At 67.4% G+C, this 54,499-nt stretch carries 61 protein-coding genes and 1 pseudogene (2 of these 62 only partly in view); 26 read left to right on the top strand and 36 right to left on the bottom strand.

Annotated features, from left to right (window positions below):
* The 4 genes from AC5Y31_RS10775 to eccB all read right to left on the bottom strand — a co-directional run.
* Positions 1–126, bottom strand: the 5' portion of a protein-coding gene (locus AC5Y31_RS10775; protein WP_499980226.1) for a PPE family protein. The gene continues 1,065 nt to the left of window position 1, outside the view; only the first 126 of its 1,191 coding nucleotides appear in the window; its start codon is at positions 124–126; its stop codon lies beyond the left edge, outside the window.
* Positions 127–129: 3 nt separating this feature from the next.
* Positions 130–432, bottom strand: a complete 303-nt coding sequence (locus AC5Y31_RS10770; protein ID WP_064854431.1) for a PE domain-containing protein — start codon at positions 430–432, stop codon at positions 130–132.
* 104 nt (positions 433–536) lie between these two features.
* On the bottom strand, positions 537–4,748 hold the full coding sequence (eccCa, locus tag AC5Y31_RS10765) for a type VII secretion protein EccCa (RefSeq protein ID WP_499980224.1): 4,212 nt from the start codon (positions 4,746–4,748) through the stop codon (positions 537–539).
* 3 nt (positions 4,749–4,751) lie between these two features.
* Positions 4,752–6,251 carry a type VII secretion protein EccB gene (eccB, locus tag AC5Y31_RS10760; protein ID WP_499980222.1) on the bottom strand — a complete coding sequence of 500 codons (1,500 nt, stop codon included), beginning with the start codon at positions 6,249–6,251 and terminating at the stop codon, positions 4,752–4,754.
* A gap of 121 nt (positions 6,252–6,372) precedes the next feature.
* Here eccB and AC5Y31_RS10755 point away from each other — a divergent pair, with 121 nt between their 5' ends.
* The 4 genes from AC5Y31_RS10755 (at position 6,373) to AC5Y31_RS10740 (ending at position 9,143) form a co-directional block, all read left to right on the top strand.
* Positions 6,373–7,443, top strand: coding sequence for a DUF4226 domain-containing protein (locus tag AC5Y31_RS10755; RefSeq protein WP_499980220.1), 1,071 nt, complete (start codon positions 6,373–6,375; stop codon positions 7,441–7,443).
* Between the two features lie 92 nt (positions 7,444–7,535).
* Complete coding sequence (locus AC5Y31_RS10750) at positions 7,536–7,901, top strand: hypothetical protein (RefSeq protein ID WP_065023768.1); 366 nt, start codon at positions 7,536–7,538, stop codon at positions 7,899–7,901.
* A gap of 37 nt (positions 7,902–7,938) precedes the next feature.
* Positions 7,939–8,205: a hypothetical protein gene (locus AC5Y31_RS10745; protein ID WP_065023767.1), complete on the top strand. Its 267-nt coding sequence runs from the start codon at positions 7,939–7,941 to the stop codon at positions 8,203–8,205.
* A 446-nt stretch (positions 8,206–8,651) separates the two neighbouring features.
* Complete coding sequence (locus tag AC5Y31_RS10740; RefSeq protein ID WP_499980218.1) at positions 8,652–9,143, top strand: hypothetical protein; 492 nt, start codon at positions 8,652–8,654, stop codon at positions 9,141–9,143.
* Between the two features lie 24 nt (positions 9,144–9,167).
* On the opposite strand, the gene AC5Y31_RS10735 is transcribed toward AC5Y31_RS10740, so the two are convergent.
* The 8 genes from AC5Y31_RS10735 to AC5Y31_RS10700 form a co-directional block, all read right to left on the bottom strand.
* Positions 9,168–9,581, bottom strand: a complete 414-nt coding sequence (locus AC5Y31_RS10735; RefSeq protein WP_267887785.1) for a type II toxin-antitoxin system VapC family toxin — start codon at positions 9,579–9,581, stop codon at positions 9,168–9,170.
* Positions 9,578–9,802 carry a type II toxin-antitoxin system CcdA family antitoxin gene (locus AC5Y31_RS10730; RefSeq protein WP_234787308.1) on the bottom strand — a complete coding sequence of 75 codons (225 nt, stop codon included), beginning with the start codon at positions 9,800–9,802 and terminating at the stop codon, positions 9,578–9,580. The genes AC5Y31_RS10735 and AC5Y31_RS10730 overlap by 4 nt, the downstream gene beginning before the upstream one ends.
* A 45-nt stretch (positions 9,803–9,847) precedes the next feature.
* Positions 9,848–10,594, bottom strand: a complete 747-nt coding sequence (locus tag AC5Y31_RS10725; RefSeq protein WP_499980217.1) for a hypothetical protein — start codon at positions 10,592–10,594, stop codon at positions 9,848–9,850.
* Between the two features lie 218 nt (positions 10,595–10,812).
* Positions 10,813–11,520, bottom strand: coding sequence for a DUF5631 domain-containing protein (locus tag AC5Y31_RS10720; RefSeq protein WP_499980215.1), 708 nt, complete (start codon positions 11,518–11,520; stop codon positions 10,813–10,815).
* Between the two features lie 1,723 nt (positions 11,521–13,243).
* A complete protein-coding gene (locus AC5Y31_RS10715; protein WP_499980361.1) occupies positions 13,244–13,717 on the bottom strand; it encodes a hypothetical protein in 474 nt (157 codons plus the stop codon).
* Between the two features lie 268 nt (positions 13,718–13,985).
* Positions 13,986–14,468, bottom strand: a complete 483-nt coding sequence (locus tag AC5Y31_RS10710; protein ID WP_499980213.1) for a hypothetical protein — start codon at positions 14,466–14,468, stop codon at positions 13,986–13,988.
* On the bottom strand, positions 14,465–14,803 hold the full coding sequence (locus tag AC5Y31_RS10705) for a VOC family protein (RefSeq protein WP_499980211.1): 339 nt from the start codon (positions 14,801–14,803) through the stop codon (positions 14,465–14,467). The genes AC5Y31_RS10710 and AC5Y31_RS10705 overlap by 4 nt, the downstream gene beginning before the upstream one ends.
* A 94-nt stretch (positions 14,804–14,897) precedes the next feature.
* Positions 14,898–15,266 carry a hypothetical protein gene (locus AC5Y31_RS10700; protein WP_499980209.1) on the bottom strand — a complete coding sequence of 123 codons (369 nt, stop codon included), beginning with the start codon at positions 15,264–15,266 and terminating at the stop codon, positions 14,898–14,900.
* Between the two features lie 321 nt (positions 15,267–15,587).
* Here AC5Y31_RS10700 and AC5Y31_RS10695 point away from each other — a divergent pair.
* The 3 genes and pseudogenes from AC5Y31_RS10695 to AC5Y31_RS10685 all read left to right on the top strand — a co-directional run bounded on the left by AC5Y31_RS10695 (position 15,588) and on the right by AC5Y31_RS10685 (position 17,107).
* A pseudogene (locus tag AC5Y31_RS10695) lies at positions 15,588–16,465 on the top strand (DUF4226 domain-containing protein).
* A complete protein-coding gene (locus AC5Y31_RS10690) occupies positions 16,411–16,620 on the top strand; it encodes a hypothetical protein (protein ID WP_499980369.1) in 210 nt (69 codons plus the stop codon). The pseudogene AC5Y31_RS10695 and the gene AC5Y31_RS10690 overlap by 55 nt, the downstream one beginning before the upstream one ends.
* Before the next feature lie 184 nt (positions 16,621–16,804).
* Complete coding sequence (locus AC5Y31_RS10685; RefSeq protein ID WP_499980207.1) at positions 16,805–17,107, top strand: hypothetical protein; 303 nt, start codon at positions 16,805–16,807, stop codon at positions 17,105–17,107.
* Positions 17,108–17,110: 3 nt separating this feature from the next.
* Here AC5Y31_RS10685 and AC5Y31_RS10680 read toward each other — a convergent pair whose 3' ends face one another.
* The gene (locus AC5Y31_RS10680) at positions 17,111–17,464 is read right to left on the bottom strand and encodes a VOC family protein (protein WP_499980205.1); all 354 of its coding nucleotides are present in this window, start codon (positions 17,462–17,464) and stop codon (positions 17,111–17,113) included.
* A 57-nt stretch (positions 17,465–17,521) separates the two neighbouring features.
* Between AC5Y31_RS10680 and AC5Y31_RS10675 the strand changes: the two genes are divergently transcribed.
* A complete protein-coding gene (locus tag AC5Y31_RS10675; RefSeq protein WP_499980203.1) occupies positions 17,522–18,439 on the top strand; it encodes an alpha/beta fold hydrolase in 918 nt (305 codons plus the stop codon).
* Here the strand turns inward: AC5Y31_RS10675 and AC5Y31_RS10670 are convergent.
* Positions 18,436–19,392, bottom strand: coding sequence for a dipeptidase (locus tag AC5Y31_RS10670; RefSeq protein ID WP_499980201.1), 957 nt, complete (start codon positions 19,390–19,392; stop codon positions 18,436–18,438). The two genes, AC5Y31_RS10675 and AC5Y31_RS10670, sit on opposite strands and share 4 nt — an antisense overlap.
* Before the next feature lie 54 nt (positions 19,393–19,446).
* Between AC5Y31_RS10670 and AC5Y31_RS10665 the strand changes: the two genes are divergently transcribed.
* A complete protein-coding gene (locus AC5Y31_RS10665; protein ID WP_499980199.1) occupies positions 19,447–20,058 on the top strand; it encodes a GNAT family N-acetyltransferase in 612 nt (203 codons plus the stop codon).
* A gap of 3 nt (positions 20,059–20,061) precedes the next feature.
* Here the strand turns inward: AC5Y31_RS10665 and AC5Y31_RS10660 are convergent, their stop codons facing one another.
* The 4 genes from AC5Y31_RS10660 to AC5Y31_RS10645 form a co-directional block, all read right to left on the bottom strand.
* Positions 20,062–21,180 carry a nitronate monooxygenase gene (locus tag AC5Y31_RS10660; protein WP_499980197.1) on the bottom strand — a complete coding sequence of 373 codons (1,119 nt, stop codon included), beginning with the start codon at positions 21,178–21,180 and terminating at the stop codon, positions 20,062–20,064.
* Between the two features lie 42 nt (positions 21,181–21,222).
* The gene (locus AC5Y31_RS10655) at positions 21,223–22,695 is read right to left on the bottom strand and encodes an alkaline phosphatase family protein (protein ID WP_499980196.1); all 1,473 of its coding nucleotides are present in this window, start codon (positions 22,693–22,695) and stop codon (positions 21,223–21,225) included.
* Between the two features lie 6 nt (positions 22,696–22,701).
* On the bottom strand, positions 22,702–24,105 hold the full coding sequence (locus AC5Y31_RS10650) for an alkaline phosphatase family protein (protein ID WP_499980195.1): 1,404 nt from the start codon (positions 24,103–24,105) through the stop codon (positions 22,702–22,704).
* Between the two features lie 236 nt (positions 24,106–24,341).
* Complete coding sequence (locus tag AC5Y31_RS10645; protein ID WP_065023753.1) at positions 24,342–25,049, bottom strand: TetR family transcriptional regulator; 708 nt, start codon at positions 25,047–25,049, stop codon at positions 24,342–24,344.
* Between the two features lie 70 nt (positions 25,050–25,119).
* Here AC5Y31_RS10645 and AC5Y31_RS10640 point away from each other — a divergent pair, with 70 nt between their 5' ends.
* Both AC5Y31_RS10640 and AC5Y31_RS10635 read left to right on the top strand, forming a co-directional pair.
* The gene (locus tag AC5Y31_RS10640; protein WP_499980193.1) at positions 25,120–26,169 is read left to right on the top strand and encodes a ferredoxin reductase; all 1,050 of its coding nucleotides are present in this window, start codon (positions 25,120–25,122) and stop codon (positions 26,167–26,169) included.
* Positions 26,170–26,186: 17 nt separating this feature from the next.
* Positions 26,187–27,287: a fatty acid desaturase family protein gene (locus tag AC5Y31_RS10635; protein ID WP_082966338.1), complete on the top strand. Its 1,101-nt coding sequence runs from the start codon at positions 26,187–26,189 to the stop codon at positions 27,285–27,287.
* A gap of 6 nt (positions 27,288–27,293) precedes the next feature.
* Here AC5Y31_RS10635 and AC5Y31_RS10630 read toward each other — a convergent pair whose 3' ends face one another.
* Both AC5Y31_RS10630 and AC5Y31_RS10625 read right to left on the bottom strand, forming a co-directional pair.
* Positions 27,294–27,506, bottom strand: a complete 213-nt coding sequence (locus AC5Y31_RS10630) for a TOBE domain-containing protein (protein ID WP_065023751.1) — start codon at positions 27,504–27,506, stop codon at positions 27,294–27,296.
* Between the two features lie 46 nt (positions 27,507–27,552).
* Positions 27,553–28,161 carry a TetR/AcrR family transcriptional regulator gene (locus tag AC5Y31_RS10625; protein WP_499980192.1) on the bottom strand — a complete coding sequence of 203 codons (609 nt, stop codon included), beginning with the start codon at positions 28,159–28,161 and terminating at the stop codon, positions 27,553–27,555.
* 116 nt (positions 28,162–28,277) lie between these two features.
* Between AC5Y31_RS10625 and AC5Y31_RS10620 the strand changes: the two genes are divergently transcribed.
* A complete protein-coding gene (locus AC5Y31_RS10620; RefSeq protein WP_499980191.1) occupies positions 28,278–29,612 on the top strand; it encodes a cytochrome P450 in 1,335 nt (444 codons plus the stop codon).
* A gap of 76 nt (positions 29,613–29,688) precedes the next feature.
* On the opposite strand, the gene msrA is transcribed toward AC5Y31_RS10620, so the two are convergent.
* The 6 genes from msrA to AC5Y31_RS10590 are packed head-to-tail and all read right to left on the bottom strand — an operon-like array spanning position 29,689 to position 34,519.
* Positions 29,689–30,192 (bottom strand): peptide-methionine (S)-S-oxide reductase MsrA, encoded by a 504-nt coding sequence (gene msrA, locus AC5Y31_RS10615; protein ID WP_499980189.1) that lies wholly within the window; start codon positions 30,190–30,192, stop codon positions 29,689–29,691.
* 18 nt (positions 30,193–30,210) lie between these two features.
* On the bottom strand, positions 30,211–31,368 hold the full coding sequence (locus AC5Y31_RS10610; RefSeq protein ID WP_499980188.1) for a cytochrome P450: 1,158 nt from the start codon (positions 31,366–31,368) through the stop codon (positions 30,211–30,213).
* 5 nt (positions 31,369–31,373) lie between these two features.
* Complete coding sequence (locus AC5Y31_RS10605) at positions 31,374–32,486, bottom strand: alpha/beta hydrolase family protein (RefSeq protein ID WP_499980187.1); 1,113 nt, start codon at positions 32,484–32,486, stop codon at positions 31,374–31,376.
* A 16-nt stretch (positions 32,487–32,502) separates the two neighbouring features.
* Positions 32,503–33,141, bottom strand: coding sequence for a TetR/AcrR family transcriptional regulator (locus AC5Y31_RS10600; protein WP_065023745.1), 639 nt, complete (start codon positions 33,139–33,141; stop codon positions 32,503–32,505).
* On the bottom strand, positions 33,138–33,968 hold the full coding sequence (locus tag AC5Y31_RS10595; protein WP_499980185.1) for an enoyl-CoA hydratase/isomerase family protein: 831 nt from the start codon (positions 33,966–33,968) through the stop codon (positions 33,138–33,140). Before AC5Y31_RS10595 ends, AC5Y31_RS10600 begins: the two co-directional genes overlap by 4 nt.
* A gap of 11 nt (positions 33,969–33,979) precedes the next feature.
* Positions 33,980–34,519, bottom strand: a complete 540-nt coding sequence (locus AC5Y31_RS10590; protein WP_065023743.1) for a VOC family protein — start codon at positions 34,517–34,519, stop codon at positions 33,980–33,982.
* Between the two features lie 122 nt (positions 34,520–34,641).
* Here AC5Y31_RS10590 and AC5Y31_RS10585 point away from each other — a divergent pair, with 122 nt between their 5' ends.
* Genes AC5Y31_RS10585 through AC5Y31_RS10575 form a run of 3 tightly spaced genes read left to right on the top strand, consistent with a single transcriptional unit; the run spans position 34,642 to position 36,547 of the window.
* Positions 34,642–35,148, top strand: a complete 507-nt coding sequence (locus tag AC5Y31_RS10585) for a nuclear transport factor 2 family protein (RefSeq protein ID WP_499980184.1) — start codon at positions 34,642–34,644, stop codon at positions 35,146–35,148.
* The gene (locus tag AC5Y31_RS10580; protein WP_065023741.1) at positions 35,145–36,170 is read left to right on the top strand and encodes an NAD-dependent epimerase/dehydratase family protein; all 1,026 of its coding nucleotides are present in this window, start codon (positions 35,145–35,147) and stop codon (positions 36,168–36,170) included. The genes AC5Y31_RS10585 and AC5Y31_RS10580 overlap by 4 nt, the downstream gene beginning before the upstream one ends.
* Positions 36,167–36,547 carry a DUF427 domain-containing protein gene (locus tag AC5Y31_RS10575; protein ID WP_499980182.1) on the top strand — a complete coding sequence of 127 codons (381 nt, stop codon included), beginning with the start codon at positions 36,167–36,169 and terminating at the stop codon, positions 36,545–36,547. Before AC5Y31_RS10580 ends, AC5Y31_RS10575 begins: the two co-directional genes overlap by 4 nt.
* On the opposite strand, the gene AC5Y31_RS10570 is transcribed toward AC5Y31_RS10575, so the two are convergent.
* Positions 36,544–36,933, bottom strand: coding sequence for a nuclear transport factor 2 family protein (locus tag AC5Y31_RS10570; RefSeq protein WP_499980181.1), 390 nt, complete (start codon positions 36,931–36,933; stop codon positions 36,544–36,546). The genes AC5Y31_RS10575 and AC5Y31_RS10570 overlap by 4 nt on opposite strands.
* Positions 36,934–36,997: 64 nt before the next feature.
* Here AC5Y31_RS10570 and AC5Y31_RS10565 point away from each other — a divergent pair, with 64 nt between their 5' ends.
* The gene (locus tag AC5Y31_RS10565) at positions 36,998–37,912 is read left to right on the top strand and encodes a DNA-3-methyladenine glycosylase family protein (RefSeq protein ID WP_499980360.1); all 915 of its coding nucleotides are present in this window, start codon (positions 36,998–37,000) and stop codon (positions 37,910–37,912) included.
* Here AC5Y31_RS10565 and AC5Y31_RS10560 read toward each other — a convergent pair.
* Positions 37,899–38,489 (bottom strand): TetR/AcrR family transcriptional regulator, encoded by a 591-nt coding sequence (locus tag AC5Y31_RS10560; RefSeq protein ID WP_499980180.1) that lies wholly within the window; start codon positions 38,487–38,489, stop codon positions 37,899–37,901. The genes AC5Y31_RS10565 and AC5Y31_RS10560 overlap by 14 nt on opposite strands.
* A 114-nt stretch (positions 38,490–38,603) precedes the next feature.
* On the opposite strand from AC5Y31_RS10560, the gene AC5Y31_RS10555 reads away from it, so the two are divergent.
* The 4 genes from AC5Y31_RS10555 to AC5Y31_RS10540 all read left to right on the top strand — a co-directional run bounded on the left by AC5Y31_RS10555 (position 38,604) and on the right by AC5Y31_RS10540 (position 42,592).
* Positions 38,604–39,269 carry a TetR/AcrR family transcriptional regulator gene (locus tag AC5Y31_RS10555; RefSeq protein WP_499980178.1) on the top strand — a complete coding sequence of 222 codons (666 nt, stop codon included), beginning with the start codon at positions 38,604–38,606 and terminating at the stop codon, positions 39,267–39,269.
* 62 nt (positions 39,270–39,331) lie between these two features.
* On the top strand, positions 39,332–40,267 hold the full coding sequence (locus tag AC5Y31_RS10550; RefSeq protein ID WP_499980177.1) for a class I SAM-dependent methyltransferase: 936 nt from the start codon (positions 39,332–39,334) through the stop codon (positions 40,265–40,267).
* Positions 40,268–40,308: 41 nt separating this feature from the next.
* The gene (locus AC5Y31_RS10545; protein ID WP_499980175.1) at positions 40,309–41,688 is read left to right on the top strand and encodes an aldehyde dehydrogenase family protein; all 1,380 of its coding nucleotides are present in this window, start codon (positions 40,309–40,311) and stop codon (positions 41,686–41,688) included.
* Positions 41,689–41,728: 40 nt separating this feature from the next.
* Positions 41,729–42,592: an SDR family oxidoreductase gene (locus AC5Y31_RS10540; protein WP_499980174.1), complete on the top strand. Its 864-nt coding sequence runs from the start codon at positions 41,729–41,731 to the stop codon at positions 42,590–42,592.
* A gap of 5 nt (positions 42,593–42,597) precedes the next feature.
* Here the strand turns inward: AC5Y31_RS10540 and AC5Y31_RS10535 are convergent, their stop codons facing one another.
* The 3 genes from AC5Y31_RS10535 to AC5Y31_RS10525 form a co-directional block, all read right to left on the bottom strand.
* Positions 42,598–44,121: a PE-PPE domain-containing protein gene (locus tag AC5Y31_RS10535; RefSeq protein ID WP_499980173.1), complete on the bottom strand. Its 1,524-nt coding sequence runs from the start codon at positions 44,119–44,121 to the stop codon at positions 42,598–42,600.
* An 80-nt stretch (positions 44,122–44,201) separates the two neighbouring features.
* On the bottom strand, positions 44,202–45,017 hold the full coding sequence (locus AC5Y31_RS10530) for a tyrosine-protein phosphatase (protein ID WP_499980172.1): 816 nt from the start codon (positions 45,015–45,017) through the stop codon (positions 44,202–44,204).
* Between the two features lie 97 nt (positions 45,018–45,114).
* A complete protein-coding gene (locus AC5Y31_RS10525; protein WP_109470697.1) occupies positions 45,115–45,258 on the bottom strand; it encodes a hypothetical protein in 144 nt (47 codons plus the stop codon).
* 131 nt (positions 45,259–45,389) lie between these two features.
* Here AC5Y31_RS10525 and AC5Y31_RS10520 point away from each other — a divergent pair, with 131 nt between their 5' ends.
* Positions 45,390–46,070, top strand: a complete 681-nt coding sequence (locus AC5Y31_RS10520; protein ID WP_065023835.1) for a TetR/AcrR family transcriptional regulator — start codon at positions 45,390–45,392, stop codon at positions 46,068–46,070.
* On the opposite strand, the gene AC5Y31_RS10515 is transcribed toward AC5Y31_RS10520, so the two are convergent.
* Positions 46,051–46,953 carry an alpha/beta hydrolase gene (locus AC5Y31_RS10515; protein WP_499980170.1) on the bottom strand — a complete coding sequence of 301 codons (903 nt, stop codon included), beginning with the start codon at positions 46,951–46,953 and terminating at the stop codon, positions 46,051–46,053. The two genes, AC5Y31_RS10520 and AC5Y31_RS10515, sit on opposite strands and share 20 nt — an antisense overlap.
* 49 nt (positions 46,954–47,002) lie before the next feature.
* On the opposite strand from AC5Y31_RS10515, the gene AC5Y31_RS10510 reads away from it, so the two are divergent.
* A complete protein-coding gene (locus tag AC5Y31_RS10510) occupies positions 47,003–48,346 on the top strand; it encodes an FAD-binding oxidoreductase (RefSeq protein ID WP_499980358.1) in 1,344 nt (447 codons plus the stop codon).
* Here AC5Y31_RS10510 and AC5Y31_RS10505 read toward each other — a convergent pair whose 3' ends face one another.
* The 3 genes from AC5Y31_RS10505 to AC5Y31_RS10495 are packed head-to-tail and all read right to left on the bottom strand — an operon-like array spanning position 48,347 to position 50,567.
* Positions 48,347–48,880 (bottom strand): TetR/AcrR family transcriptional regulator, encoded by a 534-nt coding sequence (locus AC5Y31_RS10505; RefSeq protein ID WP_065023730.1) that lies wholly within the window; start codon positions 48,878–48,880, stop codon positions 48,347–48,349. It lies immediately after the preceding gene.
* Positions 48,881–48,930: 50 nt separating this feature from the next.
* Positions 48,931–49,737, bottom strand: a complete 807-nt coding sequence (locus AC5Y31_RS10500) for a thioesterase family protein (protein ID WP_499980169.1) — start codon at positions 49,735–49,737, stop codon at positions 48,931–48,933.
* 11 nt (positions 49,738–49,748) lie between these two features.
* The gene (locus AC5Y31_RS10495) at positions 49,749–50,567 is read right to left on the bottom strand and encodes an SMP-30/gluconolactonase/LRE family protein (RefSeq protein ID WP_065023833.1); all 819 of its coding nucleotides are present in this window, start codon (positions 50,565–50,567) and stop codon (positions 49,749–49,751) included.
* 108 nt (positions 50,568–50,675) lie between these two features.
* Here AC5Y31_RS10495 and AC5Y31_RS10490 point away from each other — a divergent pair, with 108 nt between their 5' ends.
* Entirely contained in the window at positions 50,676–51,575 is a 900-nt protein-coding gene (locus AC5Y31_RS10490; RefSeq protein WP_499980164.1) for an acyl-CoA thioesterase, read from the top strand.
* Here the strand turns inward: AC5Y31_RS10490 and AC5Y31_RS10485 are convergent.
* Complete coding sequence (locus AC5Y31_RS10485) at positions 51,570–52,253, bottom strand: DUF427 domain-containing protein (RefSeq protein WP_499980162.1); 684 nt, start codon at positions 52,251–52,253, stop codon at positions 51,570–51,572. The genes AC5Y31_RS10490 and AC5Y31_RS10485 overlap by 6 nt on opposite strands.
* 145 nt (positions 52,254–52,398) lie before the next feature.
* Between AC5Y31_RS10485 and AC5Y31_RS10480 the strand changes: the two genes are divergently transcribed.
* The 3 genes in view from AC5Y31_RS10480 to AC5Y31_RS10470 are tightly spaced (at most 50 nt apart) and all read left to right on the top strand, a layout consistent with a single transcriptional unit that may run on beyond the window.
* Positions 52,399–52,956, top strand: coding sequence for a hypothetical protein (locus AC5Y31_RS10480; RefSeq protein ID WP_082966337.1), 558 nt, complete (start codon positions 52,399–52,401; stop codon positions 52,954–52,956).
* Positions 52,956–53,672: an NIPSNAP family protein gene (locus tag AC5Y31_RS10475; RefSeq protein ID WP_499980161.1), complete on the top strand. Its 717-nt coding sequence runs from the start codon at positions 52,956–52,958 to the stop codon at positions 53,670–53,672. The genes AC5Y31_RS10480 and AC5Y31_RS10475 overlap by 1 nt, the downstream gene beginning before the upstream one ends.
* 50 nt (positions 53,673–53,722) lie before the next feature.
* Positions 53,723–54,499, top strand: the 5' portion of a protein-coding gene (locus tag AC5Y31_RS10470; protein WP_499980357.1) for a cytochrome P450. Its footprint extends 396 nt past the window's final position; only the first 777 of its 1,173 coding nucleotides appear in the window; it begins with the start codon at positions 53,723–53,725; the stop codon falls past the right edge of the window.

Below are 54,499 nucleotides of genomic sequence, written 5' to 3'. Positions count from 1 at the left end.
GTGGTGTGCCGCACCCAAAGTCGCCCATGCGGTGCCATTGGCCAGCATGGTCGGAAGACCCGCGCCGGACTTGATCAACATGTCGTTGGTCTCCGGCGTGCGGGCGGCCCACCCCGGGTCGGCCACCGGCTAGCCGCCGATTGCGGCGGTGGCGGCCCGCAGCGCCTCGGTGGCGCTGTAGACACCGGCCGCGGTGGCCTGCGCCCCGGAGAACAACCCGCGTTGCGCCGAGTGCTCGGCGACGATGCCGAGATATTCGGTGCCCGAGGCGAGCAGTGCTGCCTGGAACGCGATCGAGTCAGGATCGTTGCCCATGGGTAGCACGCCGAGCAGTGCCGGGCTGGCCGAGGACGCGGCCGCGGCCGTTTCCGCGGTAATGCCCGCCTCGACGCCGGATGATGCCAGGACAGCTTCCGGTTCCACAGAGAACATGTTTTCCTCCCGATGCCTCATCGCCGATGTGCCGACGCTGGCAGGTCGGGCTAAATCCTAAACCGAAGAAGCGGCGCTCGTCACTTCACCGAGGTAATAAAAGGCTACTGCTGCTCGAAATTGTGCATCATCGATGACGGCACGCCCACCAGCACACCTTCCACGTCGGAGTCGTCGGTGACCAGCAGACCGCGGCCGGCCGGCAGCGCCTGAGCACGCACCATCCGGCTGACCTTGTTTTGTGGGTCGTTGTCCATGAACAGGGTCGGCACCTTGGCGGCGCGCTGCGTTTTGACCCACGGATCCATCTCCAGCTGGCCGAAGTTCGACGAGTTCCGGGTGGTGAAGACGTGCAACCCGATCTGGCGCCCGCGTTCCATCAGCTTCCACAGCGCCGCACCCACCGGTGGCCTGGCCGGGTGGATCTGCGCCGGGCGCAGATCCTGGACGTCGTCGATCAAGATGAAGTGGCGCGGGCCCTCCCAGGGCTTGAGCGCCCGCAGCTCCTCCTGGCTCAAACCCTTGGCGGGCAGCCGGGGGAGTAGGACCTGCTGCGCAAGCGTGGTCAGCACCTCGTCGATCTCGTCCTGGTCATAGGCGTAGGCGTTGACGTAGCCGGGGCCCTGCAGGTCGCGCAACGGCCCGGTCTTCGGGTCGATGATGGTGATCTGTGCCTGCTCGGGGCCGAATCGGGCCATCACCGCTTCGCCGATCGCGGCCAGGGTGGCGCTCTTGCCGCACAACGCACGGCCCAGGATCATCATGCCGGGATATTCGGCCAGCTCGAGCGGGACCGGCAGCAGATCGTGCTGCTCGCCGATCATGAACGCGATCGACGGGGCGGTCTGAGCGGGCGGACGCTGCGCGACGTCGTAGGCGAGCACCTCCGACAGCGCCACTGCCGGGGGGAGCCGCTTGAGGGTGGCGTGCTTGGTGACGCCGGCGACCTCGGCGACCCGGGCGCCGAGCTCGCGGGTACCGATCCGAGTGCCGTCCTGCGCGGTCAGCTCCGGCATTCCGATGAGCATCTCGTGCAGGGACTCGGTGAGCCCGAAGCCGGGCCGGTTCACGGTGCGCTTGGCCGCATCGCGCGCGTCGAGGGAAGCGGTGCCCATCTCGTTCTCGCCCGGGTTCTGCAGCCGCAGCTGGATGCGCACGTCGGAGTTCTGCAGCAAGGTCTGGCGCTGGCCGTGGATCCAACCCGACGCGCTGGTCATCAGGTGCACGCCGTATTCCGGACCGACACCGCTGAGCGCGATGATCCGGTCGCCGAGGATGGTGTCGGCGGCGTAGAGATCGGAGAAGTCGTCGATGACGAGGAAGACGTCGCCGTACGGGTCGTTCGGGTCGGTGCCGCCCAGGCCGTCGCCGCCGGAACCGAACCGCCGCTCCCGGAACTCGTTGATGTCGATCTTGTCGCGGCGGAAGGTGTCCTGGCGGGCGCTGACCAGCGCGGCCATCGTCGCCACGGTGCGTTCGACGCCCTCGCGGTCGGCCGGCGAGACGATGTCGGCCACGTGCGGCAGCGTCTCGGCGTAGCCCAGGGTGGCGCCACCGACGCAGAAGAAGGTCAGCCGTGCCGGGGTGTACATCAGTGCCGCCGAGCACATCAGCGTCATCAGCGTCGTGGTCTTGCCGCGGCTCTTGGCCCCGACCACCATGATGTTGCTGCGCAGCACGTCGACGCAGTGCACCAGCTGCTGGGCGTCTTCGGGGATGTCCTTGATCGCCAGTGGCCACACCAGCCCGGTATTGCGGCCGTAGTCGACGTCCCAGGCCTTGCCCCGGTACAGCGCAACCAGGGAGTCGGCCGACTCGGAGATCTCCAGCGGGGGCAGCCACGGCAGGTGGGGCGCCTTGCGGTCCGCGGCGATCAGTGACTCGCGCAACACGTCGACGATCTTTTTCTTCTTAAAGCCGTCGTCGTGCAACAGGAACTCGTCGGGTTCGGCGTCGGTGGCCGACATGTCTTGCAGCGCTTGGGCGTCCGCTTCGTCCAGCGGTTGGTATTGCCAGGTGTAGAGGCGGGGTTTGGTCAACGTCATGTCGAGAGTCTTGGCTGTCGACGCCTTGCGTTTCGGCACGATGAACGGGGCCGACAGGTAGAAGCAGCGGAACGGGTCCAGATCCCGCGGGCCGACCTTGAGCAGTCCGAAGCCGTTCTCTTTCGACGGCAGGTGGTACGCGGCGTCCGAGCCGATCACCTCGCGGCTGTCGTCACCGGATTCAGCGCGCAACGCGACGCGGAAAGCGATGTTGGACTTGACTTTCTGCAATGAGGACAGGTCCAGGCGCTGACCGCCGAGCATGAAGAAGACGTTGGCGCCGCGGCCTTCCTGGCCGATGTGGATGATGAGGTCGATCCACTTGCCGTGGTTCTGGAAGAGTTCCAGGTATTCGTCGATCACGACCAGCAGGATCGGCACCGGCTCCAGATCGCGTCCGGCCAGCCGGATCTCCTCGTAGTCGTTGGCATCACGCGCGCCCACCGAGTTGAAGAGCCGGTAGCGCCGGGCGATCTCGCCGTCGATGGCGCGCCGCATCCGCTCAGCAAGGTGCCGATCGTCTTTGCCGAGGTTGGACAACGCCGCCGATACGTGCGGGATGCCGAGAATATCTTGGGCGGCGGACTCGAACTTCATGTCGACGAAGATGACGTTGAAGGTCTCCGGCGAGTGGGTCAGCGCGATGCCGTACACCAGCGACAGGAAGAACTCCGACTTGCCCGAACCGCTGGTGCCGATCACCACCGAGTGGAAGCCGAAGCCGCCGAAGTCTTTTGCGCGCAGCACGACGTTCTGCAACTCGCCGTTGGGTTTGGCTCCCACCGGGATCTCGGCCCACCGCTCGTCCCCGCGGCTGCGCCGCTCGGCCCAGAGCCGGTCGACGTTGAGCTCGCGCGCGTCGTCGATTCCCAGCGCGCGCAGCAGTTCCAGTGCGCCGCTGCCCGAATCAGTGACGTCCACGCTCGCCGTCGGCGACCAGCGCGCCATCGCGCGGGCGTAGCGGTAGGCGCGTGGCACCGACAGTTGATCGGCGTGCGCGAAGAACTTGCCGCCGGCGCGCAACATCGGCGGTTGGGACGGCGCGACGCCGCGGCCGTTTCTGCGGTGGGCCGCGGGCGGCTCGTCGGTGCGGCTGTGCCGGGTCGGATGGTCGACGAGCTCGAAGATCTCGTCACGGGCGAACCCGACCCCGGTGCCGAGCCGGGAGGCCACCCGCAAGACGGTGATGCCCTCTTTGCCGACGCGCCCGACCACGCTCTCCCAGGCTTCGGGGCTGCCGGTGTTGTCGTCGACGATCACCCAGTGCGGCCCGAGATCGTGCCCGTCGCCGCCGGTCTCCAGCGGCGAGCCCATGGTCGTCGGACTCGGCGCCGACGGGGGCCGCCACGCGCCGCGCTTGCCCTTCATGTGCAGGTCGGCCCCGAGCGTCGACTCCAGCTCGGTGGGGGTGGTGAACACCAGCCGGCGCCAGCCGCAGGCGTCGAACAGTTCGTCGTGCTGGTTGTGCGGCAACCACACCATCCACGACCACAGCTCGGGGTGACGGGTCACCACCATCAGCTTGACGTCGAGCGGATTGTGGAACACCGCCAGCGCGCTGAGCACCGATCGCAGCAGGGAACGGACCCGGTCGAGGTCCTCGCCGATGAAGCTGAATCCCGGGCGGGAGCGCAGGTTGACCACCTTGGCGATGTCGCGAATCTTGCGCTGTTCCAGGATGAAGTCGCGCAGCGCCTGCCCGGTGACCGGCTCGAGCTCCTCATCGACCGGGATCTCCGGCCACTGCACCGACAACACCGAATCGGGAGCGTGTTGCACACCGACGCCCACCCGGACGTCGAGGAAATCCGGGTCGGAGCGGCGGCGCTCCCACATCTGCGGTCCGCCGATGACCGCACCGAGCCCTTGCGGGTGGGAGTGCACCATCTCCTGGGCGCTGCGCTGGGCGCAGACCGCCTTCTGGATCTCGTCGCGTTCGCCGTCGAGCGAACGCAGGTAGCTGCGCCGGTTCTTCTCCTGCTCGCCCCAGCTGATCTTGCGCGCCCGCCCGAACCGCCCGGAGAACATCAGCATGCCCAGGCCGGCCATGCCCACCATCGGGAACATGCCCGAGCCCAGGCTGCGCACGCCGGAGACGTACAGCATCACGATCGTGCCGATCAGCGCGACCACCAGCGCGGGAAGACCGATCATCACCCACAGGTTGCGCGGTTCACGTTCGGGCAGAGCATCGGGCGCCCGGGGGGCGACCCGCACCGGCTTGGGCTCGGGAACCTGCAGGCGCACCGGAACGAATGCTCGTTTCGACATCGGTCAGTGCCCTCCCGGGACGGCCTGCTGATTGTTGGGTGCCACCGGCGTCACCGCGCCGGTGGACGCCACGGTGTCGCGGGCCAGCAGAGCGGCATGCCGGGACAATTCCGGGCCGGCCGCGAAGGTGCGCAGCAGCGGCCACGGCGCCTGCTGCGCCGAGGACGGGTCCAGTCCGAGGCCACGCAGCGTCTCGTCCTCGGCGGCGATCCCGTACCGAACCCCGTTGGGAGACACCCAGAACAGGGTCTCGCGGGTGTCGGAGTCGAGCAGTGCGCTGGTCGATGTGACGAGATTGGTCGCACCCGGCAACACCAGCACCTGGTTGGCCACCACCGATGCCGGGGTGCGATCGTCGCGCACCAGCCGGACGATCCGGTTATCCATCCCCGGCGACACCGGCAGGCCCCGGCCGTTGAACACGGTGATCCGGGCCTGGCGATCGGTTGAGGCCTTCTCCCATCCGACGCAGGTCGTCGGGTCGGCGGCGGTGTCGACGAACTTGAGCCGGCTGTTCGGGTAGTACTCGACCGGCAGGGTGCCCACTTCGGGGATGTTGACCAGTTTGTCGGGGCTGATCACCAGCGGCGCCACCGATCCGAACGAGTTGGCGCTGCGGATCAGGTCGGCCACGAAGCTGGTGATCTTCTGTACCCCGTCGGGCAGCAGCACGTAGAACTGTGAGCCGCCGCCGGCTGTTCGGGTCTCCAGGACGGCGCCGACCTGGGAGCCGGGCACCCACTGCGACGGTGTGCCGGCCAACGGGATCATCGGAACGCGCAGGGGTTCGGTGCTGGGCAGCGCGTCGAACAGCGCCCGCGACATCTCCACCGGGACGGTCGTGCCCGGGTCGATGCCCAGACTCAGGGTGATCGCCCGGGCCGCCGGGTCGATCTGGGCGCGTTTGCCGCCCCAGATGACATAGGTGGCGCCCTGAAAGCGGGTCAACACCGCGGCATCCGACGCCAGCGGTGCCGCGCGTCCGACACGGCTCAAGGTTCCCGCGATCGCGGTCACCACCGGCGGCTCGGCCCGCCGCGGGGACCCCGCGGTGTCGCAGACCGCCCACGCCGACGGTGCGCCGGTGCTGGCGATCAACGACGCCGGCGCGCCGGGGATGCCGATCATCGGGCCGGTCGGGTACTTGGCGATCTCCGCGGGCTTGACCCAGGTGGGCAGCTCGGCGTTACCGACGGCGAGCCGGGCCGAGGTCATGTTGAGTGCCGGATAGAGCCGGCCGTTGATACGGGCGTAGATCGCCCCGGAGTCACGGTCACCCACGATCGCCGACGTCCGCACGATTCCGGCCGGACGCAGCACGTTCAGCAGCAGCATCCAGCCCATGCCGATGAAGATCAACACGATGGACAGCACGATCGCGGCGGTCTGCTTGCGGTCGTCGTGCTTCATGCGCACCGAGAATTTGGTGGTGGCCGCGCGCAACCGACGGTTGTAGAACAGGTGACCGGAATTCTGGTCCCGGTTCGACAGGCTCAGCGGCATGACCTAGCTGCTCCTTTTACGCACGCGCAACAACCGCACGCGACGACAATACTGGCGTCAGCCAGCGGGAACCAGTCACTACCGGTGACGCGATGACGCCGATACGCGTAGCTTTTGCGCTATGCCGGAGGTGTTAGGGGCATTCGCCGACGCGGCGCGGGTGCGGGAAGGGCAGCTGGTGCAGCGGTTGACGACGTCGGTTCAGCTCGACCGGTCTTTCGAGGGTATCCTGCGCGACGCCCACCAATACAACCTGCAGTCGCGGCAGCGTCTTGACGCGCTGGAAGCCGAGATCCGTCAGACGGCCGCCAGCTGGCCGGGCCTGGATACCCCGGCGGGTGCTAGGCAGTTCCAGGCGTACCTGGCCGGCAAGACGCGCGAGATACACAGGATCGTCGCCGACGCCGCCGCCGACAGCCAGCGCCGCGCGGCGCAGGTGCAGGCGCTGACGGGGCGGTATCCGCTTCGTGGAGACCGAACTATCCAATCGGTCGATTTCCCGCTACACGGCCCGCCACCGGTCGACCCGCTTGAACAGATCTTGAAGAAGTACCAGGTGTCGGAGGATCCAGATGGCGAACGCGATTGGGAGCCGCCGTGGCCACTTAGTTTGGCCACCGACCCCGTGCACGTGACCGCGGGAGAGGCGCGCATGCTCGAGGACCTCTCACCGTTTGCGCTGCGGGATCTGAACCAGATCAAGGAAGCTGCCGCAACCGAAGCCAAGGTGCGCTTCCCGCCCCAGAATGGGGCCAACGACACCGCCGACAACCACACCGACGCCTTCCGGCACGCGTACTGGAACGCTCTGATGACGCAACGATTCGGCGAGGACTGGACCCGCGACTTTGCGACCGCGCACGAACGACTCCCCAACAACCCCGCCACCGCCGAGGCGATGGATCTGTACAACAACGAAGTCGGACGAGAAATCGCAGCAGCTAACCCAAGCGCCACCCCGGCGCAGCTTGCCGACCTAGTGCAGCAGGCTGTGGACAGGGGCGACACCGTCGTGATTGCGCCCGGCGGCGAGAAGCTGGCCTGGAGCAATACCGTTGCCTGGGGCGAGGCCGGTACGACGACGCAAGTGGCGGTACCGGGTCAGGCGCCAACACCAACCGGCGCCGGGCCTGGAGGAGTCTACGATCCGGGCCAGCCTGGCGGCTACGGAACGTCGGCAGGAGGGTACTGACCGTGGTGAGCAGAGCAACGCCGATACGCAGTGCGCTTAGTGTCCTATTGCTGTGCATGTTGGTGACGAGTTGCGGGCTGACGAGGAAATCGATGGACATCGACTACAACGATCAACGGCTCAACAACGGCTTGGAAGGCCTTCTGCATCAAGGTAAGTCGGGCAGACTGAGCGACTTCACCCCGTGGCCCTGGGATGAGGTGCATCTGTTTCATGAATACACCGAGCGGGAGTTCATCGAGAAAACCGTCGGCGCACCGGTGATCCGGTCGAATTTCTTTGAATCCAAAGCCAGTCTGTTGGTCTTCGAGGACCACGGGAAGCCCGTCAAGGCTGTCGGTGTCAGCGGCGACTACCTGCGGGGGCAGGACCATCGAGTGAGTTGGCCCGCCGACGTGATGCTGCAACCGTGGGGTGGAGGGTTTCTGCAGCTGACGTTGCCACGGGCTGGAGGGTAGATTCCCGTTCTCGATGTCTGCGAAGGCGAGGTGACGGATGTTGCGTGAGCTGTTCCAGGTAGTACTGCCGTTATTGGTGGTGGCAGGAATATTGCCCAGTCTCGATGAGAAGCCTGGCCGCGCAGAAGCTTTCGGAATTGTGCTCGTAATTTTGGGGCTATTAGCGCTGCCGTTCTTCATCAACGACTTATCCGCGTCGAACGGGATGGCGGTTTTAGCTGCGCTGCGCATGGTGGCCTGCTTACTGGGGGGCGCCTACCTGCTGCTCCGAGTACATCTGTCGCGGCGCGAGCCGAACCGATGACGCGAGCGGCGTCGTTGCCCTTGAACACATCTCCGCCTCGACGCGTGTGTACGGCGTCCGCAGTGGTTGTCGCTGCAGCCGTCGCTTGCGGAGTGGCGGGTTGCGGAGGAAGTGACCCAGAAGGCGCTTCGGCTGAAACGGGATCGCTCGGAACGGCAACGTAATCAGCCGATATGCTGCCGCCAGGGGTCAACAAGGCGGTGGTGTTCCCCAGACCGGTGTCGCGATTACATCCCGGGATGCAGGTACTCGTTGGCGAAGGAACCAGGACGACGGTGTGTACCGCCGGTTTCTACGTGAGCCTTCCCGACCCGAGCGATCCGGGCACGAGACTCAACGGATTCGTGACCGCGGCACAATGCGCCCGCGGTGGCGGGAAGGCCCCGGTCGCGGTCATGAAAGTCGAAGCCGCTGGAATGGCTCCGACTCAGACGAAGGTCGGTCAGATGACTTACCTGGCTTCCGGGGAGATGAGGCCCGGGGTGGCAGGTGAGCCGTGGACGATGCCGGTATCTCCTTTCGCGGCGTTCAGTTCCGTGCCCGGTGGTTGGCCCCTGGCCGTCGACGTAGCAATCAACGACGAGCCGCCGGCAGCTCAGGTCGTTCAGACAGCTGAGGCAGTAGAAAACAGCCGGGCTCTTGCCGCCTGGACCGGTTTGGACGGGCGGGTTGCCGCGGGACATGTACTCGATCCCGCAACGACACCGGAGTTGCGAGACCTGTCCGCCGGCGGTGAGCGGGTGGTCGTCGCCGTGGACGATACGGCGACGCCGATCGGTGAGCAGCTAGTCGGCGCTCCCGTGACGGCACAGGTAGCCGGATCCACCCACAACCTCGGAATCATCACCGGCATCGATGAGGCGCGGCACTGGGTCGTCGTCGACTTGATCGGCTCGTTCCTCTTGCGCCAGAACGCCGAGCTCGTCCTGGACCGTTGAGCGGCGAAAGAAGTCGGACTGTTGTCAGCCGATGGCCTCGGCTGCAGGCCACGCGCGTGCCAACCGCTGGTCCGTGGTTAGCAACACCAGGCCTGCGGTGTCGGCTAGCTCTACGTAGAGGGCGTCGGTGAGGCGCAGAAGGTCACGGCGCGCCCATGCTCCAGAAAGCAACGGCGCGACCTCGTGTCGAGTCACCGGTGCCTGCCCGAGCTCATCCAGCGCCGCTTCGACCTGCGCAACGGTGAGTACGCCAGCGCGATGCATGCGCCCCAGCGCCGATAGCACCTCAGCGTCAAAGTGTGCTGGCGCGTGGATCCCGGTGCCGACCAGTCGCGCACGCACCGCGTGGAACCGATCAGGGGTGCGGGCAAGTAGATCCACCATGGCACTGGCATCGACAACCACTTGCCTGGCCGACGGGGCGGAAGGTGCGGTCACGCTCCGAACTCATCGCGGGCGGCGTCGAGCGCATCCAGCACGTCGTCGTGTCGAGCGCCGGTACTCCTGACCTCCAAGCCGTCGAGCCAGGTGTTGGTTGCAGAATTTGCCAGCTCGGCGCTGATTGCGGCCTGGGTGAGTGCCGAGACGTTGAGCCCGCGGGCCCTGGCTCGCTCCGCCAAGTCATCCGGGACGTACACGTTCAACCGAGCCATACACATCAATATACACACTGGGTGCCGAGTAGTGCATCGCCCCGCGAGCCGCTACTTCGACGAATCGTCCTTGTCGACGATGCGTTTCAGCGGTGTCAGGCCGGTCGGACCGGCATCCTTCGCCACCGACTTGGTCACGGGTACGTTCGGCGGGGCCGTGGTGCGGCCTTTGACGGGCTGGCCGTTGGGGACTCCGGGCGCAGCGATCCGCTTCTCGCCGGCCTTGTCGTCTTTGCCGCCCTTGCCGCCGGCACCGCCCCCGCCCGGCATCATCGGCATCATTCCGCCGCCGCCCGCACCGCCGGTTGCGGGCGTGCCGCCGGTGGGACCGGCCGCGCCGGTGCTCGCCAGCGAGCTGGTGGGCGTCGTGGGTGTCGAGGTTCCGGGCACCGGGGGCGGCCCGAGGTTGCTGGCGGGGGTGGTGCCCATACCCAGCCCGCCGCCGCCACCTCCGCCGGTGCCGAAGTCACTGCCACCCAAGCCGGGCTCGGGACTGATGTCGGAGGCAAGCGTGGCGCCGGCGCCGCCGAGTCCTGCCTTCCCCAAGGACTGCGCCGCACTCATCAGCGGCGAGAGCGCACCCTGGCCGGCCTGCATCAAGCCCTGCGGCAGCTTGCTCACCGAGCCGAGCGCGCCGCTGAGTGCGCTGGTGATGCCCTGCATCGCCCCCGTCATGCCCTGCATCGCTCCGCCCATGGCTTCCTGGGAACCTTGCTGCGCCACGGTGGCGTCGCCCTGGCCGGCGACGTCCTGGAACTTCGACACGGCGTCGGCTTCGTTTTCGGCGAACTTTCTCACGGCGTCCGTGGCATGACCCGTGCGGTCTAGGTGGTCTTTGGCAAGTTCGGTGTTGGTTTCGACCAGGTTCAAGTTGGTTGCGGCACCGAAGGCGGCCATAGTGGCGTCGACTGGTGACGATCCACCGGGGTGGACAGGGCCAGGCGGGATTGCTGCCGGGGGCTGCGAGAGTGCGATATGCAAAAAGTCCGCACCGTAATGCTTGACAAAGTCTTCTGTCATGGCGTTTCGCCTCCCTGCCGTACTGCCACGGTCTGGTACCACGCCAGGTGGTAGCGGGCGAGTTCTTCGCTTCCCTCGATCAGCGCGTCGATAGCCGCTAACAGCATCCAATCAGCGACATCGCGCGGAGCATGCTGCGGATATGCCGACAGTACCCGCGCCTGCGTATCGGCGACCACCTGTCCGAACAGCTCGATTTCATTGTCGGCGACGCCCGACCTGCGGGCAACGGCACGTGCCACGGTCTGCACGATGCGCGGCAAGCGATCGTTGGACCCGGTGACATCGATGAGCGTCGGACCCAGTTCGTCAACATGCTGGCCGTAGCGGGCGCGTTCCCCGGACCCGAGAACCGGATCCTGAGGACTGGCGTCGGTGATGTAGGCGTTCGGTTGGTGGGCGACCGCCGCGATCACCGTACCGAGCAGATTGACCGCACTGGTAGCGCGGCGGCGGTGGGCTGGTTCCAACAAAGTGAGGCCGGGCGGGAGTTTGACAGTGGGCGGAATCCATCCGCCAGCCAAGTCGGTGGCCAGCACAGTAGTGGTTTCGTCTTCGCGGAGTCCGGCCGCCCACGCCAACTGTGGGGCCTGGCGGGCCACCGCATCGACTTTGCGCTGTAAATCCTGATGCTCTGCCAGTCGCCGGGCCGCTGTGCCGGCGCCGGCCCCGGCCGTGCCCCCAGCCCCCATGCTGCCGGCCACCGCCGTACCCGACTGACCGCCGGCCCCAGGCGCCGGCTTACCCGCTGATGGACGATCGCCGGTTGAAGCCACCGCGGGGCCCCCCGAAGCTGGTGTCGTGGAACCGCCAGGCGCTGGCGGTGGTGTGGCGCCGGCAGGCGTCACGGGCACCCCGGGTGCGGCCGGGACCGCTCCCGCTGCTGGGCGAAGGTCCGCTCCATAGCCGGGCAGCGGACCAGACGGAACTGCTGGCGCCGCACCAATCGGCGCTGACGGCCCCGGGGTTGGCCCGGCAGACACCGGCGGGGTCGCTGGCGCTGGTGCCGCAGTGGCAGGCGCCGCCGGGGCGACTTCCGTGCCTGGACCAGACAATTGGGTCATGTTGCCTAGCGCTCCGCCGGCCATCGGCGTCACCGATGGCGACGGCGGAACCGGGGAGGCCGACGCCTGAGCGAACGGCGATGAACCGGGCCCGCCTGGCGCCAACGGCGATGGCGGCCCACCCGATCCGGCCGGCCCACCGGGCATGCCTGAGGTCAACGCTTGAGCGGGCCCGGCGCCCGAGAGGCCGGGGGGCATTGCGCCGCCGGGACCGCCGCCGCCGGGTACGCCGGAGGAAATGGGAGGCGCCATGCCGCCGGCTGGTCCTAGCGCGCCTCCTCCGCCCGAAAACCCGCTGCTGGCACCCGGCAGTACGCTGCCACCGCTGTTGCCGCCGCCACCGCCGGTGGCAGGTGGTGCGCCAGCGCTGCCGGTGAACGCTCCGGCGGGGGTGCCGGGGGTGTTGCCGCCGCCACCGCCGGTGGCAGGTGGTGCGCCAGCGCTGCCGGTGAACGCTCCGGCGGGGGTGCGGGGGGTGTTGCCGCCGCCACCGCCGGTGCCAGCAGGAGCGCCGATTCCGCCGGTGAACCCGCCCTCGCGGTTCCCGGGGACGTCGCCGCCGACGGTACCGCTGGTGTTGCCGGCCGCGGGAGCAGGTGTAGTACTCGGCGGTCCACCTGCGTCGGCTCCAGGCATCAATCCGCTGCTGGGTGTCCGTGCGTCTGCGTCTGCTTGGCCGGCGGGATTACCGCTTCCGAAGGGGAAAGGCATTCCGTCGGTAGGTGCATGATTGTTCATGTCCCCAGTGCCGAAAGGGAAAGGAAGTTCGCCGGTCTCGGCGGCTTTACGGCTCAATTCCTCGCCGGTGGGAAGGTGTAATGTCGGAGGGCTCATTTTCGCGCCGTTATCTTGCAGCCACTGTTGGGCATCGCCCTCGATACCAAGATCCTTGAACATCTGTTGGGTCGCCGCAACTATCTTGCCGTAGGCGTCTGAATTGTGTTCGGCTGCTTTAGTGTTGGCCTCGCCGATTAGGCTGATAGCTGCAGCCATCGCCTCGTGCGTGTTCTTCGCTATGAGGTCGTCCACTTTTGGGTTGTAGTCGTTTGCGACGTTCCTCAAGTTCTGACGGAGCTCATTAACGGCGTTGGTGACGCTCTCGCTGGCGCTGCTTTTGCTACGACAATGCTCGGCGGCGTTCGCCAGCCGGTTGTAACCGATCCGCAGGCGTATCAACTCATCTTCCGTTGTGTGACCACTGTTTCTGGCGCTTAGGCCATTGGTGAACGCCTGGAGTTCTACCGCCTCTTGCTCCTTCGCGACGGAGTGTTTTGACCAGTGCTGAACGCCGTTGGTCGGTTCGGTCGGAGGTGCGGGCCACCATGCGCCCACCAAATAGAACGACCATTTCCCAGGCGGTAGATCAGTCACCGCACAAGTCCATCATCACGACCGTTTTTGCATTAGTCTCGGCCATTGCCGCACGATACTCCTCGGGAGTGCCAGCAACTCCTTTTGCTGATTGGATTTGGTAAGCGCCCGCTAAAGCGCGTGCGGCGTCACGGTATTTAGCCTCGAGTGCCGGATCGGACGCGGCCGTCTCAAGCATTAACGAGCCATTGGTTAGCGAAAGACGTGCCATTACGGCGTCCCCGTCGGGGTTATTGGTAGCGATGTGCATGGCATTCGCTGCCAGCTTATACGTGCTGCAAAGCTTGCCTGCAGCAGCGCTCCTTTGCGCGCTCGAATAGTTGGACGACGGTGCTGGTCGGGCGAGGCCTATTATCCCAACAATAAGGGCGGCGACAGCCAACGACGCAGCGAGTACCGCAAGCGCGAAGGCCGGTCGGCGGTGCGGCTGAGCGGCGGGAGCCGCGGGCCAAGGCGGCGGTGTCATGGTCACATTGCGGATGGTAACCCCGGAGGCCACTTTCGCGCTTACGCTCGTTTGGCCTCGCTTGCGCCGGCGAACCTAGCACGGCTGTCCGGTACAGCCTGTGGGAGGCCTTGATCGATAGACGCTCGATACCCAGCGTCGAAAGCGGACCAGCCGGAGAAATTGCGACCCCGAGAGGCTCCGCGTTAGCCCTGAGCAGCAAGGCGGCGACGGTGAGACTCTGGCGTCCGGACCCGGTCTTGGCATGCAGCGCCGAGCGTGGCGAGGCTCAGTCCTCGCACAAAACCTTCACCGCACGATCTTTGGCATTTGTATCGTCGACGATCTGATGCCACGCTGCCGAGTCGGCCGACTCACTACTAGCCATTGCCGCCTGGGTTTGGAAGGAGACTGCCAAGGCGCGTGCCGCATCACGGTATTCGACGTCGAGCGCAGGGTTTGCGGACGCAGTCTCAAGGATTGATGCGCCGTTGAGCATCGAAATGCGAGCTAACGCAGGGTCCCCTCCGGGGGCCGTCTCGATTTGCGAAGCACGCACAGCGACTTCGTACCGTTCGCACAATTGCGCCCTCGCCCGATCCTTCTCGACCGCCGAATAGGTCTCTGCTGTGCCCGTGGGTCTGTTCAGTGCGATAACAACGCCGGCTACAGCCAAAGCAGCTGTCGCGATTAGACCGATAGTGAGCGAAATCAGCTGCCAACGGTCAGGCCGGAAAGGGACTGGCGCAGGCCATGGCGGTGTCATCGTCACATCGTGAGGCTAGCCTGCGGATAGGACTTGTCCGATCGGTTACCGCTCAGCTGTTTGTAGAACACCAGCCCGTTGCCCTTGTTGTTGTGCACCATCGCCCGGCGCTCGTGCGTATTATCGTAGGGACCCTTCGCGATCCTGCCGCCACCGGCTTGGAGGGCCTTCGCGGCGCAGTCGACGCCGTCCGCCTTGGTGCCGACCACCATCTGGCCGTGGATAGGGCGATCGACGGCGGACGCCAACGCCAAGGTCACCGATCCACCGTCAAGCGCGGCAAAGTGCGTGCCGTCGCGAAACTTCAACCGTATGCCTCGGGTTACGGCGTCGATCGACACGGTTGGACTAGAAGCTGATTCCGGCGCCGGCTGGGTACTCTGCGCGGGCCACGAGGCGCCCACCAAATAGAACGACCACTTCCTGGGCGGTAGGTCAGACACCGCATAACTCTTTCAATACGCGTTCTTTAGCGTTAACAGCGTCCACAGCTGAATCGAATGCCGGCTCGCCCAATCTACTCATGGAAGACTCAACGACCACGTTTTCGTATGTCTGCACCACCTCTTTAGCCGCATCGCGGTACTTGGATTCCAGCGCGGGGTCGGATAATGCGTCTTCGAGGATGAGGGCTCCGTTTACCAAGGCGATGCGCCCGAAGCCCGCATCGGGTCCATTGGTCTCGACGTGGACAGCGCCCATGGCGGGTTTGAACCGATCGCAAAGACCGGTCTTTGCCGCCGTCATCTGAGCCGCCGAATAGGTGGGGTCGGCCGCCGGGCGGGTCAGCGCCACGATCGCCATGATTAGTGCCGCAGCCCCCAATAGAGCGGCGAACACCGCAAATGCGAAGGCGGGCCGGCGGCGCGGCTCAGCGGCGGGAGTTGCGGGCCAAGGCTGCGTGGGGGGGCCACGTTGCGGATGGTAGACCCGACCACCGCTTCTTCGCTTACACCGTCGTTTCCACTGCCCGCCACCGGGTGCTTGTGGAGTCCCCCATCGGGCAGTGAGTGGCACACGTGGATTAGGGCCGCTGCTCAACCAGAAGCGAAGCGACCCGTATCCCCTCGCCAGTCTCGACAGATCTGAATTGCTGATGCGGGGAGCGGCAGTTACTTTTGCGGAGTGGCGGACGTGCTCGGTGCTTTTGCCGATGCAGCGCGGGACCGCGAAGCGCAACTGGCCCAGCGACTGGCGGTATCGGCGGCGGCGGACAGCGAGTTTGAGTCCGCGCTGCGCGGTGCTGTCGAGCACAACCGCCACTCGCGCCAGCGCCTCGACGCCATCGAAGCTGAGATCAAGCAGGCGGCCGCGACGTACGGGGACTCGAAACACCGGCGGGTGCTCGCCAGTTTCAGCAATTCTTGGTCCACAAAACTCGAGAAATCCACAAAGTTGTCGCCGACGGCTTCGCCGACAGTCAGGCCCGGGCCGCAGCGTTGCAAAAGCTCAGTGGCTCTTACGCCATCGGCGGTGATCCGCCATTAGCACCGCCAACAGCGCCGACCGATGACTCCGACCGGCCTGGCGATGACAAAGCGGATCCTGACGACATTGCACGGGCGGTTGGTGACGATCACGACCAGCCGTGGCGATACCCGTGGGATCCGCCGCCGCCCACCGACTCGGCGCCCGGAGGCGGCTATTGGGATATCGACGGTCAATCGCCGTATCAAAGTGGACCCGGTAGTGGGCCGCCCATGGGGCCGATTGCCGCGCCGACGCCATGGCATCGCGATGTGACGCCGGTGACCGGAGCCAGCTCGGGCCTGGAAGAGGTGGTGGCACCGCAGCCCAATGGCTGGGGCGTGCAGCCAGCGTGGACCCTGCAGGAGGGTTACCGCTTTCGAGTGGTCGGCGAGGGATTCAACGGTGCGCCAGGCCTGTGCGGTGGGTGCAGCGTGACGGTAAGTGGTATCAAGCGAAGTGGATCGATTACGACTTCGAGGTGGAGCACGTACGTGCTTTGGTGCCGCACAATGACGCGGGCGGCTATGGCTTGAAACCGTGGGGTTTGAACACGTGGAATCCGATCGACGTCAAAGACATATACCAGCTACAGGTCAACAACCCGCGGCTCTCGCTGTCGTTGCCCACCCCGATCGGCGGTGCCTTCCAGATGCCGGCGAGCACGCCGCGGGTGGTTTCGGGCCGCTGACATGACAACGAGTCGATACCGACGCTGGGCCGTGGCGACCACGACACTTATCGCGGTTGCCTGCGTGACGCTTGGAGTGGCCTGGGCGGTGCGACACCACCGGTCGCCCTCTGCCGCATCCGCCGACGACTGCGCTGTAGTGGCGCAGCTGGCCCGGCTGTGGCGGGCGGATTCGGAAAACTCGATGGATGCACTAGCCCGAGACGACAACGACCCGCTCGCCGAAGCCGACGGCACCGCTGCGCTCAGCGAGAAGGCGCGCGCCGCAGCGCAATCGGTTTCCGATCCGGCGATCAGAGACGACTTGAACAGCTGGGCGGACGGCTTCGCCCTGCTGGCCCAGATCATCCAAGGCGACGCCCAAGAGCCCTCGCCCCAAGATTCACCCGAGGAAGCCGAGCGCATTCAAAAAGCCGGTGATCAGATCTATCTGACCGCCGACAAGTTGCGGGCGGCCTGCCCCGAGGCGTTTCCGCCCCGGCGCTGACCCCTATCGCGCCAGCGGCTTGTAGAACACCAGCCCGTTGCCCTTGTTGTCATAGACCACCGCCCGACGTTCGTGCGCATCGTCGTAGGGGCCCTTGACGATCCCGCCGCCGCTGGATTCGATGGCCTTCGCGGCGCCGTCGACGTCGTCGGTCTTGATGCCGACCACGACCTGACCGTGGATGGGGTGATCGACTGCGGTCGCCAGTGCCAGGGTCACCGATCCGCCGTCGAGGGCGGCAAAGTGGGCACCGTCGCGAAACTTCAACGCCATGCCCAGGGTCTCGCTGTAGAACTTGATCGATTCGTCCAGGTCGTCGGTGGACAAGACGATCATCCGAATGTCGTGGTCGCTCACGGGGGCCTCCTGCGGGTTCGCTCTCGATCCAGGCTAAGCCCGGGATACCGTCTGCGGATGGGTAAACGCCTTGCCGCTGGGATCATCACGGTCGTCCTTGTCGCTTTGCTAGTCAACGCTGTGATCACCGATCGCATCTCGCGGGCGGCCGAACCGTTCGCCGGCGGGCGGGTGCTCGAGCTGCCCGGGCCGGACCTGAACATCCGCGAGTACGGCGCGGGTGGTGAGCGTGCCATTGTTCTGCTGCACGGGTATACGGCGTCGATCCAGTGGTGGGAAGCGGTGGCACCGGCGCTGGCGCAGAGCAACCGGGTGATCGCGGTCGATCTGGTGGGCCACGGCGGCTCCGAAGCCCCGCGCGATCCGGCGGCCTACAGCGCCGAAGCGCAGGCGACTGCGGTACGTCAGGCGCTCGACGCTCTCGGCGTGCGGCACGCGGTCGTGATCGGACATTCGATGGGCGGATGGGTGGCCACCGCACTGGCCGAAAGCGCACCGGGGCTGGTGGAGCGGGTGATGGTCTCCGATACCCCTGCGGCGCTGGGGATGAGCGCGCTGCCGGCGCTGGGCAATGCGGTGTGCTGGCCGGTGCTCGGTGCCGCCCTGGACCGGTTCCGAAGTGTCGACGCCATAGACAAGTCTTCGCTGCAAACCGGGTTCGCCGCGGACTTCCCGGTTCCCGAGCTGGCCTACCGGTCGCTGAAACGCATGACCCACAACGCATTGTGTGATGCCAAGACCGCCGGCCGGATCAACGAGCAGCGGGCGGTGGCCGACCGGTTGGCCGGGCTGGGCAAGCCGGTGCTGGTGCTGTGGGGCGACCGTGATGTGCTCACCCCGACCCAATCCAACGTCGACCGCTACCGCGTGGCGGGCCTGGACCCGGTCGTCATCGCCGGATCAGGGCACAGTCCGATGGTGGAGAAGCCCGCGGAATTCCTGGATGTGGCCAGGGATTTCGACAAAGTGCATTAAGCGCCCCAGGTCTGCCGGGCCACCCGGTGGAAGTTGCCGCCGAGCACCGCGCCGATGTCGGCGTCGGCCCAGCCGCGCGCCGACAGGTGCTCGCGCAACTGCAGCCAGGTCTCCGGCGGCATCCACTGGATGGGTCCCCAGCGGGTGTAGCTGGCGTCGAACAACTGCGGGTTGGCGGCCATCTCCTCGGTGAGCTCGGTGTGATCGAACGAGTAATCGGTGCTGACCCCGACGTGCTCGACGCCCACCAGCTCGACCGCGTACTCCAGGTGACGTGTCATCGCCTCAAGGGTTGGAGTATTGGGGCCCAGGAAGATTCCCACGCCCGTGATACCGACGACACCGCCGGTGGCCGCGCATGCCCGGGCCTGATCGTCGGTGATGTTGCGCGGGTGATCCCAGATGGCCCGCATGCAGGAGTGGCTGTAGACCACCGGGCCGGTCGAGACGTCGCACAGGTCCAGGCCGGTCCGGACGCTGCAGTGCGAGCCGTCGGGAACCATGCCTACGCGGTTCAACTCGGCGACGACCGCGCGGCCCCACCCGGTGAGCCCGCCGTCGTTGGCGTCCAGGCAGCCATGCCCGGCCCGGTTGGCGTGATTGTAGGTGGGCAGCAAGGTGCGTACTCCGTGCTCGACCAGCACGGCCAGATGGTCCAGATCGTCATCGAGGGGGTTGGAGTCCTCCAGGTCGAACACCACCGCGATGCCGCCGGCACCGGTGATCGCCTCGACATCCGCCAGGCCGGCGGCCACCGTCAGGCCCGGGCGGGCCGCGATTGCGCGGTGAAAATGCCGCAGCAGCGCCATGGTGTCGGCGAACCGCTGCGGTGAATAGCCCACGTTCACCAACAGCACCGCGCCGCCGCCTCGCTGGTAGCGGGTCAGCGGCGCCACGTCGGTGCCCTCGCGCAACGGCAGGCAGGTGTGCTGGTCCCATAGCAGGGTGCTCATAGGGCCCGATCTTGCTCTGTAGGACGCGCGGATGCGACGCATTAATCTGGCCGAATGGCTATTGAGGTGCGGCCCGCGCACAAACCCGATATCTCACCGCTTGCCGCGACGTTGGGGCGCGCGTTCTACGACGATCCGGTGTCGGTGTGGATGCTGCCCGACGACGACCGCCGTACCGCACAGCTATCGAAGTTCTTCGCCACGTCCACCCGGTACCACCACCTGGGCGGCGGTGGGGTGGAGGTGGCGTGTGACGGCACGACCGTGGGGGCGGCGGCGCTGTGGGACCCGCCCAACCAGTGGAAGCAGTCGAAGGTGTCGCAGCTGCGGATGGTGCCGGCGCTGATCTGGTCGTTCGGCCGGCATCTCGCCCGCGGGCGGGCGATCTCAGATCTGTTGGAGGCCAACCATCCTGAAGAGCCGCACTGGTATCTGGCGGTGATCGGCAGCGACCCCTTGGTGCGCGGTCGCGGGTTCGGGCAGGCCGTGATGCGATCCCGGCTGGAGCGCTGCGATGCCGAGTACGCCCCGGCGTATCTGGAGTCCAGCAAGCTCGAAAACGTCCCGTATTACGAGCGTTTCGGCTTCAAGGTGACCGGGGAGATCACCTTGCCCGGCGGTGGGCCGACGCTGTGGAAGATGTGGCGGGCGCCCCAGAGGCCGTAGTAGCTAGTCGCGAACGGAGTCGCCGAGCCGTTCGGCGGCCGTGAGGTAGTCCTCCACGAACTCGAACACCACGTCGCGTGCGGGCTTCACCTTGTTCATCAGCCCAACGCCTTGGCCGACGAAATAGGTGGCCAGCGCTTGCGCCCCGGGATGCCCGGTGGCGGCGAGCTTGTCGACGCGGCGAAGTACCGGTTCGGCCAGCATGGACTGCAGCGGCAGCGGCAATGTGGCGTGCCCTTTCTCGTTGGGGCGCCACGCATCCGTCCAATCCGAGACCAGCTGGCGAGCCGGTTTCCCGGTGCGGCCGGTGGAGCGGATGGTGTCTCGCGAGGTGGCCGCAAGCATTTTCTGGACGGTGTGCGGGGCGGTTTCGGCTTCGTCGGTGGTGAGCCACACCGAACCGGTCCATGCTCCGGCTGCACCCAGGGCCACGCAGGCTGCCATTTGCCGGCCGGTGACGATCCCGCCGGCGGCCAGCACAGGGACCGCGTCGTCGATGGCCTCGATGACTTCGGGAACCAGTACCAGCGTGGAGACTTCGCCGCAGTGGCCACCGGCCTCGGTGCCCTGGGCGACGATGAGGTCGACGCCTTGGGCGACCTGCTTGAGGGCGTGTTCCTTGGCGCCGACCAGAGCCGCGACCGGGATGTCGTGGTCTTTTCCGGACTGGATCATGTAGTCCGGCGGCACGCCGAGCGCATTGGCCATCAGACGAATGGGATGGGCGACGGCAACCTCGAGAAGCTGTTCTCCGGAGCTACCGGTCAGCATGGCCGATCCCAGCCGGGGAGCATCATCTGTCTCAATATCGTGCTGCGCCAACAGGTCTGCGATAAATCCCTGATAGTCGGCGGGGATCCGGTCGGAGAGTTGGCGCCCCGACAGATTCTCGCCCTTGCCCTCGAATTTGGCCGGCACGATGATGTCGATGCCGTACGGCTTTCCCTTCACCTGCTCGTCGATCCAGCTCAGCTCCTGATCCAGCTGCTCCGGGGTGTAGGCGGCACCACCGAGCACGCCGAAGCCGCCCGCATTCGTCACCGCGGCCACCACATCGCGGCAGTGGCTGAAGGCGAACAGCGGGAAGTCGATGCCGTATTGCTCGCAGATGGGGGTCTTCACGTCGCCGCTCCTTCTCCTGAACTCCGGTCCTGCGGAGAAGTATCAGCCCACCAGTGCGTCGACGTCGAGCAGGGGCAGGCCGGCGTCTCCCAGATCGGAGTCGCCCAGGTCGGGAGCGGCAAAGGTGTGGCCGGCCAACAAGGCCTCCAGCGAGCCGGTGACCTCGGCACTTTCCGGCGGGGGCAGCGGGGCGTCGATCGGCGCGATGACCCCGGCCCCGGTCAGGTAGGCGACCGCTCTGCCCACTTGCGTTGCCACGTCGGCCACCATCCCGCCGACGGTATTGAGCATCCACTGGGCGCCTTGGGCCAGTCCGCTGATCAGGAAGATGTCCTGGTCGATGATCGTCTGCAGGTAGTTGCTGATCGGCGGCAGGAGATAGCTTTCGATGAAGAAGCCGGCGCCGCCGGCCAGCGCACGCAAGCTCAGCATGATGTCGGTGCCGATGTTGGGGTAGCCGAAGCTGTTGATCGCATCGGTGAGGGCCTGCTTGAGATCGACCGGCATGACGAAGCTGTCCAGAATCTCCGGGTCGCTTTGCATCGGAGCACCGTCGAAGTCCGCTCGCATCGGGATGCCGAAGGCCTGCAGGATCGTGGGCGTGATGTCGACGGTCTGGTAACTCAGGTTCTGGCCGCCGGCCTGCGCCTCGTTGCCGGCCAGCGAGAACATCACGAAACTCGACGTCTCGTTGGGCGACTGGAAGCCGTGGCCGAGGCTGAAACCGGGCAGCGTCACGGTCTGCTGATGGCCGTGGTCGGTGACGGCGATGATCGTCCAGCGGTCGCCGGTGGTCGCCTCGGCCTGGGCGACCGCCTCCAGGATCTGTTTGAAGTTGGCCCCGACATTGATGACGGCTTGGGCGTACTCTTCCGACCCGCCACTGAACGAGTGTCCGGCGTGGTCGACCTGCGACTGGTAGGCGAATATGAAGGTCGAAAGATCCGGGCTGTCCGTGGTGCTCAGGATCTTGGCGACAGTCGCTTCGGTGGCCAGCGCATCCATCTCCGCCGATGTCGAGCCACCGGAGATGGCGATGATGTTGTCAGCGGGATAGCCACCGGTGGAGGCCATCTCGGTGAACAGGCCCCGGCCGGAGATGACGGTGGTGTCGATCTCCGGTTTGTTGTACTCGATCAGGTTGAACACCGACGGCCAGGTTGTGTACGGCTCGGGACGGTAGATGTTGCTGACCACGCCGTGCTTGTCGTCCCACACCCCGGTCAGGATCGTCGACCACGACGGAGTGGACATCGTCTGGTGGCCGATGATGCTGGTGGCGGCGGTGACGCCGCGGTCCATCAGCATCTTGAAGCCGCTGTCGTCGTTATAGGCGTACTCTAAGACCTTGTCCAGGTTGGTGCCGTCGGTGCCGAGCAGCAGCACGTGCTCGGCGGCAAGCATCCACTCGGCGCTCAGCGTGGACAGTCCCGCCTGCGTCCCGACCGCCGCCCCCGCCCCGGCGACCAGGCCGGCAACGGTTGCGCCACAGAGAAACTGCCTGATCGTCGTCATGGCGTGTCAGCCCAGCAGTGCATCGACGTCGAGCAGCAGGGGCAGATCGGTGTCGTGGAAGTCGGGGAGGCTGAAGTCGGCGCTTCCCGGCAACGGCAACGGCGCGTCGGTCGGCTCGATGACGCCCGCCCCGAGCAGCTGCGAGATCGCCACGGCCATGGCGTTGGTGGAGTCCACCACCAGTCCGCCGGCGAATTGGACGACCTGCTGGGTGATTTCGGCCAGCCCGCTGAGCAGGAAGATGTCCTGGTCGATGATGCTCTGCAAGAATTTGGTGATCTCGGTGAGGCCAAGGTTGATCCCGTAGGGGATGCTGGCGATCGCCGTGCGGATAGCCAGTTCGATCTCGTTGCCGATGTTGGGATAGCCGAACATCGCGATCGCGTCGGTCAGTGCCTGCTTGAGATCCACCGGCGTGACGATGCTGTTCAGGGCGGTCGGGTCGGTCATCGAGACACCGTCGAAGTCCGAGCGCATCGGGATTCCGAACAGCGCCAGAATTGTCGGCGTGATATCGGCAATGGAGTAGTTCAGGTTCTGGCTGCCGTCAGTGGCGTCATGACCGGCTTGATCGAAGATGACGAACTGCGTCGTCTCATTGGGCGACTGGAAGCCGTGACCGAAGCCCAGCGACTGGGTGTGGCCGTGGTCGGTGGTGAGGATGATCGACCAGTCGTCCCCGGTGATCGCCTTGACCTCTTGGATCGCGGCCAGAATCTGTTGGATGTTGGCACCGAGATTGATGACGGCTTGCAAGTATTCGTCCGACCCGCCGCCGAACGAGTGTCCGGCGGTATCAGCCTGCGACTGGTAGGAGAACAAGAAGCTCGAGATGTCGGCCTCGTTGTTCTGGGTCGCCATGATCTGGGCGATGGTGAGCGCGGTGACCAGCGCGTCGGAGTCGGCCGGGCTGTCGTCCGCCGGGACGAAAACGTTGTTGTCGGCCGAATACCCGCCCGCCGCGGCCAATTCGTTGAGGTACTGCCAGTTGCTGATGATCGTGGTGTCGATCTCCGGCTTGTGGTACTCGAGCATGTTGAACACCGTGGGCCATTTGTCGTACGGCTCGGGCCGGAACAGGTTGTTGATCACCCCGTGTTTGTCGTCCCACACTCCGGTGAGGATCGTCGACCACGACGGTCCGGAGATCGTGGTGTGGTTGACCTCGGTGGCGGCCCCGGTGATGCCCTGGTCCATCGCCGTCTTGAAGCCGCTGGCGTCGTTGTAGGCGTATTCCAGGATCTTGGAGAGGTTTACGCCGTCGACGCCGATCAGCAGCACGTGCTCGGCAGCAAGCATCCATTCGGCGGTGCGGGTGGGCAGGCCCGCCTGCGTTCCGACCGCCGCCCCCGTCCCGGCAACCAGGCCTGCGACGGCCGCGCCACACAGGACCTGCTTTAGTGTTGTCACGAGCGATTTCCCGTCGCCGAAGTTGTGCGGACTTGGCGGCGACAGTAGCAGGCACCCAGGAAAAACTCAGCTTTCTCTCGCATTCCGAGCATTTTGGCTGGATGTTACTGAGGGTTCCGTCAGCGACTGCGGTCGAGGGCAGCCCATTCGGTACTCACGTCAGGTTGCGGAGGCGCTCCAACGCACGGGCGTCGGTCAGCTCCGCCCGGTGCTCGGGGTGCGCCCAGTAGAACCGCTCAGGGCTTGCTGCGCCAGCCGCCGGCAGCCAGAGCGATCATCCGAAGTTGCTTGACGGCAACGTGTTTGATCTCGGCCAGCGTCTCCTCATCCGGGGCCTCCTCGATGGCCTCGGCGGTGACGGTCATCGCGTTGACGAACAGGCCCGCCAGGATATTCAGGTCTTCGGTGCTCCACCCGCTCAACGCCGGAAACCGGGCCAGGTCGGTGGCCAGCTCAGAGGTGATCAACTTGATCTCGGTGCGAATCGCATAGCGCAGCACCGTCATCCCGCTGAAGCGTTCCCGGTTGATGAACCGCCAGTATTCGTGGCGGGACGCGACGCTGTCGATCAGCACCTCGACCGAGGACTCGATGATCCGGCTGGGATCGACCCCGCCGCCCCGGGCGTCGCGCAGCGTCTCGCGCAGCGCCCGAAACGACTCGTCGATGAGCACCAGGCCCAGCGCGTCCATCGACTCGAAGTGCCGGTAGAAGGCGGCCGGGACGATGCTGGCCGCACGCGTCACCTCGCGCAGGCTCAGAGCGCTGAAGCTGCGTTCGTCGAGCAGGGTCAGCGCCGCGCTGATGATGGCGCGACGGGTGGCTTCCTTGCGTTCCTCGCGCGAGGGCCGCTCCGGCCGTTCGGGCCGGGGCGGGCGCTCGGCACGGGGTGGGCGCGGCGGCCTCGTTCGCCCGGACCGTGAATTCGGCGTACGACTGTTCACTGAGTGTGAAGCGTAACACAACGGGCCGAAATCCCTTGACGGACCGTGAACGGTTGTTCACTGTGTACATATGTTCACTCAAACGTTGACACGGCGGGTACTGGGCTCCAGCCTGGTCGACCTGCTCACCGGCCCCCACGGGGTCGACCGCTACACCGAACTGGTGTCGCCGACCTGGACCTGCAACGATGCCCGTGCCCGGGTGGTCGCCGTTCGGCGCGCTACCCCGCGTAGCGTGACCCTGCTGCTGGAACCCAACGACGCGTTCGGTGGCTTTCAAGCCGGCCAACACATCAACCTGTCCGTCGACATCGACGGACGCCGGCGTACCCGCTGCTACTCGCCGGCCAGCGCCGAGGGGCAGCGGCTCATCGAACTCACCATCGGCCGCCATGAGTCCGGACTGGTCTCCGAGCACCTGTACCGCAATGCCCGGCCCGGCATGGTCGTCGGCCTGGACTCCGTCGGCGGCGACTTCGTGCTGCCCGCGATCCGGCCCCGGCGCATCCTGCTGATCTCCGGCGGCAGCGGAATCACCCCGGTGATGTCGATGCTGCGCACCCTGATCGCCGAACGCTATGCCGGCCGGGTGACGTTCATCCACTACGCCCGCACCCCCGAGGAGGCGTGCTACCGCCAGGAACTGGCCGAGATGCCGCGGGTGACGGTGCTGCACGGCTACACCCGGGCACCCGAAGCCGGCGATCTGCACGGGCATTTCGACGCCGAGCACCTGGCGGCGGCCACCCCGGAACCGGACGCGGTGTTCGTGTGCGGTCCGCCGGCGCTGGTGGCGGCCGTGCGCGAACAGCGGCCCGACGCCATCTCGGAAAGCTTCGTGCCACCGGAACTTTCGGCCGATCCCTCCGGCGGGCGCATCACATTCCTCGGCAGCACCATCTCGGTGGCCGACGACGGGCGGCCACTGCTGGAACAGGCCGAATCAGCCGGGCTGCAACCGGCCAGCGGATGCCGAATGGGCATCTGCCACAGCTGCACCTGCCGCAAAACCGGTGGCACAGTGCGAAACCTGATCACCGGGGCGCTCTCCACCGCCGAGAGCGAAGACATCCAGATCTGCGTGTCGGTGCCCGTCGGCGACGTCGACATCGACCTGTAAAACCAAAGGAGCCAACCATGACACAGTCAGTCCTCGAGCGCTCGCAGACCGAGCAGCCGCAGGTGCTCACCCGCTCAGACCTCCCGCCCAACCTCGACGCCTTCGGCGCCGAACTCGACGCCATCCGCCAGGGGGTGCTCGACGACCTTGGCGAACGCGACGCCGACTACATCCACCAGATCATCAAGGCCCAGCGCACGCTGGAGGTCGGCGGGCGCGCGTGTCTGTTCTTCAGCATCATCCCGCCGGCCTGGCTGGCCGGCACCGTCATGCTGGGGCTGTCGAAGATCCTCGACAACATGGAGATCGGCCACAACGTCATGCACGGCCAGTACGACTGGATGGGCGAACCGGCGTTGTACGGCAAGCACTTCGAGTGGGACACCGCCTGCCCGGCCGATCAGTGGCGGCACTCGCACAACTACATGCACCACACCTACACCAACATCGTCGGGATGGACCGCGACGTCGGCTACGGCATCCTGCGGATGAGCGACAAGCAGCCTTGGGAGCCCTACTTCCTGGGCAACCCGCTGTATGCCTTCCTGCTGATGGTGCTGTTCCAGTACGGGGTGGCGGTGCACGAGATGGAGACCGAACGCATCCGCGCCGGAGAGATCGGGTTCGCCGACAAACGCGAGATGCTGCGGGAGACGTGGCAGAAGGTCCGGCGTCAGACCCTCAAGGACTACGTGGCCTTCCCGCTGCTGGCCGGCCCGTTCGCGCCGCTGGTGTTCGCCGGCAACCTGACCGCCAATCTGATGCGCAACGTGTGGGCCTACACCATCATCTTCTGCGGGCACTTCCCCGACGGCACCCAGGAATTCACCGTCGAAGAGGCCGAGAACGAGTCACGCGGCATGTGGTACTACCGCCAGATCCTCGGGTCGGCGAACCTGACCGGCGGCAAGTGGTTCCACATCCTGACCGGCAACCTGTCCTTCCAGGTCGAGCACCACCTGTTCCCGGACCTGCCGGCGCACCGCTACGCCGAGATCGCCCCGCGGGTGCGCGAGATCTGCGAGCGCTACGGCGTCCCGTACAACAGCGGCCCGCTGCTCAAGCAGTTCGGCAGCGTGGTGCGCAAGATCTGCAAGCTGGCGCTGCCCTGGAACTGAGGGGGGCTACTCGACGCCGACGGTGACCTCGGTCGATTTGATGAACACCGTCGCCGGCTGACCGACCTTGAGGTCGAGGTCCAGGGCGGCGTCGCGGGTGACCGACGAGGTGATCACCTGGTCGCCACCGTCGAGCCGGATCTTGACCACGGCCATCACCGAACCGACGTCCAAATCGGCGATGGTTCCGGTGAGTTGGTTGCGTGTTGAGAGTTGCATGGCGGTCCTCCGGATTCTCCGATACGCCTGACGGCTCAACGGTAGATCAGCACCGGGGCCCAAGCAGGGCAATCGACGCATCGACGGCGGGGTTGACGATGGCACCGATGTCGGTGCCGTCCTCGACGGCCAGCGCGGTCAGCTCGCGCAGCCCACCCAGCAGGATCACCGCCAGCGCCGGGCTCAGTCGCGGCAGCTCGGCGCGGCGAAAACCCGGACTGCCGCTGAGCTCGACGAGCAGGTTCGTCATCAGCTCCAGGCCGCGCCGCTGGGCCGGTCGGGCCACCTCGCCCAGCGACGGCAACTCCCGGATCCAGCTCAGCGTGATGGCCGGCCGGGCCCGGATCTGAGCGACGTAGGCCTGCACCGCCTGGCGGATCTGGTCTTGCCAATCGGCATCCGGATCGACCGCGGCGCGAATCCGCTGGGCCAGCGCCTCGTTGTCGGCGCGCAACAGCTCCAGGAAGCACTCCTCCTTGCTGGCGAAGCGGTCGTAGAAGGTGCGCTTGGAGGTGCGCGCGGCACGCACGATGTCGGCGACGGTGCTGGCCCGGTAACCGCGTTCGGCGATCGCCTCGGCCAGCCCGTCGAGCAGCCGGCGCCGGAACAGGTCGGCGGTGCCGGCCGCCTCGCCGTTGGCCACCAGTGTCGTCATCGCCGTGCCTCCCTGCCGCGCCCGCGAACCCTTGCCAGCCGCTGGTACGTAAGGGTACCGTGTCCGGCAAGCGTTTGGTACGCCTCGGTACCACCTGTCGCCCCAGGAGGCAGCCCATGACCCAGACCATCGCCGGCAGCAGCACGCACACCACCCCGGCGGTCAACCTGCCGCCGGGGCCGCGGCTGCCCAAGTGGCTCTCGATGTTGCTGTTCACCGCGGACCGGCGCCGGCTGGTGAATCACCTGACCCGGCGCTACGGCGCGTCCTTCACCGTCAACAGCCCGATCTTCGGGCCGACCGTCTTCGTCACCGAACCGGACCTGGCCCGGCAGGTGTTCCTCGCCAACCCCGAGGACCTCGGCAACATCCAGCCGAACCTGTCGCGGATCCTGGGATCGGGCTCGGTCTTCGCGCTCGACGGCGCCGAGCACCGGCGCCGCCGCAACCTGCTGAGTCCGCCGTTCCACGGCAAGAGCGTCCGCGCCTACGAGCAGATCATCGTCGAGGAGACCCTCCGCGAGATCGCGGACTGGCCCACCGGCACACCCTTCGAGACGCTGCTGCCGATGAACCGGATCACCCTCAACGTCATCCTGCGCGCGATCTTCGGGGCCGAAGGCGCCGAACTGGATCAGCTGCGGGTCGACCTGCCCAGGTGGGTGACGCTGGGTTCGCGGCTGGTGACCTTGCCGATGCCGGCCCGCACCTTCGGGCGATACACGCCGTGGGGGAAGTTGGCCGCCTGGCGCGCCCAGTACGAGACGATCCTGGACAAGCTGATCGACGACGTGCGCGCGGACCCGAACTTCGAGAACCGCACCGACGTGCTCACCCTGCTGCTGAGCAGCACCTACGACGACGGTACGGCGATGACCCGCAAAGAGATCGGCGACGAGTTGCTGACTCTGCTGGCGGCCGGCCATGAGACCACGGCCTCGACCATGGCCTGGGTCTTCGAACGGCTGAGCCGCTACCCGAACCTGCTCAACGAGCTCACCGCCGAAGCCGACGGGGACGCCAACACGTTGCGGCGCGCCAGTATTCGGGAAGTGCAACGCGTGCGCACCGTGATCGACTTCGCCGGCCGGCACGTCTACGCGTCCAGCATCCAGATCGGCGAATGGGTGATTCCGCGCGGCTACGGCGTCATCGTCGGGATCAACCAGATCCACCAGAACCCGCAAGCGTTCCCCGATCCGGAGCGCTTCGACCCGCATCGCTACCTCGACGGCAGCCCGTCGGCGTTCGAGTGGCTGCCCTACGGTGGCGGCAGTCGACGCTGCCCGGGGTCGACGTTCGCCAACCTGGAGATGGACCTCGTGCTGCGAACGGTATTGCGGCACTTCACCATCGAGCCCACCACCGAGCCGGGGGAGAAGTATCACGGCCGCGGCGTGGCCTTCACTCCGAAGAACGGCGGGCGGATCACCGTGCGGCGGCGAGACTAGGGCCGCCCCCTCGCCGAGAAGACGTGAAAGCCCCTAAAACGGGCGCCAAATGGGGGCTTTCACGTCTGCTCGCCGGCTATGTCTGGCGCTGCAGCTGCCAGTCCGGGCGGATGTAGTGGCAGGTGTAGCCGTTCGGGTACCGCTCCAAATAATCCTGGTGCTCGGGCTCGGCCTCCCAGAAGTCACCGGCCGGGCTGACCTCGGTCACCACCTTGCCCGGCCAGCGCCCGGAGGCCTCCACGTCGGCGATGGTGTCCAGCGCGATCTGGCGCTGCTCGTCGTCGAGGTAGAAGATCGCCGACCGGTAGCTGGGCCCGACGTCATTGCCCTGCCGGTTGCGGGTGGTCGGGTCGTGGATGGCGAAGAAGAACTCCAGCAGACTGCGGTAGTCGGTGGCGGCCGGGTCGTAGCTGATCTCGATGGCCTCGGCGTGGTTGCCGTGGTTGCGGTAGGTGGCGTTGGGTACCTCGCCGCCGGTGTAGCCGACTCGGGTCGACACCACACCGGGTTGCTTGCGGATCAGGTCCTGCATGCCCCAGAAGCAGCCGCCGGCCAGGATCGCTCTCGGGTAATCGGTCATGCCCCCGATTATCCCGGCTCAGCCGGCGCTCGCCAGTGGATAGGAGCGATAGCTGGTCAGCACCGCGCTCGGTTCCCGCTGTGGCGCCGCGAGCGCGGTCAACTCCGGGAAGCGGTCGAACAGGGCGAGCAGGCCCGACCGGATCTGCATGCGGGCCAGCGGGGCGCCCAGACAGACATGCGGGCCGAACCCGAAGCCCAGGTGGCCGGTCTGCGGCCGGGCCAGATCGAGCCGGTCGGGATCGGCGAACACCGCCGGGTCCCGGTTGGCGGCCGCCAAGCCGAGCAGGATCGGGGCACCGCGGTCGATCACGGCGTCACCCACGTCGATCGGAGCTTCGGCCACCCGGGAGATCATCTGGGCCGGGCTGATCAGCCGGACCAGCTCATCGACGGCCTGCGGGGCGGCCAGCAGCTGCCGTTGCCCGGATTTGTCGATCAGCAGCGCCACCGCCCCGGTGAGCACGGCGGTGGTGGTGTCGTGCCCGGCCGACAACAGGAAGATGGCGTTGTGCAGCAGTTCGTCATCCGAGAGCGGCAGGCCGCTGGTGGCCACCACCGACAGCAGGTCATGGCCGGGGTCGGTGCGGCGCAGCTCCAGTAGGTCGGCGAGCAAGGCCTTCATCCCGGCGGCGGCGTCGTCGGCGGCGGTGAACACCGAGCGGGGTGCGGCCGGTTCCAGGGCGGCGATCAGCGCCATCGACCAGGCCGCCAGATTGTCCAGTTCGCTGTCGGGAACCCCCAGCAGGGCGGCGATCATCCCCAGCGGCAACGGTTTGGCGAACTCGGCCACCAGGTCGAAACCTCCCGCGTCCAGCCCGGCCGCCAATGTCCTTGCCCGGGCGGCGACTTGCGGCTCGAAGGAGGCCAGCGCCCGCGGGGTGAACGCCCGCGACAGCGGTGCCCGCAGCCGGCGGTGATCGTCGCCGGAGCGGTAGAATAGGTTGTGCTCCACATGGGTCAGATACGGCCGAGAAGGATCGAGCTTGCCGCGGTAAAGGTTTCGCCGGTCGGTGCCGGCCCGTTCATCGCGCAGCATCGCCAGCACGTCGGCGTAGCGGGTGAGCACCCACAGTCCCTGACGGTTGCGGTGCACCGGGTCGGCGTCGGCGAACCGGCGCTGGTACGCCAGCGGATCGGCATGTAGCTCCGGATCGCGGAAGTCGAAGTCGAGCATGTCCCTCAGGTGCGTTCCGCGATCCAGGACGCCACCAGGTCCGCGCAGACGCCCCGGCTGTCCGCCGGCTGCTGCAGGTAGTGGTCGCCGGCGATGAAATGCAGTTGTTTGTCGGTGCTGGCCAGCGAGTCGTGGATGTGGTGGGCGTCGCTGGGGAACACGCCGGTGTCGGAGGTGCCCTGAATCACCAAGGACGGCAACGTGATCCGGCCCAAGTGCGGGGCGCCCTGGCAGAACGAGGTCTGCAGGCTCCACATCGACAACCAGGTCCGCAGCGTGCAGTGTGCGGCGATGTTGTACGGCGCGCGGTTGGCCCGCCGCGGATCCCCCAGGTAGCACTGGTTCAGCGGGCGGTCCGACGGGTCGATCGCGCGGTCCAGGTAGCGCAGGTCGGCCCAGACCCGATGCACCGAGAAGGACCGGTCGTAGGTCCCGGCTGCCTTCAGCCGGGTCAACTCGGCTTGCGCCCAGGCGGTGATCCGGTCGTTGCGGTCCCGCTGGGCCTGGCGGTAGCGGGCGATGAATTCCGGGGTGTAGGGCGGCGGGTTTTGCTCGGCGTACATGTCCAGGGCCGGATCGCAGGACAGCGGATCGGATTCGTCGGTCACTGACGGGTCGATCCACGCCGTCAGCACCTCCGGGCGGCCGGCGTGCGCCTGGGTGGACACATACAGGTCGCCGGGCGGCAGCGCGTTGACCGCATCGGGCACCGGCCCGCCGCCGACCGCGGTGATGTGCGGGTCGACGGCCTGGGACTGGTAGGCCGCCATCAGCGATCCGCCGCCGGAGTTGCCGAGCAGCACGACCACCTCGACACCGGCCTGTTCGCGCAACCACTGCACCCCGGCCGCGATGTCCAGCAGGGCGTGTTCGAGCAGGAACAGCGACTCGCCACTGCGATACCGAGTGTTCCAACCCAGGAACCCGTAACCGCGTTCGGCCAGCAGCGGCGCCAGGTAATGCTCGGCGAAGTCGACGTTGTAGTGGCTGGCGATGACCGCCACCTTCGGCGTGACGCCGGCCGGGGTCCAGTACAGGCCCTGTGCCGGGTGATAGCCGGCCGGGTTCACCGCTCCCGATGCTGAAGTGAGCGAAATGAATTCACGCGTTACCGCCACTGCACTACTCCTTTGGTCAGGGTCCGTCACCGCGCCAGCTCACCGAGCGGTACCAGGTGTCGGTGAGCGTCTTGATCGCCGCCTCGTCGTCGAGTTCGCGGCCGGCCACGTCGCCGCCGGCCACCAGCCAGATGTAGGTGAAGTGGTTGAGCATGGCGACGATGGCCGACCCGACCAGCTCCGGGTCCGCATCGGGCGCATAGCCTTTGCGCTGGGCCATCCGCACCGTCTGCGCCACCCAGTCGATCGCGTCGGCGCACATCTCTCGCCAGCGCCGGGCGAACTCGTCGTTGATCATCGCCAGCTGGAAGACCCCGACCATGACCCCGCGGTGTTCGCGGTAGGTCTCCCAGTGCGCCCGCACCGATTCCTCGATGATCTGCCGCAGATCCTGGCCCGGGTGCAACGCCTGCACCGCACGGCTTTTGGCCAAGGCCCGGAAGTCCTCGGCCAGCGAGGCCAACAGGTCTTCTTTGGACTCGAAGTAGTGGTAGAACGACGCCGGCGAGCGCCGTGCCGTCGAGGTGATGTCGGTGATCGTCGTCTTGAAGAAACCCTTGGCCGCGATCACCTCGCGTGCCGCCTGCTCCAGACGGGCCTGGGTGTCGCGGCCCCGGACGGTGGGACGGTTGACCGCCGACGTCCCGGGCCTCATGCCGGTTCCGTTGCATGCAGGTCGGCCACCAACTCGGCCAGCCGGCGTTCGCCATCCGGGGTCTGACCTCCGGCGTCGAGGAAGCGTTGCATCGTCGCCGATGCCGCACCGCGGCCGAGCACCCGGGCGAATTCAAAGCGCTCCACCGCCAGGCCCGCGGCGACATCCGGGGCGGCCAGGGTGGCCTTGACTGCGGCGATGTCCGCCAACGGTACCGACGCGACGCGCGCCACCAACCGGTCCAGGAACGGCGCGACGTCGCCCGCGTCCAGGGCCCGGTTGACCAGCCCGTAGCGTTCGGCCAGCTCGGCGTCCAGATCGTCGTGGCCGAGGATGACCTCCAGTGCCCGGCCCCGCCCCAGCAGCCGATGCAGGTGTTGTGGACCCGAACCGGCCGGAATGACCCCGATCCCGGTCTCGACCTGGTTGAACACCGCCCGGCCGGTGACCGCGAACCGCACATCGAGGTTGACCAGCAGCTCCATCCCTCCGCCGGCCACCCGCCCGGCGACCACTCCGATGGTGACCTGGTCGAGCGCCCGGAACGCGCCGACCAGGTCCTGGAACGAGCCGACCGCGGCTTCGGGGTCCGTCGCCGACGCCTGCAACAGCGCCAAGTCGACGTGGGCGATGAAGAAGTCCGGGTTGGCGCTTTCCAGCACTACTACCCGGACGCGATCGCCCGCGGCCCGCAGCCATTTCACCAGCCGCCACAGGTCGCCCATCATTGCGGCGTCCATCAGGTTGATCTCGCCGTGGTCGATGAGTACCCGGGCCACCGGCCCGTCCTGGGTGACGGTGAGTGTCGTCAGCGAATCGAGGCCCATGTGTGGCCTGCTCAGCCGAGCTGGGTGGTGGTCGAGCTTGATGTGACCACCTTGGGGTCGGCCGCCCGCTCGGTGCTGGTCAACAGCGCCAGCGCCTGCTTGCGGTCGGGCTCGAAACCGGGTGTGTCCCGGCACAATTCGACCATGATGCCATTGGGGTCCAGGTAGTACAGCGAGTGGCACCAGCCGTGGTCGACGTCCATCAACGCCTTGACCCCGGCCGCGTCCATCCGGGCCCGGACTTCGTTCTGCTTCTCCTCGGTGGCTCGGAAGGCCACGTGGTTCACCCACACCGGCAGGCCGTTCGGGCGGGACAACGAGCTCGACCAGTCGGGTTTCTCCCCGACGCCGTGCAGGTCGAAGAACGCGATGCACGAGCCGTCGCCGAGGTCGTAGAACACGTGCCGGAAGTAGCCGTCCTGCAGGCGTTCGACCTCGGTGTGCACCAGCGGGAACCCCAACAGGTCCTCGTAGAAATGATGCGTCGCTTCCAGGTCGGCGCAGGCGTAGGCCGCGTGATGCAGGCCGACGGCCGGTTTGCTGGGCGTCACGGGGGATCTCCTCCTGGCCGGGTAGGGGCGACGGCGTCACCGTAACACCGATCCGAATATAAACCCAGATTCGAATTTGACCCCTCTCGACAACGTCGCTAGAACGTGTTCTAGTTCTTGGCATGTCGAACCCGCAGTTCAGCCGCGCGGAGCTCGCGGCAGCATTCGAGACCTTCGAGCAGACCGTCGCCCGGGCCGCCGAGACCAAGGACTGGGACGCTTGGGTGAGCCACTACACCCCCGACGTCACCTACGTCGAGCACGCCATGGGCACCATGCACGGCCGCGATGAGGTGCGGCCCTGGATTCGCCAGACCATGTCGACGTTCCCGGGCAGCTACATGACCGAGTTCCCGGCGCTGTGGTCGGTGATCGACGAGGACAGCGGACGCATCATCTGCGAACTGGACAATCCGATGCGCGATCCCGGCGACGGCACCGTCATCAGCGCCACCAACATCTCGATCATCACCTACGCCGGCGACGGGCTGTGGAGCCGTCAAGAGGACATCTACAACCCGCTGCGCTTCGTCGCCGCGACGATGAAGTGGTGTCGCAAGGCCCAAGAGCTGGGCACCCTCGATGACGAGGCCGCGGCCTGGATGAAGCAGTTCGGAGGTAATGCGTGAACGCCCATCCCAAGCTCGTCATCGGCGCCAACGGCTTCCTCGGCTCGCACGTCACCCGCCAGCTCGTCGACGCCGGAGAGGACGTGCGGGTGATGGTGCGTCCGACCGCCAACACCATCGGGATCGACGATCTCGACGTCACCCGGTTCCACGGCGACGTCTTCGACTCCGCCACCCTGCGTGAAGCGATGACCGGCTGTGACGACATCTACTACTGCGTCGTCGACACCCGGGCCTGGCTGCGTGACCCGGCCCCGCTGTTCCGCACCAACGTCGAAGGCCTGCGCAACGTGCTCGATGTGGCGATCGAAGAGCCGATCGCGGCCGGCCTGCGCCGATTCGTATTCACCAGCAGCTATGTCACCGTCGGCCGTCGGCACGGGCACGTCGCCACCGAGGCCGACCAGATCGACCGCCGCCGCCTCACCCCGTACGTGCAGTCCCGGGTGCAGGCCGAAGACCTGGTGCTGCGCTATGCGGCCGACGCCGGCCTGCCGGCGGTGGCGATGTGCGTATCGAGCACCTACGGCGACGGCGACTGGGGCCGAACCCCGCACGGCGCGTTCATCGCCGGCGCCGTCTACGGCCGACTGCCGTTCGTGATGGACGGCATCCGGCTGGAGGCCGTCGGAGTCGACGACGCGGCGCAGGCGCTGATCCTGGCCGCCGCGCACGGCCGTAACGGGGAGCGGTATCTGATCTCCGAGCGCATGATCACCAACGCCGAGATCATCGCGATCGCGGCCGACGAGGCCGGGGTGCCGCCGCCGGCGCGGTCGATCTCGGTGCCGATGCTCTATGCCCTGGGCGCGCTGGGCGCGCTGAAGGCAAGGCTCGGCGGCAAGGACGCCGAGCTGTCGCTGAAATCCGTCCGGATGATGCGCGCGGAGTTCGACGTCGACAACGCCAAGGCGGTGCGCGAGCTCGGCTGGAAGCCCCGGCCGGTCGAGGAATCGATCCGGGAGGCGGCGCGTTTCTGGATGAAACTGCGCGCCGCCCGGAAGCGAGGAACCGCCGCATGACCGAACGACCCGTTCACACCCCGACCGCCGAATACCCGATCACCGTGGCCCCGACCGGCCGGCACGTCACCGTGCGCATCGGCGGCGAAGTCATCGCCGACACCGACGCCGCGCTGACCCTGCAGGAATCGACGCACCCTGCGGTGCACTACATCCCGATCGCCGACGTCAGAAGCGATCTGCTGACCCGCACCGAGACCACCAGTTACTGCCCGTTCAAGGGCGATGCCGGCTATTACAGCGTGACCACCGCGACCGGACAGACCGTTGCCGATGCGATCTGGACCTATGAGCAGCCGTTTGACGCGGTCGCCGCGATCGCCGGGCACGTCGCCTTCTACCCGGACAAGGCTGACATCAGCGTCGACGGAACTTAGATTCCCAGCACCTCGGCGGCAAAGCGCGTCTCGGTGTACTCGCGCACCGACACGATCCGGCCGTCGTGGGTGTCGACGATGAACACCAGCGGGCTGTCGTAGTGGCCCCCGTCGGCGGTGACGCAGTCACCCTGCGCTTCGATCACCACGGTCTCGTCTTCGTTGATGCACCGGAGCAGATCCAGGGTGACCTGCAGCCCGCGGCGGCGCTGCTCAACCTCCTGGCGCAAGGTGGCCTTGTCGACCGCCTGGCGGGTCAGGATGCTCCAGTAGGTGAAGTCGTCGCTGACCAGACTGAAGGTCTCGTCCAAGTCGTCGTCGCCACAGATGCCCTGCAGGAACATCCATGCCAATTCCGCTTGCGGATCGTCGAACGGGGTGGCCACTCCCTCATGGTGGCGCGGCGACGCGAACCGGTCAACGTGCAAACGGCGTCCCTATGATGACGTCATCAACAGTTCGCTTCGCCGTACCGTCACCTTCTCCGGGCCGGCCAGCCCAGCACTGACCCTGTCCCCGCTGCGCCGCGGCCCCGGCGATCCCTGCCTGCAGATCGTCGACGGCGCCATCTGGCGGACCAGCCTGATGCCCAGCGGTCCGGTGACCGCGCGGATCACCCGGGCGGCGCCCGGCGCGGTGGACTGCCAGGCGTGGGGCGCCGGCGCCGCGGAGTTCCTCGACGGCTCCCCGGGGTTGTTGGGCGCCGACGACGACACGTCGGGCTTCGCACCGACCGAGCCGACGGTGGCCGCCGCGCACCGGCGCCTGCCGCACCTGCGGCTGGGCCGCACCCAGCGGGTGCTCGAAGCGCTCATCCCGGCCGTCCTCGAGCAGCGGGTGCCGGGCACCGATGCTTTCCGCGCCTGGCGGGTGCTGGTCAACGAGTTCGGCGCACCGGCGCCCGGTCCCGCCCCGGCGCGGATGCGGGTGCCGCCGCCGGCCGAGGTGTGGCGGGCCATCCCGTCGTGGAAGTTCCACCGCGCCAACGTCGACGGCGGCCGGGCCCGCACCGTCGTGCGCTGCGCGCAGCGGGCGGCGTCGCTGGAGCGGCTGGTGGACCGGCCGGCAGCCGACGCCCGGGCGGCGCTGATGTCGCTGCCCGGCGTCGGCGTGTGGACTGCGGCCGAGACGGCGCAGCGTGCCTTCGGCGACGCCGACGCGCTGTCGGTCGGCGACTACCACGTCGCGAAGATGATCGGCTGGACGCTGCTCGGCCATCCGATCGACGACGACGCCATGATCGACCTGCTGGAGCCGATGCGCCCGCACCGGCACCGGGTGGTGCGGTTGCTGATCGAGAGCGGGCTGGCCGTCGAACCGCGGCGCGGACCGCGGCTGCCGGTGCAGCGGATCAGCTCGCTGTGAACGGCTGCTTCGGGGTTGCGGTGCTCGCGGCGGCGAACCGGCCCGAGTCGAGGGCCTCGAGCAACTGGCCGGATATCCACTCGATTGCGGCACTGTCGCGCGGCAGCAGCGCCTGCTCGTAACCGACCAGCAGGTACATCGCCCAGCTGGCGAACAGGTGCGCCGGACGCGTCTCGTGCAGCACTTGCTGCGCCGACTCATACATGATGTCGAAGCGTTGCCGGTCCACCTCGGCCTGCACCGCCTGCACCGCCGGATCCGCCGAACTCCAGGCCCGGATCGCGGCCTCCGCGCCGTGCGGCAGTGCCAGGGCGATCTGGATCAGATTGACGATGCGTTCGCGCGGGTCGGGGAGGGCCCGCACGAACTCCACATGCGCGACGGTGCGGGCCTCCAGCCAGTGCTGAATCAGGTCGCGGGTATAGACCGGCCAACTGGTGAAGTAGTGGTAGAACGAGCCCGTCGTCACCCCGAGCCGGTTGCACACCTCGGCCAGCTTCAGGCCGCCGTAGCCCATTTCGGACAGCACATCGAGACCTGTCTCGAAATATGCCTGCCGGGAAAGGACCGCGCCCATAAGTAAACTTTAGTTCGCTGGCGCCTGTGGCGGTACTCATCGCCGGATACAGAAGTTAATGATCGTAATGCAGAATTTACCGACGAGTAACGGGTGCGGTGTCAGAATCTCTCCATGCAGGAAGGCGCGTTTCACCGGCTCGGACGCCCTCGCGGCGCCCGGTCGAATGTGACCCGTGAGCGCATCGTCATCGCCGCCAGCGGCGTCTTCGGGGAGTTCGGCTACCACGCGACGACGTTTCAGGCCGTCGCGGCTCGCGCGCACCTGACCCGGCCGGCGATCAATCACTACTTCGCGAGCAAGCAACTGCTCTACCAGGCGGTACTGACCCGCAACGAATCGATTCTCGAGCACGCGGTCGGGCTCGCGCGCACCGAGACCGGCCTGATCGCGCGGCTGGCATCGGTGATCTACGCGTTCGCCCAACTCGGCGAAGAGGACCGCACGGCCGCGTCTTTCGCCGTCACCGCGGTGCTGGACGCGCAGCGTGACCCGCAACTGCGACTGTTGGTCGGGGATCTGCAGGGCCCGACCCGCGAATTCCTCACCGAGTCGATCACCGAGGCCATCGCCAGCGGAGAACTGGTCACCGCGGCGACGGTCGCCGACCTGACCGAGACGCTGCTGGCCGTGCTGTGGGGGATCGGGTTCTACATTGCCGCACTCGGCGACCACGACGAGTCGGCCGCGGTCATCGCCTGTATGCAGGCCTTGTTGGGCAACCGGCTCTGGCAGCTTCACCTGCCCGGCCCATCGACTTCCGCCGGAAGCGGTGAATAGCTCACCTAACTTTTTCGGTAGCATGGCTTGCGACAGCGCCGCCGAGCAAGCGAGGTAACCGGATGAGTTCACTGCGTACCCATGACGACACCTGGGACATCGCCACCAGCGTCGGCTCGACGGCGGTGATGGTGGCGGCTGCCCGCGCGGTCGAGAGTGACAGCGCCGATGCGCTGATCTCCGATCCCTACGCCAAACTTCTGGTCGCCAATGCCGGCACCGGCGTGTGGGAAACCCTGCTCAACGAGGCGCTGATCGACAAGCTGGAGTCCGTCGACCCCGAGATCGCCGCGGTGTATCACCACATGCGCAACTACCAGGCGGTCCGCACGCACTTCTTCGACGCCTACTTCGCCGAGGCGGTCGACGCCGGTATCCGCCAAGTGGTGATCCTGGCCTCCGGACTGGACTCGCGGGCCTACCGGCTGGACTGGCCGGCCGGCACCACGGTCTATGAGATCGACCAGCCGAAAGTCCTGGCCTACAAGGAGGCGACACTGGCGGCCCACGACGTGACGCCGGCTGCGCAGCGCCACGCGGTGGCTATCGACCTGCGGCAGGACTGGCCGGCCGCGTTGACCGCCGCCGGCTTCGACCCGGCGGCCCCGACGGCGTGGCTGGCCGAGGGGCTGCTGATGTATCTGCCGGCCGACGGTCAGGACCGGCTGTTCGACCAGATCACCGCGCTCAGCGCCCCCGGGAGCCGGATCGCGGCGGAGACCGCGGCCAACCACGCCGACGAGCGGCGTCAGGAGATGTCGGAGCGGTTCAAGAAGGTCGCCGAGCAGATCGGCCTGGACCAGACCGTGGACGTGCAGGATCTGATCTACCACGACGAGGACCGCGCGGCGGTGTCCGCATGGCTCAACGAGCACGGTTGGCGCGCCACCGCACAACACTCCACCGCGGAGATGCGCCGCCTGGGTCGCTGGGTGGACGTGCCAATGGGCGACGACAGCGATGCGTTCGCGGAGTTCGTCACCGCGGTGCGCAGCTGATCGCAGGACAGGACCGGCCGTTCAGCGGTAGGAATGGGGTCATGACCACCATCGCTACCGGCGTCGCGGACACCGTCACCAAGCTCCGCGAAACGTTCGCCACCGGGCGGACCCGCGACATCGACTGGCGGCGCACCCAATTGCGCCGCCTGGAGCAGTTGATGACCGAGAACGAGGAGCGGATCGCCGACGCCCTGGCGACCGACCTCGACCGCAAACCGTTCGAGGCCTGGCTGGCCGACAGCGCCGGCACCGCCGCCGAGGCCCGTTATGCGGCCAAACACGTCAAGAAGTGGACGCGCCGCCGCCACCGCCTGCTCGAACTGGCCCAGCTGCCGGGCCGCGGCTGGGTCGAGTACGAGCCGTACGGCACGGTGCTGATCATCGGCGCCTGGAACTTCCCGTTCTATCTGACGTTGGGGCCCTTGGTGGGTGCTCTCGCCGCGGGAAACACCGTGGTGCTCAAGCCATCCGAGATCGCACCGGCCTCCTCGCGGCTGATGGCCGAGTTGGTGCCGCGCTACCTGGACACCGAGGCGATCGCGGTGGTGGAGGGCGACGGAGCGGTGAGCCAGGAGCTGATCGCCCAGGGCTTCGACCGGGTGATGTTCACCGGTGGGACCGAGATCGGTCGCAAGATCATGGCCGGGGCGGCCGAACACCTGACGCCGGTCACTCTCGAACTGGGTGGCAAGAGTCCGTGCATCGTGGCCGCCGACGCCGACATCGACGTCGCGGCCAAGCGGATCGCCTGGACCAAGCTGCTGAACTCGGGCCAGACCTGCGTGGCCCCCGACTACGTGCTGGCCGACGCCTCGATCCGCGACGAACTCGTCACCAAGATCGGCGAGGCCATCACCGGCTTCCGGGCGCAAGAACCGCACGGCATGAAGATCGTCAACGAACGGCAATTCTCCCGCCTGGCAAGCTATTTGACGGCAACTAAGGGCGCGGTGGCGCTCGGCGGCGGCACGGATGCCGCCACACTGCGGATCGAGCCGACCGTGATCGTCGACCCCGACCCGGCCGAGGCGTTGATGACCAACGAGATCTTCGGCCCCATCCTGCCGGTGATCACCGTCGCCTCCATCGAGGACGCCATCGCGTTCGTCAACGCCCGGCCCAAGCCGCTGGCCGCCTACCTGTTCACCAAGACCCGGGCGGTCCGGGAGAAGGTGATCAACCGGGTGCCCTCGGGCGGGATGCTGGTCAACCACCTGGTGTTCCAGGTGTCCACCGCCAAGTTGCCGTTCGGCGGGGTCGGGCCGTCCGGGATGGGGGCCTACCACGGCCGGTGGGGCTTCGAGGAGTTCAGCCACCGCAAGACGGTGCTGACCAAGCCGACCCGACCCGATGTCAGCGCGATGATCTACCCGCCGTATACAGAGAAGGCCTGGAAATTGGCACGAAGGCTTTTCTAGGGCTGTTTTATCGTGGCGATCGAATCGAGGAAGGAAACTCATGCCCGGAGTGCAGGATCGTGTTGTCGTCGTCACCGGAGCCGGTGGAGGCTTGGGCCGTGAATACGCCCTGACCCTGGCCCGCGAGGGAGCCAGTGTGGTGGTCAACGATCTCGGCGGTGCCCGCGACGGCACCGGCGCTGGGCACAACATGGCCGACCAGGTGGTCACCGAGATCAAGGAGGCCGGCGGGCGGGCCGTCGCCAACTACGACAGCGTCGCCGACGCCGACGGTGCGGCCAACATCATCAAGACCGCGATCGACGAGTTCGGCAAGGTCGATGGGGTGGTCAGCAATGCCGGCATCCTTCGCGACGGCACCTTCCACAAGATGACCTTCGACAACTGGAACGCCGTGCTGCAGGTGCACCTCTACGGCGGGTACAACGTGGTGCGGGCCGCCTGGCCGCACTTCCGCGAGCAGAGCTTCGGCCGGGTCGTGGTCGCCACCTCCACCAGCGGACTGTTCGGCAACTTCGGGCAGGCCAACTACGGGGCCGCCAAGCTCGGCCTGGTCGGCATGATCAACACGCTGGCCATCGAGGGCGCCAAGTACAACATCAAGGCCAACGCGATCGCCCCGATCGCCGCCACCCGGATGACCGAGGACATCCTGCCGCCGGAGGTGCTCGAGAAGCTCAAGCCCGAGTACGTCGCACCGGTGGTCGCCTACCTGTGCACCGAGGAGGTCCCCGAGACCGGTTCGGTGTTCATCGCCGGCGGCGGCAAGGTGCAGCGCGCGGCGCTGTTCGAGAATGCCGGCGCCAACTTCGACAACCCGCCCTCGGTTGATGACGTCGCGGCGCAGTGGTCGACGATCGCCGACCTGTCGGAGGCCAAGTCGGCCAGCTTCTCGCTGCAGTAGGCGAGCTAGCCGGAGAAGCCGAGACCGGCGAACGCGGCGTTGATCTCCGAGATCGTGTTCGTGATGAGCTGGAGCTCGAAACCTGCCGCCAGCGTGTAGATCGCGGTGTTGGCCGCGAACGGCAGACCGAAGGCATCGAGCAGATCACCGTTTTGCAGGTTGGCGGTGAGCAGGCTCAGGTCGTAGGACGGCACGCTGGTGAGCAGGGCGTTGGCGATGTCCGACGTCCCCGACAGCGCGCCGTTGATCGCCGAGGTCGCGCTGGTGAACGCGTCGATGATGTCGGACAACGACGGCAGGGTCGTCGCCGCGGTGTGGGTGACGGCCTCCGAGACCGCGGGCGAGAACGCCGCCATCAGCGACGCCGGATCGGCCAGGTCGGCCTGGAACGCCGTCCAGCCCTGCTCAACCCGGTCGACGAGATCGTTGAACACTGTCGTCGGGTCGACGTCGGGGAACAGCCCGAACGGCGTGGCCACGTTGGCCGGTGCGGTCGAGTAGCCGAAGTCGCCGTCGCCGTAGCCGAGGTTGATCAGGTACGTCAGGGCCGGACCCAGCAGGTCCTGCAGCGGTTTCGGCAGCAGCGCCACCAGTGGTGCGGTCTGGTCGATCATGTAGTAGTCGGTGAGGCTGCCCGGCGTGCCGAGCGACGCCGAGCCCGGCAGCAGGTGCGCGTCGGCGATCTGTTCGGCGGTCGGGCCGCTGCCGTCCACGCCCCCGTTCAGGTACGTGCCGTGCAGCGTCCGGATGCCCAGGAAGGCGTTCAGATCGGCCAGGAAGTTCAGCGGGTAGCGCGGAAAATCGGTGAAGCCGTCGTACTCCATCGAGTAGATCGTGGTCTGGAAGGCATCCGAGGGGGTCACGCTGTCGAAGCTGAAGCCCAGGCTCGGCAGGTTGAGCGGCAGATCGTGGATCTGCCCCGACGTCGTCTCGAAGCCGCTGAAGCGCTCCAGGATGCCGCCGTTGGGCGCGCTCGGGTCGCCGATCAGCAGGAATTGCACGGGCGAGCTGCCGAGGCCTTCGCCCTGGAGCTTCTCCATCTCCAGGCTGGCGATGGTCGCGCTCTGCGAGTACCCGAACACGGTGGTGGTGGCTCCGGCCGCATTGTTGGCCTTGATCCAGTCGTCCAGAATCGTCAGGCCCTGGCCCACCGAGGTGGTCTGCGAGGGAAAGCCGCTGGCATCGTTGGGGTAGTTGAAGCGCAACACGTTGATGCCGTCGAGCGGGTAGAGCCCCTCCGGCGTGAAGACGCCGTTCGCGAGCACCCCGGGGTAGGTGGTGCCGGGATAGATGGGATGCAGCGGATTGTCGATGTAGAGCCCGTTCGCCGCATCCACATAGCCGGCTCCGGGGATGGGTACGCCGCTGCCGCCGATCACCAGCCCGATCGAGGGGACGGGGGGATCGCCGGCGGTGAGCCGCACGGCCGCCGGCTGCACCTCGGGGGGTGCTATCGGACTGACCACGACGATGCCGGCGCCGATCAGGGCGCAGCCGATCATCTGATAGGGGCGGTGTGCAAGTTTCATGAGAAACCCCCTAGATAAACCTAGGTTCCGACGTTAACTTTCCGGCTAGCCGGTGGCAAGGGGGAATTTCGGCGCGATTCCTAGCCGAGCAGCGCGGCGCGCAGACCCTCCCGCTCGGCATCGGTAACCCCGCAGGCATGCAGGAAGCCCTCCAGCGAGCCGAAGTTCTGCTCGATCGAGCGGTGTGCGGCCTCGAGATAGTCGGCGCGTACGCCGAGCACCTCGTCGGAGAGCCGGGCCTCGGTGAAGGTCAGTACCTCCGGGGTGATCTCGTCCTCCGCCCGCTGCCGGATCATGTCCATGATCCGGTCCCGCAGGATCGGTACCGCGGTGTTGCTGCGCAGGTAGTCGGCCACCACCGCGTCCCGGGCCACCCCGGCGGCCTGCAGCACCACCGCGACGACGAACCCGGTGCGGTCCTTGCCGGCGAAGCAGTGCGCCAGCACCGGCCGGCCCGCGGCCAGCAGCGACACCACCCGCTGCACCGCCCGGCGGGATCCGCCGAGGGTGGGGAAACGCTGATACTCCTCGAGCATGTAGCGGGCGGCGACGTCGGCGGCCGAGTCCGCGTCGGGCTTCTCGGCCATCATCTTGCGGAAGGCGTCCTCGTGCGGCGACGAGCTGTCCGGCGACTGATCGCCGGCCAAATCGGGGAAGGGCAGCAGGTGGATATCGACCCCGTCGGGCACCAGGCCCGGTCCGCGACGCGTCACCTCCCGCGGGGACCGCAGGTCGGCGACATCGGAGACCCCGATCCGCAGCAGCTGTTCGCGGCCGCGATCGTCGAGGCGACTCAGCTCGCTGGACCGAAACAGCCGGCCCGGGCGCAGTGCGCCGGTGGTCTGGGAAACATCGCGAAAATTCCACGCCCCGGGCAGTTCCGGCTGGGAGGTCACGGGGCCACGATAAGACACGGCGTAGATGGCCTCGTCGGGAGACGCAAATGGCCCCCGATCCGGGACGGATCGGGGGCCGGTGCGTGCGCTCGTGGGATCAGATCGGCGGGTAGTTCGCCGGGGGGTAACCACCGCCCCCGTCGACACCGCGCAAACCCCAGGTCAGGTACTTGAAAAAGAACTCAGCTTCGTCGGTAATCTCGTAATCCGGATTCGGATCGTAACCGTAACCAGGACCCATGTCATCAACCCCTCAGCTTGGATTGCACCCAGTTTAGTCGGCTCGTCAACGGTCCGACACCGGACTGCATAGAATCCTTCCAACCAGTTGATTGAGACCGGATGACTCCGGCGGCCGAATAGCGAGTGCGCATGCCAAACGACAAGGGCGGGTCGGGGAACTCCGCCCAAGGGCCCTCCCGGCGCGAGGAATTGCTCGCGGTCGCCACCAAGCTATTCGCCGCCCGCGGATACCACGGCACCCGGATGGACGACGTCGCCGACGTGGTCGGCCTCAACAAGGCGACCGTCTACCACTACTACGCGAGCAAGTCGCTGATCCTCTACGACATCTATCAGCAGGCCGCCGAACGCACGCTGGCCGCCGTCCACGACGACCCGACCTGGACCGCGCGCGAAGCGCTGTACCAGTACACGGTGCGCCTGCTCGACCAGATCGCCGTCAACCCCGAGGGCGCGGCGGTCTACTTCCAGGAGCAGCCCTACATCACCGAGTGGTTCACCGACGAACAGGTCGCCGAGGTCCGGGAGAAGGAGGCCCAGGTCTATGAGCACGTGCACGGCCTGATCGACCGGGGTATCGCCAGCGGCGAGTTCTATCAGTGCGATTCGCATGTGCTGGCGCTCGGCTACATCGGGATGACGCTGGGGGCCTACCGCTGGTTGCGGCCCAGCGGCCGGCGCAGCGCCAAGGAGATCGCCGCGGAGTTCAGTACGGCGTTGCTGCGCGGGCTGATCCGCGACGAGGCGATCCGCGTCGAATCGCCGCTCGGTAACGGTGAGCCGGGGATCTCTAAGCAGCCCGCGCTTTGAGGTGCTCGTCCAGGAACTCGATCTGGTCGGCGACCACCCGCTCGAAGGCGTCGCCGACGTAGATGTCGAAGTGCCCCTCGGGGTACCGCTTGATCGTTCCGCGCGGAGCCTTGGCCGCGTAGCGCAGGGTGGGGCCCGCCGGGGCGACCGAGTCGGTGTCGCAGACGCAGAACAGGATCGGGCAGGCCACCTTGGCCGCCATGCGGCCGGGGCGGTAGGTGAGGATCTTCATTCCCAAGCGCGCGGCGACCTCGTTGCGCACCGGCCGCCCCTCCGGCATCAGCTTCAGGTAGCCCGGGTAGGCGTCCGGCGTGGTCATCAGCGCGACCTCCCCGGGGCGTCCGGCGGTGGCCACCATCACCGGCGGGTTGCCGAGCCGGGCCGCGGCCAGGTCTCGCATTGCCAGCACAGAGACCCGAGCGGTGGTCAACGGCGGAATGGTGCGCGCCGAGGCGATCCCGTCGGTGAACGGGCACTGCGCCACCACCGCCGCCACCCGTAGTCGTGCCGCGGTGGCGATGACGTGCCCGCCGCTGAACGAGGTGCCCCACAAGCCGATTCGAGCCGGGTCCACACCGGCCAGGGTGTGTGCGAAGTCGACCGCTGCGGCCCAGTCGGCCAACTGCATGCCCACGTCGAGCAGTTGGCGTGGCGCGCCGCCGCTGTCACCGAAGTTGCGGTAGTCGAAGACCAGGCAGGCGTAGCCGGCCGCGGCGAACCGCTCGGCGTAGGCGTCCAGGCGCATGGTGCGTACCGCACCCAGTCCGTGCGCCATGACCAGCAGCGGCGCCCCCGTAGCGCTCGCGGCGTCATCGGGCCGGTACAGCCAGGCGCTGACGGGCTCTTTGCCGGATCGGAAGGAGACGTCTTCGCGGGTAGCCATAGGGAGAAAGGTAGCGCGGATGTGGTACACCGGGGCGGTGACAGCGCGTCTGCTGCAGAGCCTGGCCGAGGTGGTCGGCTCCGGCTATGTCACCGACGATCCCGACGTGCTGGCCGGGCGCAGCGTCGACTACACCGGCCGCTATAGGGGCCGGGCTACTGCGCTGGTGCGGCCGGGATCGCCAGACGAGGTCGCCGCGGTGCTGCGGGTCTGCCGGGACGCCGGCGCCTACGTGACCGTCCAAGGCGGGCGCACCTCGCTGGTGGCCGGCACCGTTCCGGAACACGATGACGTGCTGGTGTCCACCGAGCGGCTGAACACCGTCGGTGACGTCGACGCGACAGAGCGCCGGGTGCGGGTGGGCTCCGGTGTCACGCTGGCGGCGGTGCAGCATGCGGCCGCGACAGCCGGCCTGCTGTTCGGTGTCGACCTGACCGCCCGCGACACCGCCACCGTCGGCGGGATGGCCTCGACCAACGCCGGCGGGCTGTACACCGTGCACTACGGCAACATGGCCGAGCAGGTCCTCGGCGTCGAGGTGGCGCTGCCGGACGGCTCGCTGCTGCGACGGCACAGCGCGGTACGCGCCGACAACACCGGCTACAACCTGCCGGCGCTGTTCGTCGGCGCCGAAGGCACCCTGGGTGTCATCACCGGCCTGGACCTGCGGCTGCACCCGGCACCGGCGCACCGGGTCACCGCGGTCTGCGGCTTCACCGGCCTCGACGCCCTGGTGGAGGCCGCTCGCCTCTTCCGCGATCTGGACGGGATCGCAACGCTGGAGCTGATCGACGCCCGCGTGGCCGCGCTCACCGGGGAGCGGCTCGGCGTCGGCGCGCCGGTGGGCGGCGACTGGCTGCTGCTGGTGGAGCTGGCCGGTGACACCGACCAGACCGATCGCCTCTTTGGGCTGCTGCAGCAGCAGGTGTCCTGCACCGGCGAGCCGGCGGTCGGCGTCGACACCGCCACCCGGCAGCGGCTCTGGCGGGTGCGTGAGGCGGTGGCCGACGTGCTGGGGGCCTTCGGCCCGCCGCTGAAATTCGACGTCTCACTGCCGCTGGCCGCCGTCGCCGGATTCGCCGCAGCGGCGAGCACCGTGGTGGGCAAGCACGCACCCGAGGCGCTGCCGGTGCTGTTCGGCCATATCGGCGAGGGCAACCTGCACCTGAACGTGCTGCGCTGCTCGGCCGCGGCCGAACCCGGGCTGTATGCGGCGATGATGGAGCTCATCGCCGAGTGCGGCGGCAACGTCAGTTCCGAACACGGGGTGGGCAGCCGCAAGCGGGCCTACCTGTCGATGTCGCGTGGGCCGGCCGATATCGCCGCGATGCGCACGCTCAAGGCAGCGTTCGATCCGACCGGCTACCTCAACGCCGCGGTGCTCTTCGCCTAGCTAGCGGTGCTTGATGCCCACCGCCTGGCGCAGCTGGGCGAGGAACTGATCGGAGTCGTCACTGCGAATGATGTAGTGCGAGATGGCAATCCGGATGGCCGCCGCCGCCTTCACCGCGGCATCCGGACCGGACAGCATCCGCTGCAGCCCCTCGCGCATCGGGACGATGATCCGGGAGAAGTCGCCGAGCACATGCTTGGGTTCGATGTCGATCATCCGCACGCCGGTGGAGGAGTGTTGGTAGTCGACGATGAAACGCAGTGCGGCGTCGAGTTTTTCGGTGCCCTTGAGGCCCTCGGTGGCCTTGCTCAGGCCGCTGTCGAAGATGTGCCGCTCGTAGCGGGAGAACGCCGAGACCAGTTCCTCTTTCGACGGGAACCACCGGTACAGGGTGGGGCGTGACACCCCGGCTTGGGCGGCCACCTCGGACAGGCTGAGCTTGGTCATCCCGTTGCGGCCGAGGACTTCGGCGGTGGCCGCAAGGATCCGCTGCCGGGTCGAACTGTCGGGGCCGTCCACCGTGCTGCGGGTCATAGGGAGACTTTACAAAAAATAGTGACAGTGTCAGCCGGTTCACCGGCCGATCAGCGCCGGCGCACCAGCACCGACTGCTGAATACCCGCCACGGCGCCCTGCTCGTCGAACAGGGTGCCGATGGTCGTGCCGATGCCGTCCGGTCCGTAGCTGGTCTCGGCGCGGATCCCGATCCACTCGCCGTCGGGGATCCGGTGCACGTGCACCACCAGGTCGGTGTTGAGGAACGTCCACTTCCTGATGTCGAGTTTGGTTCCGACGCCGTTGGCGTCGTCGGCCACCGCGAACAGCCGCTGCAGCGGGGTCATCGCCTCGCCCGCCACCAGGTCGACGATCGGTGAGATCCAGGCCTCGCCGGCGCCGGGCGCCAGCGGCGTGGTCAGCCACCGCCAGTCCAGGCTGTGCACGTAATTGCGATCCCAGTTCGCCTGCATGTTGTTGCTGCCGGCCTCGCTGACCGGACGTAGCGGGGCGGCCGCGGCGTGCGCGACGTCACCGGTGTCCACGGTCTGTAGCCGCCATCCGGTCGCGCGGGCAACCGGCCGCGGACGCTGGTCGGGACCGGGCGCCAGCATCTCGGCGCTGACCAGTTCGATCTGCGTGCCGGCCCGGTCGACCTGCGCGCGGACCCACAGCGCACCCTGGGCGGGCACCGGGCCCAGCAGATCGACGGTGACGCGGCTCAGCCGGGTGTCGTCGCGGGCCGCCTGGCGCTCCAGAGCGCGCACCAGCAGCGCCGAAACCGGTGCGGCGTGCTGGATCTGGGCCGACCAGGTACCGCGCACCAGGTCGGTGGCTCCGAACTTCTCCCCCCGCGGGTCGGCGGCGTCGAGCAGTTCGTAGTAGGACTCGCTCATGGGTTCGCCTTTCAGGGCAGCCCGGCGCCGGGGATCTCCACGGTCACCATGTCCAAGCGGGATTCGCGGGTCCCGATCAGCCGCTTGGGGTAGGCGTCGGTGCTGGACAGCAGAAACAGGGTGCGGCGCTGCGGCCCGCCCAGGGTGCAGGCGATCGCGGCCCGGTCGCCGACGTCTATGCGGTGGGTGACGGTGCCGCCCTGCATGATCCGCTCGAATTGGTGGGCCAGCGTCATCGACGTCCAGACCCCGCCGGCCGCGTCGAGGGCGATGCCGTCGGGCGGCCCGTCGAGCGTGTCGGCGAAGATCCGGCGGTCATGCAAGCCACCGTCGGCGCCGATGGTGAATGCGGTGAGCCGGCGGCCCATCGATTCGGCGACGATCAGCGTGCCACCGTCGGCGGTGATCACCATCCCGTTGGGAAAGTCGAGGTCTCCTGCGACGGTGTGCACACGTGCGTCCGGATCGACCCGCACGATCACGCCACCGGTGTAGGCCTGCGAACCGATGTAACTGCACCCGTTCGCATCGATCACCATGTCGCCGAGGTTGGCCGGCACCAGGTCGCTGAGGTCGGCCAGGGTGGTCACCGTGTCGCCGTCGTAGTGCAGCACCTGGCGGTCCTCGGCGGACGCGATGAGCAACGAGCCGTCCGGGCGGAACCCCAGCCCGGTCGGGGTGTGCCCGGGCAGCGGCACCGTGGTCATCGAGCCCTGCAGATCAACGGTGTGGATCGCTTCGCCAAGCATGTCGGAGAACCACAACAGGCCCTCGAACCAGCGCGGGCCCTCACCGAAGCAGAAGCCGCCGGCCAGCGGGGCCGCCGACAGCGGCGAGCTTGTCTCGGCAAGGTTCACCAGGGTTGCCCTCCGGTCCTGCGGTTGTGGACGCGACCAGGACCACTTTACAAAACGCACCCCAAATGTCACGCTCGCGGAATGGTAGAGGCCACCGACAACATCGAGAAGTCCCCCACCGCGCACTGGTCGGTCAGCGGCCTGCTGGACCTGTTCGAGGTGACGACGGACGGCCCGGACCGGTTCACCGGTGCCACCGGCCTCGCCGGCGACGACGAACGGCAGGTGGTGGAGGGCACCCAGTTGCTGGCGCAGGCCATCGTCGGGGCGGCGAAACGCTTCGGCGACAAGTCGATCCGATCCGTGCATGCGGTGTTCGCCCGGGCCGTGCTGGTGGGTGCGCCGGCGGAGTACACCATCGACGTGGTCAACGAGGGCCGCTCGACGGCCACCGCGGTCATCTCGGTGCTGCAGAACGGCAAGCGCTGCGCGACGATGACGGTGCTCGCCGACGTCCCGTCGGCCGACGTCATCACCCACCACCTGCCCCGCCCGGACGTCGCCTCACCCGCGCAGGCCAACCCCTGCGCGATGCCGATGGAGGGCCGCCAGGTGCGCCTGGTCGATGTCGTCGACGTCAACAGTCCCGACGAGGTGGGACCGCCGGAGCTCTACGCCTGGCTGCACTACGACCCCATTCCCGCTCGCGACGACCTCGCCAAGGCGCTGATCGCTTATTTCACCGGCCATTTGGGCATCTCGACCACGATGCGCGCACACGCCGGCATCGGCACCAGCCGGTCACATCTGACCGTGTCCACCGCGCCGATGACCGTCACGGTGAGTTTCCACGAACCGGTGCGCTGGGACGGCTGGATCCTCTACGGGCACGAGAGCACCCAGGTGGGCGCGGGCATGTCGTACGTCCGCGGCACCGTGCACACCGAGGAGGGCGACCTCATCGCCTCCTTCGCCCAGGACGGCCTGATCCGCCCGCTGCGCACCAGCGACAACAAGATCGCCGAGCAAGCGCGGCTATAGCCCACCCGGTGGAAGTTGCGCGTATCCGTCGACCCGGGGCAGGTCGAAGCTGAAAAACCCTGCGATCGGCAGGCTTTCGGGTAGCGGCTCGGGGTAACACCAGGCCACGTCCTGCACGACGGTGTCGCCGACGACCGCAGACCAGTATTTCGCGTAGCCCTTGTAGTTGCAGTAGGTCGAAGTCGGCGACGGCTGCAGCAGATCGGTGCGGACGAGATCGGGGGCGACGTAGAGCCGTGGCGCCAAGGCGGTCTCGAACACGATCACGGTGCGGTCGGTGTCCACCAGGGGCACGCCGGCGACCTGCACCCGCAATGCGCGCCGGGTGGGCCGGCAGTCGACCCGGTGATAGGGATTGGGCGGGTAGTGCACCAGCTCGCGGCCCTCCTCGAACCAGGTGTCCACGGCATCCCACGGGACGTGGACGAACCCCGGTGCCTCCGGCACGGCTTGGTGTGGCAGATCGCCGACGGTCTCAGCGGCAAAGGCGTAGGACAGTGGGTGGCCTCGGCGGTGCACCAGCAGGACGCGGTCGGTGTCCAGCATGATGCGGTCAGCGCGGACCGCCTGCACCCGGCGGGGGTGCGGTTCGACGTACACCAGATCTCCGGCGATCTCGGGGGAGAACCAGCCGGCGCGCTCGATGCTGAGCGGGCCGCGCCCGGCAACCAGACTCATTTCGCCGCACCCCCTTGTTCAGATTGTGACTTTACAAAGTAGGCCTCAACTGTAATATCTCCCAAGAGTTGCGTCACGCGGCTGGGCGGTACCCGCCGGGCCCGGTGATGCCCACCGGATTCTCATGACAAGCTGGGATGATGCGATGACGAGCACCGCTGCGGCGCTGGACCCGCCGGCCGAGGATCCGCATCTGCGCTATCGCCTCGATGTCATCGCGCTCGATGTCACCGCCCTGGTGCAGGCGGCCGGAGGGTGGCTGTATCACCGGGTGGCGACCGGGTGGGACGTCAACGTCCTGCTGCCCCCGCATCAGGACCTCCGGCCGCTGCAGATCCTCGGCGTGCAGACCGCGGACCTGGAGACCGAGCTGGCCGCAGCCACCGGCGACGCGGCCGGACACGGCCTGGCGGTTCTCACCGACGCCTTCGCCGAAGATCCCCGGATCTGCCGGCGGGTGCAGTCGGCGCTGCGGCGCAGTGTCACCGAGGTCGTGCTGTGGGGCGAAGGCTGGCCGATGGCGGTGAATCAGCGACTCAGCGCGGTGCGCCACGTGCTGACCGTGGCGGGCCGGGCCTTCAAGCGCCAAGCCCTGATGGCCGCCGACGCCCGGACCGACGGCCGGATCGACGCTCCGGAGCTGTTCCGCAGCGACCAGAAGCGTTGCCTGCCGGTCAGTTCCGATCTGATGCCGGTCGATTGATGCGCAAGCACTACGACCACACCCTGCTGTATCTGCACGAGACGATCGATCTCGGCCGCGGCCTGACCGCAGACTTCACCGGTGCGTTCACCGAGATCTACCAGCCGATGATGAGCGAGCTGGGCGCGCGACTGTTCGCGGTGTGGGAGACCACCCGCTACAACGGCCACTGGCCGCAGGCCACGGTGCTCTGGGAGATCGACGCCTTCGCCGACTACGCCCGCATCGGTCGGGCGCAGGGCCGCGGCGGTAGCCACGAACGCTCCGCCGCCGAGTGGTCGGCCTACCTCGCCGGCATCGGCGCCTCCGGCGAGGGCCGCATCATGTATCCCGGTCCGCACAACAAGACCCTCTCGCAACTCTGCGACATCGGCTTCGATGCCAGCCTGGTGATTCAGGAGATCATGCAGACCAAGCCCGGTCGCCAGGATGACTACATCCGGGAACTGGAGCGACTGTACGTGCCCTGGTCCGAACGCACCGGCAAACGCTGGCTCGGTTCGTTCACCACCACGTTCCGCTTCAACGAGGTGATCCATTACTGGGCGCTCGACGGCGACTGGGACTGTTTCGCGCAGCACTACCCGTCCTGGAAGGACCAGCCGCCGGCTGAGATCGTGACCTGGATGAGCGTGGCCCCGGCACTGCGGGACGGCTGGGAGGACTCCATCCTGCAGGCGCTGCCGCCCTCCCCGCTCCAGGGAGGCGCCGCGTGAAAACAGTTGTGGACGAGGACTTCTCGTATGACCCGTTCGATCCGGCGGTGATGGCCGACCCGCTGCCGTATTACCGCGTGCTGCGCGATCACCATCCGGTGTACTACGTGCCGAAATGGGATCTGTATGCGCTATCCCGGTTCGACGACATCTGGGAGGTGCTCGCGGTCAGTGACGGCACGTTCGTCGCCTCCGAGGGCACCCTGCCCGCGGCCAACGTACTGGCGCAACACAACACCGGACCGGTGCCGGATCCGCCGCTGACACCGCTGCCGTTTCACGCCGTCTTCGACAAACCGATCTACGACGACATCCGCCGGCTGCAGTCACCGGCGTTTCGGCCCCGGTCGGTGACCGACTGGGCGGAGCGGATCCGCACGCTGGCCAATCAGCGCCTTGATGAGCTGCTGCCGCAGGGCCGCTTCGACCTCACCGGTGACTACGGCGGAATCGTGGTGGCCCAGGTGGTGTGCGAGCTGCTGGGCATCCCGCTCGAGCTGGCCGCCGACGTGCTGGCCGCGGTGAACGCCGGCAGCCTGGCGCAGGCCGGCAGCGGCGTCGACACTGCCGCGGCGCGGCCCAACTACCTGCAGTACCTCATCCCGGCCGTACAGGCCCGGCGCGCCGACAATGCGCGCGACGACCTTTCGATCGTCGACGGGATGCTGCGCTACCGGCTGCCCGACGGTCGCCCCCTCGACGACGTCGAAGCCGCCACCCAGCTGCTGTGCATCTTCATCGGCGGCACCGAGACGGTGCCCAAGATCGTCGCGCACGGGCTGTGGGAGCTGGCGCGCCGTCCCGACCAACTCGCCGAGGTACGAGCC

It is taken from the genome of Mycobacterium sp. NGS18, assembly GCF_059813185.1.
Note: the sequence above shows the minus strand (reverse complement) of the source record. Positions and strands in the feature narration are given on the sequence as shown.

Bases quoted from the DNA above. Each gene is read 5' to 3' on its own strand.
- AC5Y31_RS10500 (WP_499980169.1), bottom strand. From the start codon at position 49,737: ATGAGCGAGTCCTACTACGAACTGCTCGACGCCGCCGACCCGCGGGGG.
- AC5Y31_RS10540 (WP_499980174.1), top strand. From the start codon at position 41,729: ATGCCCGGAGTGCAGGATCGTGTTGTCGTCGTCACCGGAGCCGGTGGA.
- AC5Y31_RS10640 (WP_499980193.1), top strand. From the start codon at position 25,120: ATGTTCACTCAAACGTTGACACGGCGGGTACTGGGCTCCAGCCTGGTC.
- AC5Y31_RS10555 (WP_499980178.1), top strand. From the start codon at position 38,604: ATGCAGGAAGGCGCGTTTCACCGGCTCGGACGCCCTCGCGGCGCCCGG.
- AC5Y31_RS10715 (WP_499980361.1), bottom strand. From the start codon at position 13,717: ATGACACCGCCGCCTTGGCCCGCGGCTCCCGCCGCTCAGCCGCACCGC.
- AC5Y31_RS10475 (WP_499980161.1), top strand. From the start codon at position 52,956: ATGCGCAAGCACTACGACCACACCCTGCTGTATCTGCACGAGACGATC.
- AC5Y31_RS10480 (WP_082966337.1), top strand. From the start codon at position 52,399: ATGACGAGCACCGCTGCGGCGCTGGACCCGCCGGCCGAGGATCCGCAT.
- AC5Y31_RS10620 (WP_499980191.1), top strand. From the start codon at position 28,278: ATGACCCAGACCATCGCCGGCAGCAGCACGCACACCACCCCGGCGGTC.
- AC5Y31_RS10490 (WP_499980164.1), top strand. From the start codon at position 50,676: ATGGTAGAGGCCACCGACAACATCGAGAAGTCCCCCACCGCGCACTGG.
- eccB (WP_499980222.1), bottom strand. From the start codon at position 6,251: ATGCCGCTGAGCCTGTCGAACCGGGACCAGAATTCCGGTCACCTGTTC.
- AC5Y31_RS10485 (WP_499980162.1), bottom strand. From the start codon at position 52,253: ATGAGTCTGGTTGCCGGGCGCGGCCCGCTCAGCATCGAGCGCGCCGGC.
- AC5Y31_RS10515 (WP_499980170.1), bottom strand. From the start codon at position 46,953: ATGGCTACCCGCGAAGACGTCTCCTTCCGATCCGGCAAAGAGCCCGTC.
- AC5Y31_RS10770 (WP_064854431.1), bottom strand. From the start codon at position 432: ATGTTCTCTGTGGAACCGGAAGCTGTCCTGGCATCATCCGGCGTCGAG.
- AC5Y31_RS10610 (WP_499980188.1), bottom strand. From the start codon at position 31,368: ATGCTCGACTTCGACTTCCGCGATCCGGAGCTACATGCCGATCCGCTG.
- AC5Y31_RS10755 (WP_499980220.1), top strand. From the start codon at position 6,373: ATGCCGGAGGTGTTAGGGGCATTCGCCGACGCGGCGCGGGTGCGGGAA.
- AC5Y31_RS10585 (WP_499980184.1), top strand. From the start codon at position 34,642: ATGTCGAACCCGCAGTTCAGCCGCGCGGAGCTCGCGGCAGCATTCGAG.
- AC5Y31_RS10525 (WP_109470697.1), bottom strand. From the start codon at position 45,258: ATGGGTCCTGGTTACGGTTACGATCCGAATCCGGATTACGAGATTACC.
- AC5Y31_RS10600 (WP_065023745.1), bottom strand. From the start codon at position 33,141: ATGAGGCCCGGGACGTCGGCGGTCAACCGTCCCACCGTCCGGGGCCGC.
- AC5Y31_RS10700 (WP_499980209.1), bottom strand. From the start codon at position 15,266: ATGGCGATCGTGGCGCTGACCCGCCCGGCGGCCGACCCCACCTATTCG.
- msrA (WP_499980189.1), bottom strand. From the start codon at position 30,192: ATGACCGATTACCCGAGAGCGATCCTGGCCGGCGGCTGCTTCTGGGGC.
- AC5Y31_RS10740 (WP_499980218.1), top strand. From the start codon at position 8,652: ATGACTTACCTGGCTTCCGGGGAGATGAGGCCCGGGGTGGCAGGTGAG.
- AC5Y31_RS10560 (WP_499980180.1), bottom strand. From the start codon at position 38,489: ATGGGCGCGGTCCTTTCCCGGCAGGCATATTTCGAGACAGGTCTCGAT.
- AC5Y31_RS10520 (WP_065023835.1), top strand. From the start codon at position 45,390: ATGCCAAACGACAAGGGCGGGTCGGGGAACTCCGCCCAAGGGCCCTCC.
- AC5Y31_RS10745 (WP_065023767.1), top strand. From the start codon at position 7,939: ATGTTGCGTGAGCTGTTCCAGGTAGTACTGCCGTTATTGGTGGTGGCA.
- AC5Y31_RS10675 (WP_499980203.1), top strand. From the start codon at position 17,522: ATGGGTAAACGCCTTGCCGCTGGGATCATCACGGTCGTCCTTGTCGCT.
- AC5Y31_RS10635 (WP_082966338.1), top strand. From the start codon at position 26,187: ATGACACAGTCAGTCCTCGAGCGCTCGCAGACCGAGCAGCCGCAGGTG.
- AC5Y31_RS10670 (WP_499980201.1), bottom strand. From the start codon at position 19,392: ATGAGCACCCTGCTATGGGACCAGCACACCTGCCTGCCGTTGCGCGAG.
- AC5Y31_RS10575 (WP_499980182.1), top strand. From the start codon at position 36,167: ATGACCGAACGACCCGTTCACACCCCGACCGCCGAATACCCGATCACC.
- AC5Y31_RS10505 (WP_065023730.1), bottom strand. From the start codon at position 48,880: ATGACCCGCAGCACGGTGGACGGCCCCGACAGTTCGACCCGGCAGCGG.
- AC5Y31_RS10685 (WP_499980207.1), top strand. From the start codon at position 16,805: ATGGATGCACTAGCCCGAGACGACAACGACCCGCTCGCCGAAGCCGAC.
- AC5Y31_RS10665 (WP_499980199.1), top strand. From the start codon at position 19,447: ATGGCTATTGAGGTGCGGCCCGCGCACAAACCCGATATCTCACCGCTT.
- AC5Y31_RS10625 (WP_499980192.1), bottom strand. From the start codon at position 28,161: ATGACGACACTGGTGGCCAACGGCGAGGCGGCCGGCACCGCCGACCTG.
- AC5Y31_RS10535 (WP_499980173.1), bottom strand. From the start codon at position 44,121: ATGAAACTTGCACACCGCCCCTATCAGATGATCGGCTGCGCCCTGATC.
- AC5Y31_RS10750 (WP_065023768.1), top strand. From the start codon at position 7,536: ATGGACATCGACTACAACGATCAACGGCTCAACAACGGCTTGGAAGGC.
- AC5Y31_RS10730 (WP_234787308.1), bottom strand. From the start codon at position 9,802: ATGTGTATGGCTCGGTTGAACGTGTACGTCCCGGATGACTTGGCGGAG.
- eccCa (WP_499980224.1), bottom strand. From the start codon at position 4,748: ATGTCGAAACGAGCATTCGTTCCGGTGCGCCTGCAGGTTCCCGAGCCC.
- AC5Y31_RS10595 (WP_499980185.1), bottom strand. From the start codon at position 33,968: ATGGGCCTCGATTCGCTGACGACACTCACCGTCACCCAGGACGGGCCG.
- AC5Y31_RS10550 (WP_499980177.1), top strand. From the start codon at position 39,332: ATGAGTTCACTGCGTACCCATGACGACACCTGGGACATCGCCACCAGC.
- AC5Y31_RS10655 (WP_499980196.1), bottom strand. From the start codon at position 22,695: ATGACGACGATCAGGCAGTTTCTCTGTGGCGCAACCGTTGCCGGCCTG.
- AC5Y31_RS10545 (WP_499980175.1), top strand. From the start codon at position 40,309: ATGACCACCATCGCTACCGGCGTCGCGGACACCGTCACCAAGCTCCGC.
- AC5Y31_RS10630 (WP_065023751.1), bottom strand. From the start codon at position 27,506: ATGCAACTCTCAACACGCAACCAACTCACCGGAACCATCGCCGATTTG.